Source organism: Pseudomonas sp. UBA6699 (assembly GCF_002454615.1).
Taxonomy (GTDB): Bacteria; Pseudomonadota; Gammaproteobacteria; order Pseudomonadales; family Pseudomonadaceae; genus Aquipseudomonas; species Aquipseudomonas juntendi.
The window spans coordinates 55,420-112,075 of the sequence record NZ_DKJF01000098.1; the positions used below are offsets into that span (position 1 = coordinate 55,420).

Annotated in this window: 53 protein-coding genes and 2 pseudogenes (1 of these 55 cut by a window edge); 25 read left to right on the forward strand and 30 right to left on the reverse strand. The window is 63.4% G+C overall.

Annotated elements, in window-relative coordinates; translation table 11 throughout:
* Positions 1-95: 95 nt before the first annotated feature.
* Positions 96-1,695 (reverse strand): annotated as a pseudogene (locus tag B3361_RS18700) (hybrid sensor histidine kinase/response regulator).
* Between the two features lie 212 nt (positions 1,696-1,907).
* On the opposite strand from B3361_RS18700, the gene B3361_RS18705 reads away from it, so the two are divergent.
* Complete coding sequence (locus tag B3361_RS18705) at positions 1,908-3,131, forward strand: zinc-dependent alcohol dehydrogenase (RefSeq protein WP_054903851.1); 1,224 nt, start codon at positions 1,908-1,910, stop codon at positions 3,129-3,131.
* Between the two features lie 27 nt (positions 3,132-3,158).
* On the opposite strand, the gene B3361_RS18710 is transcribed toward B3361_RS18705, so the two are convergent.
* From B3361_RS18710 to B3361_RS18720, 3 genes are all read right to left on the reverse strand, one after another.
* The gene (locus B3361_RS18710; protein WP_054903850.1) at positions 3,159-3,683 is read right to left on the reverse strand and encodes a hypothetical protein; all 525 of its coding nucleotides are present in this window, start codon (positions 3,681-3,683) and stop codon (positions 3,159-3,161) included.
* Between the two features lie 59 nt (positions 3,684-3,742).
* Positions 3,743-3,901 carry a hypothetical protein gene (locus B3361_RS18715; RefSeq protein ID WP_009685520.1) on the reverse strand — a complete coding sequence of 53 codons (159 nt, stop codon included), beginning with the start codon at positions 3,899-3,901 and terminating at the stop codon, positions 3,743-3,745.
* Between the two features lie 119 nt (positions 3,902-4,020).
* Positions 4,021-4,317, reverse strand: a complete 297-nt coding sequence (locus B3361_RS18720; protein ID WP_009685521.1) for a DUF6555 family protein — start codon at positions 4,315-4,317, stop codon at positions 4,021-4,023.
* 188 nt (positions 4,318-4,505) lie between these two features.
* On the opposite strand from B3361_RS18720, the gene B3361_RS18725 reads away from it, so the two are divergent.
* Positions 4,506-4,970 carry a hemerythrin domain-containing protein gene (locus tag B3361_RS18725; RefSeq protein ID WP_054903849.1) on the forward strand — a complete coding sequence of 155 codons (465 nt, stop codon included), beginning with the start codon at positions 4,506-4,508 and terminating at the stop codon, positions 4,968-4,970.
* 41 nt (positions 4,971-5,011) lie between these two features.
* Here B3361_RS18725 and B3361_RS18730 read toward each other — a convergent pair whose 3' ends face one another.
* Together B3361_RS18730 and B3361_RS18735 are read right to left on the reverse strand one after the other, a co-directional pair.
* Complete coding sequence (locus B3361_RS18730) at positions 5,012-6,121, reverse strand: Gfo/Idh/MocA family protein (RefSeq protein WP_054903848.1); 1,110 nt, start codon at positions 6,119-6,121, stop codon at positions 5,012-5,014.
* 137 nt (positions 6,122-6,258) lie between these two features.
* Positions 6,259-6,483, reverse strand: coding sequence for a hypothetical protein (locus tag B3361_RS18735; RefSeq protein WP_054903847.1), 225 nt, complete (start codon positions 6,481-6,483; stop codon positions 6,259-6,261).
* A gap of 193 nt (positions 6,484-6,676) precedes the next feature.
* On the opposite strand from B3361_RS18735, the gene B3361_RS18740 reads away from it, so the two are divergent.
* The 3 genes from B3361_RS18740 to B3361_RS18750 all read left to right on the forward strand — a co-directional run bounded on the left by B3361_RS18740 (position 6,677) and on the right by B3361_RS18750 (position 9,157).
* Positions 6,677-6,820 (forward strand): hypothetical protein, encoded by a 144-nt coding sequence (locus tag B3361_RS18740; protein WP_154211175.1) that lies wholly within the window; start codon positions 6,677-6,679, stop codon positions 6,818-6,820.
* A 91-nt stretch (positions 6,821-6,911) separates the two neighbouring features.
* Positions 6,912-7,253, forward strand: a complete 342-nt coding sequence (locus tag B3361_RS18745) for a hypothetical protein (RefSeq protein ID WP_054903846.1) — start codon at positions 6,912-6,914, stop codon at positions 7,251-7,253.
* Positions 7,254-7,369: 116 nt separating this feature from the next.
* Positions 7,370-9,157: a thiamine pyrophosphate-requiring protein gene (locus B3361_RS18750; protein ID WP_054903845.1), complete on the forward strand. Its 1,788-nt coding sequence runs from the start codon at positions 7,370-7,372 to the stop codon at positions 9,155-9,157.
* Between the two features lie 78 nt (positions 9,158-9,235).
* Here B3361_RS18750 and xth read toward each other — a convergent pair whose 3' ends face one another.
* The 3 genes from xth to B3361_RS18765 form a co-directional block, all read right to left on the reverse strand.
* A complete protein-coding gene (gene xth, locus B3361_RS18755) occupies positions 9,236-10,030 on the reverse strand; it encodes an exodeoxyribonuclease III (protein WP_054903844.1) in 795 nt (264 codons plus the stop codon).
* Positions 10,027-10,269, reverse strand: coding sequence for a hypothetical protein (locus B3361_RS18760; protein ID WP_054903843.1), 243 nt, complete (start codon positions 10,267-10,269; stop codon positions 10,027-10,029). The genes xth and B3361_RS18760 overlap by 4 nt, the downstream gene beginning before the upstream one ends.
* Before the next feature lie 178 nt (positions 10,270-10,447).
* Entirely contained in the window at positions 10,448-10,720 is a 273-nt protein-coding gene (locus tag B3361_RS18765; RefSeq protein WP_047149911.1) for a PepSY domain-containing protein, read from the reverse strand.
* Between the two features lie 178 nt (positions 10,721-10,898).
* Here B3361_RS18765 and B3361_RS18770 point away from each other — a divergent pair, with 178 nt between their 5' ends.
* The gene (locus B3361_RS18770) at positions 10,899-11,438 is read left to right on the forward strand and encodes a type 1 glutamine amidotransferase domain-containing protein (protein WP_054903842.1); all 540 of its coding nucleotides are present in this window, start codon (positions 10,899-10,901) and stop codon (positions 11,436-11,438) included.
* 73 nt (positions 11,439-11,511) lie between these two features.
* Here B3361_RS18770 and B3361_RS18775 read toward each other — a convergent pair whose 3' ends face one another.
* On the reverse strand, positions 11,512-12,399 hold the full coding sequence (locus B3361_RS18775; RefSeq protein ID WP_054903841.1) for a MerR family transcriptional regulator: 888 nt from the start codon (positions 12,397-12,399) through the stop codon (positions 11,512-11,514).
* A 153-nt stretch (positions 12,400-12,552) separates the two neighbouring features.
* Here B3361_RS18775 and B3361_RS18780 point away from each other — a divergent pair, with 153 nt between their 5' ends.
* From B3361_RS18780 to B3361_RS18810, 7 genes are all read left to right on the forward strand, one after another.
* Complete coding sequence (locus B3361_RS18780) at positions 12,553-12,999, forward strand: PAS sensor domain-containing protein (RefSeq protein ID WP_054903840.1); 447 nt, start codon at positions 12,553-12,555, stop codon at positions 12,997-12,999.
* Positions 13,000-13,099: 100 nt separating this feature from the next.
* A complete protein-coding gene (locus B3361_RS18785; RefSeq protein ID WP_029887149.1) occupies positions 13,100-13,522 on the forward strand; it encodes a nuclear transport factor 2 family protein in 423 nt (140 codons plus the stop codon).
* Entirely contained in the window at positions 13,519-14,271 is a 753-nt protein-coding gene (locus B3361_RS18790) for an SDR family NAD(P)-dependent oxidoreductase (RefSeq protein ID WP_009685534.1), read from the forward strand. The genes B3361_RS18785 and B3361_RS18790 overlap by 4 nt, the downstream gene beginning before the upstream one ends.
* Before the next feature lie 3 nt (positions 14,272-14,274).
* Positions 14,275-15,522, forward strand: a complete 1,248-nt coding sequence (locus B3361_RS18795) for an NAD(P)/FAD-dependent oxidoreductase (protein ID WP_054903838.1) — start codon at positions 14,275-14,277, stop codon at positions 15,520-15,522.
* Positions 15,519-16,328, forward strand: a complete 810-nt coding sequence (locus B3361_RS18800; RefSeq protein WP_054903837.1) for a DUF1365 domain-containing protein — start codon at positions 15,519-15,521, stop codon at positions 16,326-16,328. Before B3361_RS18795 ends, B3361_RS18800 begins: the two co-directional genes overlap by 4 nt.
* Positions 16,303-17,565, forward strand: coding sequence for an SAM-dependent methyltransferase (locus tag B3361_RS18805; protein ID WP_054903836.1), 1,263 nt, complete (start codon positions 16,303-16,305; stop codon positions 17,563-17,565). Before B3361_RS18800 ends, B3361_RS18805 begins: the two co-directional genes overlap by 26 nt.
* Positions 17,565-18,053 carry a DUF2878 domain-containing protein gene (locus B3361_RS18810; protein WP_054903869.1) on the forward strand — a complete coding sequence of 163 codons (489 nt, stop codon included), beginning with the start codon at positions 17,565-17,567 and terminating at the stop codon, positions 18,051-18,053. Before B3361_RS18805 ends, B3361_RS18810 begins: the two co-directional genes overlap by 1 nt.
* Here the strand turns inward: B3361_RS18810 and B3361_RS18815 are convergent.
* The 12 genes from B3361_RS18815 to B3361_RS18870 all read right to left on the reverse strand — a co-directional run bounded on the left by B3361_RS18815 (position 17,994) and on the right by B3361_RS18870 (position 27,441).
* The gene (locus B3361_RS18815; protein WP_082414515.1) at positions 17,994-18,173 is read right to left on the reverse strand and encodes a DUF2256 domain-containing protein; all 180 of its coding nucleotides are present in this window, start codon (positions 18,171-18,173) and stop codon (positions 17,994-17,996) included. The genes B3361_RS18810 and B3361_RS18815 overlap by 60 nt on opposite strands.
* Positions 18,170-19,696 carry a cryptochrome/photolyase family protein gene (locus tag B3361_RS18820; protein ID WP_054903868.1) on the reverse strand — a complete coding sequence of 509 codons (1,527 nt, stop codon included), beginning with the start codon at positions 19,694-19,696 and terminating at the stop codon, positions 18,170-18,172. Before B3361_RS18820 ends, B3361_RS18815 begins: the two co-directional genes overlap by 4 nt.
* A gap of 8 nt (positions 19,697-19,704) precedes the next feature.
* Positions 19,705-20,010, reverse strand: a complete 306-nt coding sequence (locus B3361_RS18825; RefSeq protein WP_054903835.1) for a DUF6482 family protein — start codon at positions 20,008-20,010, stop codon at positions 19,705-19,707.
* Positions 20,007-20,549 (reverse strand): DUF3833 domain-containing protein, encoded by a 543-nt coding sequence (locus B3361_RS18830; RefSeq protein WP_029887143.1) that lies wholly within the window; start codon positions 20,547-20,549, stop codon positions 20,007-20,009. Before B3361_RS18830 ends, B3361_RS18825 begins: the two co-directional genes overlap by 4 nt.
* A gap of 1 nt (position 20,550) precedes the next feature.
* A complete protein-coding gene (locus B3361_RS18835) occupies positions 20,551-21,093 on the reverse strand; it encodes a chalcone isomerase family protein (RefSeq protein ID WP_054903867.1) in 543 nt (180 codons plus the stop codon).
* A gap of 83 nt (positions 21,094-21,176) precedes the next feature.
* Positions 21,177-22,541 (reverse strand): sensor histidine kinase, encoded by a 1,365-nt coding sequence (locus tag B3361_RS18840; protein ID WP_054903834.1) that lies wholly within the window; start codon positions 22,539-22,541, stop codon positions 21,177-21,179.
* On the reverse strand, positions 22,538-23,200 hold the full coding sequence (locus B3361_RS18845) for a response regulator (protein WP_054903833.1): 663 nt from the start codon (positions 23,198-23,200) through the stop codon (positions 22,538-22,540). Before B3361_RS18845 ends, B3361_RS18840 begins: the two co-directional genes overlap by 4 nt.
* 2 nt (positions 23,201-23,202) lie before the next feature.
* Positions 23,203-23,844: a hypothetical protein gene (locus B3361_RS18850; RefSeq protein WP_286920312.1), complete on the reverse strand. Its 642-nt coding sequence runs from the start codon at positions 23,842-23,844 to the stop codon at positions 23,203-23,205.
* Positions 23,841-24,647: an SDR family oxidoreductase gene (locus tag B3361_RS18855; RefSeq protein WP_286920313.1), complete on the reverse strand. Its 807-nt coding sequence runs from the start codon at positions 24,645-24,647 to the stop codon at positions 23,841-23,843. Before B3361_RS18855 ends, B3361_RS18850 begins: the two co-directional genes overlap by 4 nt.
* Positions 24,634-25,314, reverse strand: coding sequence for a TenA family transcriptional regulator (locus B3361_RS18860; RefSeq protein WP_029887138.1), 681 nt, complete (start codon positions 25,312-25,314; stop codon positions 24,634-24,636). The genes B3361_RS18855 and B3361_RS18860 overlap by 14 nt, the downstream gene beginning before the upstream one ends.
* A gap of 8 nt (positions 25,315-25,322) precedes the next feature.
* Positions 25,323-26,774 (reverse strand): AMP-binding protein, encoded by a 1,452-nt coding sequence (locus B3361_RS18865; RefSeq protein ID WP_054903830.1) that lies wholly within the window; start codon positions 26,772-26,774, stop codon positions 25,323-25,325.
* Positions 26,764-27,441: a thermostable hemolysin gene (locus B3361_RS18870; RefSeq protein WP_054903829.1), complete on the reverse strand. Its 678-nt coding sequence runs from the start codon at positions 27,439-27,441 to the stop codon at positions 26,764-26,766. The genes B3361_RS18865 and B3361_RS18870 overlap by 11 nt, the downstream gene beginning before the upstream one ends.
* Positions 27,442-27,609: 168 nt before the next feature.
* Between B3361_RS18870 and B3361_RS18875 the strand changes: the two genes are divergently transcribed.
* The gene (locus B3361_RS18875) at positions 27,610-28,665 is read left to right on the forward strand and encodes a HEAT repeat domain-containing protein (protein WP_054903828.1); all 1,056 of its coding nucleotides are present in this window, start codon (positions 27,610-27,612) and stop codon (positions 28,663-28,665) included.
* Between the two features lie 78 nt (positions 28,666-28,743).
* Positions 28,744-30,360 carry an ATP-binding protein gene (locus B3361_RS18880; protein ID WP_054903827.1) on the forward strand — a complete coding sequence of 539 codons (1,617 nt, stop codon included), beginning with the start codon at positions 28,744-28,746 and terminating at the stop codon, positions 30,358-30,360.
* Between the two features lie 5 nt (positions 30,361-30,365).
* Here the strand turns inward: B3361_RS18880 and B3361_RS18885 are convergent, their stop codons facing one another.
* Complete coding sequence (locus B3361_RS18885) at positions 30,366-32,438, reverse strand: hybrid sensor histidine kinase/response regulator (RefSeq protein ID WP_054903826.1); 2,073 nt, start codon at positions 32,436-32,438, stop codon at positions 30,366-30,368.
* A gap of 240 nt (positions 32,439-32,678) precedes the next feature.
* Between B3361_RS18885 and B3361_RS18890 the strand changes: the two genes are divergently transcribed.
* Positions 32,679-33,485, forward strand: coding sequence for a CSS-motif domain-containing protein (locus B3361_RS18890; protein WP_029887132.1), 807 nt, complete (start codon positions 32,679-32,681; stop codon positions 33,483-33,485).
* 22 nt (positions 33,486-33,507) lie between these two features.
* Here the strand turns inward: B3361_RS18890 and hppD are convergent, their stop codons facing one another.
* Positions 33,508-34,584 (reverse strand): 4-hydroxyphenylpyruvate dioxygenase, encoded by a 1,077-nt coding sequence (gene hppD / locus B3361_RS18895; protein ID WP_054903825.1) that lies wholly within the window; start codon positions 34,582-34,584, stop codon positions 33,508-33,510.
* Positions 34,585-34,895: 311 nt separating this feature from the next.
* On the opposite strand from hppD, the gene B3361_RS18900 reads away from it, so the two are divergent.
* Together B3361_RS18900 and rarD are read left to right on the forward strand one after the other, a co-directional pair.
* Positions 34,896-36,482, forward strand: a complete 1,587-nt coding sequence (locus B3361_RS18900) for an EAL domain-containing protein (protein WP_054903824.1) — start codon at positions 34,896-34,898, stop codon at positions 36,480-36,482.
* 33 nt (positions 36,483-36,515) lie between these two features.
* A complete protein-coding gene (gene rarD, locus B3361_RS18905; RefSeq protein ID WP_054903823.1) occupies positions 36,516-37,403 on the forward strand; it encodes an EamA family transporter RarD in 888 nt (295 codons plus the stop codon).
* Here rarD and B3361_RS18910 read toward each other — a convergent pair.
* On the reverse strand, positions 37,366-38,937 hold the full coding sequence (locus B3361_RS18910; protein ID WP_054903822.1) for a TerC family protein: 1,572 nt from the start codon (positions 38,935-38,937) through the stop codon (positions 37,366-37,368). The genes rarD and B3361_RS18910 overlap by 38 nt on opposite strands.
* A gap of 309 nt (positions 38,938-39,246) precedes the next feature.
* Between B3361_RS18910 and B3361_RS18915 the strand changes: the two genes are divergently transcribed.
* The gene (locus B3361_RS18915; protein ID WP_054903821.1) at positions 39,247-39,828 is read left to right on the forward strand and encodes a LysE family translocator; all 582 of its coding nucleotides are present in this window, start codon (positions 39,247-39,249) and stop codon (positions 39,826-39,828) included.
* A gap of 37 nt (positions 39,829-39,865) precedes the next feature.
* Here B3361_RS18915 and B3361_RS18920 read toward each other — a convergent pair whose 3' ends face one another.
* The 3 genes from B3361_RS18920 to B3361_RS18930 all read right to left on the reverse strand — a co-directional run bounded on the left by B3361_RS18920 (position 39,866) and on the right by B3361_RS18930 (position 43,049).
* Positions 39,866-40,666 (reverse strand): AraC family transcriptional regulator, encoded by an 801-nt coding sequence (locus B3361_RS18920; protein WP_054903866.1) that lies wholly within the window; start codon positions 40,664-40,666, stop codon positions 39,866-39,868.
* Between the two features lie 38 nt (positions 40,667-40,704).
* Positions 40,705-41,823 (reverse strand): glycosyltransferase 61 family protein, encoded by a 1,119-nt coding sequence (locus B3361_RS18925; RefSeq protein WP_054903820.1) that lies wholly within the window; start codon positions 41,821-41,823, stop codon positions 40,705-40,707.
* Between the two features lie 71 nt (positions 41,824-41,894).
* Positions 41,895-43,049: a hypothetical protein gene (locus B3361_RS18930; protein WP_009685564.1), complete on the reverse strand. Its 1,155-nt coding sequence runs from the start codon at positions 43,047-43,049 to the stop codon at positions 41,895-41,897.
* A 323-nt stretch (positions 43,050-43,372) separates the two neighbouring features.
* Between B3361_RS18930 and B3361_RS18935 the strand changes: the two genes are divergently transcribed.
* The 4 genes from B3361_RS18935 (at position 43,373) to B3361_RS18950 (ending at position 53,166) form a co-directional block, all read left to right on the forward strand.
* Positions 43,373-47,197, forward strand: coding sequence for a dermonecrotic toxin domain-containing protein (locus B3361_RS18935; RefSeq protein ID WP_054903819.1), 3,825 nt, complete (start codon positions 43,373-43,375; stop codon positions 47,195-47,197).
* A gap of 144 nt (positions 47,198-47,341) precedes the next feature.
* Entirely contained in the window at positions 47,342-48,961 is a 1,620-nt protein-coding gene (locus tag B3361_RS18940; protein ID WP_054903818.1) for an NADP-dependent glyceraldehyde-3-phosphate dehydrogenase, read from the forward strand.
* A gap of 155 nt (positions 48,962-49,116) precedes the next feature.
* Positions 49,117-50,298 (forward strand): hypothetical protein, encoded by a 1,182-nt coding sequence (locus B3361_RS18945; protein WP_054903817.1) that lies wholly within the window; start codon positions 49,117-49,119, stop codon positions 50,296-50,298.
* 99 nt (positions 50,299-50,397) lie between these two features.
* Complete coding sequence (locus B3361_RS18950; protein ID WP_054903816.1) at positions 50,398-53,166, forward strand: amino acid adenylation domain-containing protein; 2,769 nt, start codon at positions 50,398-50,400, stop codon at positions 53,164-53,166.
* On the opposite strand, the gene B3361_RS18955 is transcribed toward B3361_RS18950, so the two are convergent.
* Positions 53,163-53,642: an isochorismatase family protein gene (locus B3361_RS18955; protein WP_054903815.1), complete on the reverse strand. Its 480-nt coding sequence runs from the start codon at positions 53,640-53,642 to the stop codon at positions 53,163-53,165. The genes B3361_RS18950 and B3361_RS18955 overlap by 4 nt on opposite strands.
* A gap of 178 nt (positions 53,643-53,820) precedes the next feature.
* Between B3361_RS18955 and B3361_RS18960 the strand changes: the two genes are divergently transcribed.
* A complete protein-coding gene (locus B3361_RS18960) occupies positions 53,821-54,684 on the forward strand; it encodes a sensor domain-containing diguanylate cyclase (RefSeq protein WP_054903814.1) in 864 nt (287 codons plus the stop codon).
* Positions 54,685-54,690: 6 nt separating this feature from the next.
* Positions 54,691-54,804 (forward strand): annotated as a pseudogene (locus tag B3361_RS18965) (class I SAM-dependent methyltransferase); the annotation flags it as partial.
* Between the two features lie 25 nt (positions 54,805-54,829).
* Here the strand turns inward: B3361_RS18965 and quiC are convergent.
* Positions 54,830-56,656: the 3' portion of a 3-dehydroshikimate dehydratase QuiC gene (gene quiC / locus B3361_RS18970; protein WP_054903813.1), read on the reverse strand. It continues 81 nt past the right edge of the window; the window shows 1,827 of its 1,908 coding nt (coding positions 82-1,908); its start codon lies beyond the right edge, outside the window; its stop codon occupies positions 54,830-54,832.

Sequence of the window (56,656 nt, forward strand, 5' to 3'; positions counted from 1 at the left end):
AGAGCCTATGACCCTAGCGCAAGTGTTGGACCACAAGCAGGTGCAAACAATTCAATAACTTGGAAGGGCTCAGTCGGGCAGCCGCTGGCCGCGGCTCAGGTAACGCCGGTAGGCCCATCCAGCACCTGCCTGACCCGGCGGGCCAGGTCATGGGGCTGGCAAGGCTTGGATATCACCTCGAACTCCGAGCCGCCGATGTCGGTGCGCTCGATCGAATTTTCAGCATAGCCAGTCGTGAGCAACACCTTGATCTGCGGTTGCAGCCTGCGCACCTCCCGGGCAAGCATGACGCCGTTCATGCCGCCTGGCATGATCAGGTCGGTGAACAACAGGTCGTAGCGCTCGCCAGCCTGGATTAAGCTTCAACGCTTCCCGCGCATTGAGCACCATGTCGGCAGCGTAGCCGTAGTCCTCGAGCACCATTTTTGCCAGCTCTGCCACATCCGGGCGGTCTTCCACGATGAGGATACGCTCTGAGCCCCCACCGCGTTCGGCGGTCTTCACGGCGGGCTGCTGGACGACCTTGGCGTCGTCGACGGGGAAGTACAGGCGCAGGGTCGTGCCTTCCCCCTCTTCGGTGTAGATGCGCGCAGCACCCCCGGATTGCCTGGCGAAGCCGTAGACCATCGACAGGCCCAGCCCCGAGCCCTTGCCCTCTTCCTTGGTGGTGAAAAACGGGTCCATGACGCGGTCACGGATGCTGGCCGGCATGCCTATACCATTGTCGGTCACGGACAGGCTGACATAGTTGCCGGGCAAAAGGCCGTCGAAGGAATGGTTGATGTCGGTGACCAGCACATTGCGGGTTTCAATGAACACGTGCGGGCGCTTGCGCCCTATCAGCGCGTCGCGCGCGTTCATGAAGATATTGAGCAGTGCCACTTCGGCCTGCGTGGGGTCGATGCGGCAATTGCGCAGGTCGGCCTCGAAGTCGAACTCCACCAGAACATCGGCGCCGAAGGTCCGCTCCATCATGGGCCGCAGGTCATCGACCAGGTGGTTGAGGTTGAGCACGCGCCCATGCAGTTTCTGCTTGCGGGCGAAGGCCAGCAACTGCTTGGTCAGGGTGCTGGCGCGCTCCACCGCCGTCTGCGCGTGCCCCACACTGCGGCGGATGCGATTGAGGTCGACCTGAGTCTTGTCAGCCTCATTGGCGATCAGCCCCAGGTACCCACCCATCACCTGCAACAGGTTGTTGAAATCGTGGGCGATACCGCCTGTGAGCTGGCCCAGCGCCTCCATTTTCTGGGCCTGGCGCAAGGCGTCCTCGGCATCGCGACGGCGGCTGACGTCCAGCTGCGAGGCAAAGTGATAGATCAGGTCGCCGCGCTCATTGAAGATCGGCGAGATGAACAGCGCGTTCCAGAAGCTGGAGCCATCCTTGCGGTAATTGAGAATTTCCGTGGCGATATCCACACGCTGTTCGATGCTATCGCGCAAGGTTGCGACCACCTCGGTATCGGTTTCCGGGCCCTGCAGGAACCGGCAATTGCGCCCGAGGATCTCTGCCAGCTCATAGCCGGTCATGTCGAGGAACGCCCGGTTGGCGAAAATGATGGGGTTATCGTCACGGTTGGGATCGGTGACGATCATGGGCATCCGCGTGGTTTCCACGGCCGCGAAGAACATGTCGTGGGGCAGCTCGGAAATATCCCCTGAAGCCTGGTTACTGACGCGGGCCTTTTTACTGCTCACGGAAAACTCCTCGATCATTACCGATGCAGGTCCAATCTGGACAACGACAGCGGGCAGATTGCTCAATGCAGACAGCAGCGCTGCCAGGCCTGCGCTGCCGGCGCATGTGGCCCACCGAATTTGCCAATAAATTGCCGTTTCTGAACGTTGCCGACTTGCCGAGTTCCCCGGCATGGACCATCTTGAAAGCAGCCACCGCAGGAGTCGTATCCATGAGAGCACTGACTTACCACGGGCCACAGGACGTTCGCGTCGACAATGTTCCGGATCCCATCCTCGAGCACGACGACGACGTCATCTTGCGAGTCACCGCCACAGCCATTTGCGGTTCTGACTTGCACCTGTACCACGGCAGGATCCCGGAGACCAAACCTGGCGACATTTTCGGCCACGAATTCATGGGCATCGTCGAAGAAACCGGGCGCGGGGTTACCCACTTGCAGGTCGGTGACCGCGTGGTGATCCCGTTCGTGATCGCCTGTGGTAGCTGCTTCTTCTGCCAGCTCGACCAGTTCGCCGCCTGCGAAACCACCAACCGAGGCCGCGGCGCCATCGTCAACAAGAAAAGCATCCCACCCGGCGCCGCCCTGTTCGGTTACAGCCACCTCTACGGTGGCGTGCCCGGCGGCCAGGCCGAGTATGTGCGCGTGCCGAAGGCCAATGTCGGCCCGTTCAAGGTGCCGACAGCGCTGCCCGACGACAAGGTGTTGTTCCTCTCCGATATCCTGCCCACCGCCTGGCAAGCAGTTACCAACGCCCAGGTGGGCCAGGGTTCGACGCTGGCGATCTACGGTGCCGGCCCGGTCGGGCTGCTGAGTGCCGCCTGTGCGCGGATGCTGGGCGCCCAGACCATCTTCATGGTAGATGCCAACCAGCACCGCCTGGCCTTCGCCCACGACACCTATGGCGTAGTGCCGATCAATATCGAGGACGACGACGACCCGGCCGACAGCATCATCCGCCTCACCCCGGGTATGCGTGGGGTAGATGCCGTGATTGACGCGGTAGGTTTCGAAGCCAAAGGCAGTACCGCCGAAGCGGTGTTGACCGCACTGAAGATCGAGGGCAGTAACGGCAAGGCACTGCGCCAGAGCATTGCCGCCGTACGCCGCGGGGGCATCGTCAGTGTGCCGGGGGTATACGCCGGGTACGTACACGGGTTCATGTTCGGCGATGCCTTCGACAAAGGCCTGACCTTCAAGATGGGCCAGACCCATGTGCAGAAGTTCCTGCCCGAACTGCTCGCCTGTATCGAGAACGGGCGCCTGCAACCCGAACTCATCGTGACCCATCGCATGGCCCTGGAGGAGGCGGCCTTCGCCTACAAGATGTTCGATCAGAAGAGCCACGACTGCCGCAAGGTCATACTGGTTCCAGGTGCTGCGCCAAGTAACCTGGCCGCGAGCGTTGGCACAGGGTTACCACGCCATCGTTGAGGCGAGGTCTGCTACCGGCGGCGTTGCTCAGGCCAGCTGGATGAACACCGCATAGGCACCCAGGATCAGCCAGAACACCAGGAATATCCACGGTGTACGCAGCGAGAACAGCAGCGACTTGCGGTGCCCGGCCTGTGATGTTTCCGCCTCACTGAACAGAGGCGACTCGTCATAGGCCAGGCCCATCAACGGCTCGCTGCGCAGCAAATGGCTCTGTTTGAGTTGCCAGTGCTCGATGATGCGATAGGCCGCGCGGATACCGGGCCAGGCATTGAGCGAGCTGAGTATGCCAAGCAAGGCCAGAAACGGCGGGACCATCAGGGTGAACATTTCGCCCCAGCTCTGGTTGAGGTTACCCATCGATGACACGAACGCGATGACCAGAAATGACTGTGCGGCCAGGTAGGCGTCGGTGCGGTTGGCAAGAATACTGGTCTCATACTGGATTTCACCGCGATAGAAATCCAGCCGCTCCTTGGGTGAGCCGAACATATGGGCGTTGTGTGCGCTGACCTCATGCTCCGGCGTGGTGGGGGTTATGATGCGCGGCACAGGTCGGCTCCTGATGGGTGAGATCTGATGAACCCTGGCGGTTGCAAGCACGCCCAGCCTCAGGCGCCGTGCTCACCCTTCTCGCGCGCTTCCTTCTGGGCGGTGGAGTCATGCGAAGTGCCCCCGGAGCCATCCGGGCGCTGGGCATCGTTGTCGCGCTCCTGTTCGCCGGTGGTTTCGGCCTGCTCGGTGGCTTTGTCCTTCTCTGACGCTGTCATGGTGCTTATCCTCTGCTGTGTGGTGTTAATGAGGGCCGGTAACATGAATCTGTAGCCCCCGACGAAGTTCAGCGGGTCTTGCCAAAGCAGGATCAACGGCAGGCGGCGTGCGGGCGGTCTCAGCTTTTGCCCGGCCCGCCATTCGAGAACTTCTTCACATCAATGGGCTGGGCAACGAACTCCGGGCCATCCCCCGAGGCGCGCCAGCGCACATTCCCGATGCCATAGCGCTCAGCCATGGGGCGGCTGACCTTCTTGATCGTGTGCTGGCCAAAGCGGGGAATAATTCCTACGCCTGCATCACAGCTCGCCCAGTGCCAGGCCTCGGCGTTGTCCATACGCCCCAGGCGGATGATGAAGGTGCGAAATTCACCGTGAAGCTCATACTCGATCACATACAACTGCTGCCCTGCCATTGGACTCTCCTCCATCGATTCAGACTAATGGAGTGAACCGACGCTAGAAAATTCAGAAATTTTTGACCACTTGGTCATTCCCCTGCTCAGTACGCCGGTTCGCTGATCAACCGCATTGAACCTTGCCGCTTGGCGCTGGCTCAACACTTCACGACCGTGACCTTTTTCCCGCCTATGAGGGGTACCACATGAACGCAATCGAACTGTTGATCCAGGACCACCAGTTGGTGAAGAAACTGCTCGAAGAACTGTCCTCGACTACCGAGCGCGCGGTAAAGAAGCGTGCCGAGCTGCTTGCACGGATCAAGCAGGAACTCGACATCCACACGGCCCTGGAAGAAGAGATCCTGTACCCGGCGATCAAGCAGGCCGGCGGCAAGGAAGAGGCCAAGATGTATTACGAGGCCAAAGAGGAACACCGCACTGTCGACTCGCTGGTCATCCCGGACTTGCTGCACACCGAAACCGGCACTGTGGAGTTCGCCGGCAGGGTCAAAGTGATGAAGGAGCTGCTCGAACACCATATTGAGGAGGAAGAAAGCGAGCTGTTCCCCACTGCCCGCAAGCTGTTGGGCAAGCAGGAGCTGGAGGAAATGGGGCGGGCCATGGAGGCGCAGAAGAAATTGCTCAAGGAAGAGCAGCGAGCGGCATGACCTTGGCCTGCGCGCCCTCCCCGGGCGCGCAGCCACCGGCTTTATTCAGTAGGCGATTCAGTGTTGATCATAGGTGCCGCCTCTGCCAGCGCAAAGGCCCGGCGCTGCTCACGCCGACGGGCGAACGCACGCGCAGGCAACGGCTCCAGGCGTTGTGGCTGGCCAGTCAGCAAGGCGCGCTCGATTGCCGCCACTACCCGCACGTCGCGCCAGCCTTCGTCACCGTCAGGTTCCGGCATTTCGTTGCGCAGAATGCAGTCGGAGAAATAAGCGGTCTCCCCGGCAAACTGGTCGACAATCGGGTTGACGTGCACACGCGTTTCGCCACCGATCGTGGCACGGTAACTGATAGCGACCCCTTCCCCGTAGCCGAAGCAAGGCGAAGCTTCGATCTCGCCTTCTGTACCCAACAGCTGGAAGCGTTCGGTGTCTGGCAACGTGTAGCTGACGGTGAACTGCGCCAGCCGCTCTTCGGGAAAGCGCAGGCTCACAGTGACCGTGTCCCAGGTTTGCAGGGTGCTGCCCGGCGAGTGGACCCCCACTGCGCTGACCTCGATCGGTTCGGCATTGAACAACTGGCGGACCATGTTCAGCGGATAAGGGCCCATGTCGGGCACCGGCCCGGCAGCAAAACCGTTCTGTGCCCGGTGGTTGCCAGGTTTGACCCGTTGGGTGAAGGTCGAGGTAAACAACCGCGGGTCGCCGAAATGGCCAGCATGCACACGCTCGATCATGTCCAGCGTGCCAGGCTCGCAGTGCAAGCGGTAGGCAATCATCAGCTTTGCCCCCGAGCGGTTCGCCGCCTCGATCATCGCTTTGCAATCCGCCTCGCTGGTGCCCATCGGCTTTTCCAGCAGCACGTGGATACCGGCCTCCAGTGCGGGGATCACAAACTCGCGATGGCGGAAATTAGGTGTAGCAACATACACCGCGTCCACCTCACCGGCGCTTAACAGCGTCGCATACTCCTCGTAGGCATAGGCTTTGAGCCCATATTGGGCGGCCAGGTGAGATGCCTTCTGCGCATCGCCGGTGACCAGTGCGGTGATTACCGAGTTGTCGGTCTGGCCGATGCCGGGCATGAACGCGCCTTGGGAAATCGAACCACCGGCCACTACGCCATAGCGAATCTTGCCTGCTGCGGTAGGCATTGAGCTGTTCCTTTTCATCGGGATGGTTGAGCGCTGAGCCATCAATTCGGGCGAGCCGATGGGTGGAGAAAATCCAGATATCGGCCTGCCCCAGGGCTGGATACGTGGTCCTGATCAGAACCGTGACGTGCGTTTGATCATTCGCGCAGCTTTCCATCGACCTGCGCCAACTGCCGCTTGATGGCCTCGGTTTCTGCTTCCTGCTCTTTGATGGACGTGGGCGTAATCACCTTGTCTACCGCTTCGGTCTTGGGGTCGGGTTTCTCAAGCACAGGGCCAGGCACCTGCTCGCCACGTTGTGCCTCTTCCGAGGAAACGGCGCGTGGAACCTTGTCGCCGGTCTTGCCATCGGTGTGTTTCATGAGTTTCTCCTCAGCTACGTCAGGTGTATTCAGAAGAGCATGCAGGCTGGCAAAAGTTTGATTTGCCTTCCCTCAAGGCCCAGTGCCGGCGTTGCCGAGTGGTCAGTTCGTGTTCCCATGGGCAGATTGAATGGAACGGTCAACGCGGCCACACCGCCTAACGCCGTACCCACTCACCCTCAGGAGAACCACCATGATCGACCCTTCTCATCCCGACCCCTATGTTGACGAGATACCCCACAACCCCGGCGAGCCGGTACCCGAACCCGAGCCACCGGTGCAAGCGCCCGATTGGCCGGAAGGCCAGGTTCCGCCTGAGGAGCAGTCCGACGGTTGAACCCAGCCATGCACCATCCGTCGCGCGCTACGCACGGAGGGTGCGCCGACCAGGACCAATTAGAGGTGATCAACCTTGCTGGAGACTCACCATGAAGACTTTCAAGCCCCACGCGCTGTTTTTGGCACTATGCCTTGGAGCCAGTGCGCCGCTGGCCCTGGCCGCCACCGACATGAATGACCAGCGTGCCCCTGCTACCCACACGGATGACAGCGGCCACATGAACGGCAACGGCGGCGCTACCGGGTCCGGCACACCAAGCGATGGCATGGGTACCGGCGCCGGCGGTACCGACAGCAATGACACGGATAAAACAGGTGGAGATGGCACCACCCAGGGCTCGGGTAGTGGCGGGACAGGGAACGGCACCGGAACGGGTCAGGGTGGCGGATCTGGAACAGGTGGCAGCGGCGGGAATGGCGCCGGTGGTTGAGCCAGCCAGCCGTAGCGCGGTATGTGCCCACTCGGGTGGCCCGCGCGCACTCACTTGAAACTTTACCGCCCGCTGCCCAGTCCAGACCCCTATCGATCACGCCTAGGGGGAACATGATGAGCAGCACAGTGGGTGACTTTCTGGTGGAGCGTCTGTACCAATGGGGTGTGCGGCGTATTTTTGGCTACCCTGGCGACGGTATCAACGGGGTGTTCGGTGCCTTGCGGCGGGCTGAGGGCAAGATCCAGTTCGTGCAGGCACGCCATGAGGAAATGGCCGCATTCATGGCCAGTGCACACGCCAAGTTCACCGGTGAACTTGGCGTGTGCATCGCAACTTCCGGCCCAGGCGCTTCGCACCTGCTGACGGGCTTGTATGATGCGCGCATGGATCACCAGCCGGTTCTGGCGATTGTAGGCCAGCAGGCGCGCGCCGCGCTCGGCGGGCACTATCAGCAGGAGCTGGACCTGGTGTCGATGTTCAAGGACGTTGCCGGGGCCTTCGTGCAGCAGGCGTCAACCCCAGCGCAAGTGCGGCACCTGCTTGACCGCGCGGTACGCACTGCCGTCGGCGAGCGCCGGGTTACCGCTGTCATTCTCCCCAACGACTTGCAGGACCTGCCTTATGAGGACCCACCGCGGGCCCACGGCACCGTGCACTCCGGCGTTGGCTACAGCAAGCCCAAGGTGGTCCCGTTCGCAGCCGACCTGCAGCGCGCCGCCGAGGTGCTGAACGCGGGGCGCAAGGTGGCGATACTGGTGGGTGCAGGCGCGCTGCAGGCCAGCGAACAGGTGGTGGCGGTGGCTGAAGCACTGGGTGCTGGCGTGGCCAAGGCGCTGTTGGGCAAGGCGGTATTGCCCGACGATCTGCCGTGGGTGACCGGGGCGATAGGCCTGCTAGGCACCGAGCCCAGTGCGCACCTGATGAACGAATGCGACACTTTGCTGATGATCGGTTCCGGCTTCCCCTACGCCGAATTCATGCCCAAGGAAGGCCAGGCCCGTGGCGTGCAGATCGACCTGCAGCCAGACATGCTCAGCTTGCGCTACCCGATGGAAGTCAACTTGGTGGGGGATGCCAGCGAAACACTGCAGGCCCTGCTGCCGCTACTGGAGCACAAGACCGATCGGCGCTGGCGGGCCAAGGTCGAAGGCTGGCGCGGCAAGTGGGACAAGACCTTGGCCAAGCGGGCCATGGCCAAGGCAGACCCCATCAACCCGCAGCGGGTCGTGCACGAACTCTCCCCGCGCCTGCCCGACCATGCCATTGTCACCAGCGACTCGGGTTCCTGCGCCAACTGGTATGCCCGCGACCTCATGGTGCGCCAAGGCATGCAGTGTTCGTTGTCAGGGGGCCTGGCGAGCATGGGCGCGGCGGTACCTTATGCCATCGCCGCCAAGTTCGCCCACCCGCAGCGTGGCGTGATCGCGCTGGTAGGTGACGGCGCGATGCAGATGAGCAACCTGGCCGAGCTGATTACCGTTGCCAAGTACTGGCAGCAATGGGACAACCCCCAGTGGATCTGCGCGGTGTTCAACAACGAAGACCTCAACCAGGTCACCTGGGAACAACGGGTCATGGAAGGCGACCCGAAGTTCGAGGCTTCACAGTCAATTCCTGATGTGCCTTATCACCTGTTCGCCATCTCCATCGGCCTGCAGGGTATCTACGTGGAGCGAGAGGAGGATATCGCCGACGCGTGGGAGCGGGCGCTGGCGGCTGACCGGCCTGTGCTGATCGAGTTCAAGACCGACCCGAATGTGCCTCCCCTGCCCCCACACATCAAGTTGGAGCAGGCCAAGAACTTCGCCAGCAGCCTGCTCAAGGGTGACCCTGACCAGGCCGGGGTCATCGTGCAGGCGGCCAAACAGGTGCTCAGCTCGGTGCTGCCGGGCAAGAAATAACGCACCACGTGACTGCGCTACCGGAATGGGCCTCGGCTGTTCCGGTAGCCACCGAGGCAGAGCGCTTTGCCCGTTGCCTCAGTTACGGCGGCGGCCGCCCAATTCGACCCACACAGGGGCGTGATCGCTGGCCTTGGCCTCATTGCGCACCCAGGCATCTACCCCCGCCCCTTTCAGGTAAGGGGCGAGCTCGCGGTTGAGCAGCAGGTGGTCGATGCGCAGCCCGGCGTTACGTGCCCAGTGGTTGCGGAAGTAATCCCAGAAGGTGTACACGCGCTCGTCCGGGTACAGGTGGCGAACGGCATCCGTCCAACCTTGCGTCAGCAGACGCTCGAAACAGGCACGAGACTCTGGCTGCAACAAGGCATCCTTGAGCCAGGAACGTGTGTCGTAAATGTCCAGGTCCGTGGGCACCACGTTGAAATCACCCGCCAGGAGCGCTGGGTGCCCATTGGCATACAGCGTTTGCGCATGCTGGATCAGGCATTCGAACCAGCGCAACTTGTAATCGAATTTCGGCCCAGGCTGCGGATTACCGTTGGGCAGATACAAGCACCCGACCAGCAGCCCATGCGCCGCTGCTTCCAGGTAACGGCTCTGGGTGTCGTCCTCCATGCCTGGCAGGCCACGTCGCACCTCCAGCGGCTCGCTGTCACGCGCCAGAATGGCCACGCCGTTCCAGGCGGGCTGGCCCTGATAAACACAGCCGTAACCTGCCGCTTCAATTTCCTGGCGCGGAAACTTGTGATCGGCGGCCTTCAACTCCTGCAGGCAGGCGATGTCGGGCCGTTCGCGCTTCAACCACTCCAGCAACGCAGGCAAGCGACTGCTGATGCCATTGATGTTGAACGTGGCGATGCGGAGGCTTTTCATGCGTCAGGGTCATTCACATGGGCCTGAACTGCGTCTTCCACCGCTCGCACATGGGCTTCGTCAGCCAGTGCCTTGAGCGCCAGCCAGTCGTCCCAGTCGAGTGTGCCATCGTCGCGCAGTGCCTCGGCGGTGCGCAGCAGTTCATGGTGGTAGGCGTCTGGCGATTCGCTGCGGTAACTGACGTCGTCGTACTGCGCGTACCACGCTGCCAGCTCGGGAATGCTGCGTTCGATACTCATGGCGCTGCCCTCGCTCAATCATTAAGGGTGAGAGCACCTCGAGCGCGCGATGTTCAGTCCGGGTGCATCGGCGGTAGAGAGCGGCCGGCCACTGCGCAACAGAACGACGCAGGAACCGGCCCCAAAAAAAACCCGTGCGCCAGGCACGGGCCGCTCAGTGAGCAACACCCGCTCTGGATCAGTTATCCAGTTCGTCCTTGACGACCTTGCCGTCGCGCGGATCGACCTTGAACTCGTACTGCTTGCCATCGGCTTTGATGCCCTCACCTTCCCAATGGCCGTCATCGGCCTCGATCTTGGTGATTTGCGTGTAGCCAGCGCCCTTCAGCGTCGCTTCCGCCTGGTCTTTGCTCACCTTCCAGTCAGCACCAGGCTGGTCCGCCCACGCCGCCGTACTGCCCAGCGCGGTCGCCAGCGCCAGGCCAGTGAACAGTCGAGTCATCGTCTTCATCGCCAACATCCTTTTTCATGAAAGTTAGCGGTACGACTGGCGGCCGCACCTCAGCGTTCAGTTTTGTTTCGGGGGCATGGATGCGATGTCATCAGCCAGCACCGCCGGTGAATTGCGTTGGAACTTCACGGCGTGACGATGGCCTCCTTCTCAGGCCTATCGAAAACGGAGAATCACGATGTACGACAAACTGAATGGCAAACGCGTGGCATTCCTGGTAACTGACGGTTTTGAACAGGTCGAGTTGACCGGCCCACGTGAAGCCCTGGAACAAACAGGCGCGGTGGTCGATATCCTGAGCGAAAAGGACGGCACGGTACGCGGGTGGAACCATGACAAACCGGCTGACGAGTTTACCGTGGATGCCACCTTCGACAGCGCGCAGGTGGACCTGTACGACGCCATTGTGTTGCCGGGCGGGGTGCAGAACTCCGATACCATCCGCCTGATCGAGGGCGCGCAAGCGCTGGTAAAAAGCCACGCTGCGGCAAACAAGCCACTGGCAGTAATCTGCCACGGGGCCTGGCTGCTGATATCGGCGGGCCTGGTAAAGGGCAAGCGGATGACCAGCTACCAGACCTTGCAGGACGATATTCGCAACGCCGGGGGCGAGTGGGTGGATGAGAAGGTGGTGGTAGACGGCCACCTGATCAGCAGCCGCAAGCCGGACGATATCCCAGCCTTCAACGATCAGTTGATCAAAGCACTGAGCGAATGAACCGCGTCAGCCAAGGCAGGCTGAGGTCGCGTTGATGCTGTGAGTTTTGCGCACCCGGTCATGCAGCGGGTGCTCAAAGCTCCAACCGGCCTGCCAGCAAGGCACTCAGCACCCCGGCAAGGTCATCGCCCTGTTCATCCAGCAGCCGCAGGGGTATGCCTTGCAAGACCGATTGTGACCCGGCTAGGTCCGCACCGACCAACGCCAGCGGGCACGCGACATCCATCTGCAAGGCGCGCAGCTGGCGGGCCATTGTTGCGCTCACCGAGCCCTGTGCGGCAATCACCAACGCTGCAGGCTGCACGGCGGCGCAGACCAGCGCCAGCTCTTCCAGTGGCTGATCACAGCCAAGCACGTCAATGCGCTGTTGCTCGCTGCTCAGCAACAGACCGGTGCACAGCAACTGCGCTTCAGCATGCCCTTCAGTGCCCGCCATTATCACGCGCGGCGCATTGGCCTGGTTCATCTGCAGGCGCATCAGTAGGCGCGCACGCAAGAAATTATCGAAGAACACCCATTGGCTGCGTTGGCCGAAGGCTCGCCCGGCAGCCAGTTGCTGCCAGACCGGCATCAGCACTTCGCGCAGCACCGTCGCCTTGGGCAACAACGTGAACAACTGGCCATGCAGCGCATCCAGCGCTTGGGCATCGAACGCCTGGGTAGCACGCAGCAGCGCTGCGCGCCATTCGGCAAAGGCCGAATCCGACTGCATGGCGGCTTTCGGCTGGGCGGCGAGGCGCTCACCGACCTTGCTGATCGGCATCCCATGGTTGGTCCAGTGCAGAATGTCGCGGATACGCTGCACATCCTCGGCCGTGTACAGCCGGTGACCACCGTCGGTGCGCTGCGGGCGGAGCAAGCCGTGGCGCCGCTCCCAGGCGCGCAGGGTCACCGGGTTGATGCCCGTCAGGGTAACCACATCGCGCATGGGCAGCAGGTCGGCTTGAGTAGTATCAGTCATTGCACGGGTCGTCCGGGAAGTGCCCCATTCTAAACCGATACACACCTTCTGCGCAGTGCCGAACTGGGTCATCATGCAGCAAACTGCGCGCGAAGCCCTGCACAGAGGCTACGCTGCGCTTACTGAACATGACATTTGCGTAGGTAGCGCTACATGATCACTGCAAAACTCCTGCAACTGATGGTCGAGCAATCCAACGACGGCATCGTCGTAGCCGAGCAGGAAGGCGAAGACAGCATCCTCATCTATGCCAACACAGCTTTCGAGCGGCTGACGGGCTACCAGGCCAGGGACATCCTGTACCAGGACTGCCGCTTCTTGCAGGGCGCCGACCATGACCAGGAAGCCGTACAGCGCATCCGCGAGGCGATTCGTGACGGCAAGCCGTGCCGGGAAGTCCTGCGCAACTACCGCAAGGACGGCAGCCCGTTCTGGAACGAATTGTCCATCAGCCCAGTATTCAACCAGGCGGATCAACTGACCTACTACATCGGCATTCAGCACGATGTTTCCCGGCAGGTAGAGGCCGAGGCGCGGATCAAGGCGCTGGAAGCCGAGGTCGCTGAACTGCGGCAACAGCTGGCGCAACGCGAAAGCTGAAATAGCTATACAAAAACTTTGACTTGTACAATTTTTGTCGTAGGCTTCGAGTATACCTGTACAACAATCGGGTGTTGTACAGGATTGTCCGGAGCCGAGCATGTCCGCTTACCTGCAGCAGTTCGCCGAACGCTTTGCCCACCTTGACGTGGACAGCCTCGATTCACTGAACACCCTGTACAGCGAAGACGTTGTCTTCCGCGACCCCCTGCATCAAATTCACGGGCTCGACGCCCTGCAGGCCTATTTCGCCCAGTTGTACGCCAATGCCCGCGATATCCGCTATGCCTTCGCCGCGGCGGACGAGGTGCTACCTGGCCAGGGTTACCTGCGCTGGACCCTCGAGTTTCGTCACCCACGGCTGGCACGGGGGGCACCGATAACGGTGCAAGGCTGCAGTTTTCTGCAGTGGCGTGACCGCGTCCATTTTCACCAGGATTTCTTCGACGCCGGCGCCCTGTTGTATGAGCACGTTCCACTGATGGGCGGGGCCATTCGCTGGCTCAAAGGCAGGCTGGCATGAGCCGCTGCTGGCTGACAGGCGCTAGCAGTGGCCTTGGCGCAGCCCTTGCGCAAGCGCTGCTGGAACAAGGGCACCAGGTCGCGTTGGGTGGCCGTCGCAGCCAGGCACTGCTGCCGTTGGCCGAGCGGTATCCGGGGCAGGTGCTGTTGGCCGAGGGCGACATTGCCGACGCTGCACAAGTGGCACAGATGGCCGCCCGCATCGAGCAAGCCTGGGGTGGGCTGGACATGGCGGTCTTCAATGCAGGCACTTGTGAATACCTGGAGCCCGGCCACTTCGACCCGGCGCTTGTCGAACGCGTGGTACGCACCAACCTGCTGGGCGTGAGCAACTGCCTGGCCGCCGCCCTGCCCTTGCTGCGGGCAGGCGTGCGCCCGCACCTGGTGGTGGTCGGCAGTTCGGTAACCTGGCTGGCCTTGCCCCGTGCCGGAGCCTACGGGGCGTCCAAGGCAGCCGTGCGTTACCTGGTGGAGTCGCAGCGGATCGACTTGGCACGCGAGGGTATCGACGTGACGTTGGTCAGCCCGGGCTTTGTCGATACGCCGTTGACCCGCCGCAACGACTTCCCCATGCCGCAACTGTGGTCTGCCGAGCGCGCGGCACAACATATTGCCAAGCGCTTGCCCCGGCGCCCGCTTGAAATCAACTTCCCGAGCCTTTTCACCTGGGGCCTGCGTGTGCTCGGGGCCCTGCCCCCGCGTCTGCGCCTGGCCCTGGGCCTGCGCTTGGCCCGCCACGAACAGGACTGACCCATGCGCATCGCCATTATTGGAAGCGGCATTGCCGGCCTCACCTGTGCCTACCTGCTCTCCCGTCGCCACGCGGTCACGGTGTTCGAAGCCGCGAGCTGGGTCGGCGGCCACACCCACACCGTGGACGTGGACTGGGCAGGCGAGCGCTATGCCATCGATACTGGCTTCATCGTGTTCAACGACTGGACCTACCCGAACTTCATTCGTTTGCTCGAGCAACTGGATGTGGGCTCACAACCCACGCAGATGAGCTTCTCCGTAAACGACCCGCTCAGCGGCCTGGAATACAACGGTCATAGCCTCGACACCCTGTTCGCACAACGCAGCAACCTGCTGTCACCGGGTTTCTGGGGGATGCTGCGCGAAATCCTGCGCTTCAACCGGCAGGCTATCGCCGACCTGGATGCAGGGCGAATAGACGATCACACCACGCTGGGCAGCTATCTTCAGGCGCAAGGCTACGGGCAACGTTTTGTCGATCACTACGTGGTGCCCATGGGCTCGGCGATCTGGTCGATGTCCCGGGCCGACATGCTGGCTTTTCCGTTGCAGTTCTTCGTGCGCTTTTGCCGCAACCACGGCCTGCTGTCGGTCAATAAGCGGCCGCAATGGCGGGTGATAGAAGGTGGTTCACGCAGCTATATCGGCCCGCTGAGCCGGCGGTTTGCCGAACAAGTACGGCTTGACTGCAAGGTTCACCGGGTCGACCGAGACCAGGATGGGGTGACCCTGCACAGCGCTGCCGGCACCGAGCGCTTCGACAAAGTGGTATTCGCCTGTCACAGCGACCAGGCCCTTGCCCTGCTGCAGGCACCGAGTACACAGGAGCAGGCAGTACTGGGCGCCATCGGCTACGCCGACAATGATGTGGTGCTGCACACCGACACCCGCCTGCTGCCCCGCCGGCGCAAAGCCTGGGCCAGTTGGAACTACCGCCTGGCCGGCGACGGTCAGGCACCGGCCGCGCTGACCTACAACATGAATATCCTGCAAGGCCTGCAGGCGCCGGTGACGTTCTGCGTGAGCCTGAACCAGACCGCCCTGATCGACCCCGCCCAGATCATCGCCCGCTTCAGTTACGCCCACCCGCAATACGGCCTGGCGGCGCTGGCCGCACAGGCCCGGCATGCGCAGCTGCAAGGCGGTCAGCACAGCTATTTCTGCGGGGCCTACTGGGGCAACGGCTTTCACGAGGACGGCGTCACCAGCGCGCTGCAGGTGGCCAGCCATTTCGGGGAACAGCTATGAACAGCGGTCTGTGCCTGGGCTGGCTCAGCCACCGGCGCCTGAGCCCGCGGCCGCACGCCTTCCGCTACCAAGTCGGCATGTTCTACCTGGACCTGGACGAGCAAGCCTGGCTGATGACCCTGTCGCGCTGGTTACGGCGCTCGCGCCTGGCGCCGCTGAGCTTCCGTGAAACCGATTACCTGCCGGCCTTTACCGGCCAAGGGCAATCGCTGGCCGGCGCCGCGCGGCGGTTGGTGGGCCGAGCCACGGGCCAGGTGCCGGAAGGGCCGGTACGCCTGCTGACCCAGCTGCGTTGCTGGGGACTGGCGTTCAACCCGGTGAGTTTCTACTTCTGCCACGACCGCGATGGGCACCTGGCGGCAATCCTGCTGGAAGTACGCAACACCCCTTGGCGAGAGCGCTTCCACTATGTGCTGCCCGTACAGGGCGGGCTGGCGCAGCCGTTCGCGGTGAACAAGGCCTTTCACGTGTCGCCGTTCATGCCGCTGGACATGGACTACCGCTTGCGCTTCCACCTCGACGAGAGCCGGGTGCGCATCCACATGGAAAACTGGCAAAGCGGCCACAAGGTCTTCGAAGCCGACCTGGCACTACGGCGCCAACCCTTGGACCGTCCCGCCTTGCACCGCTACATCCTGGCCTTCCCCTGGATGAGCCTGCGCACCCTGACGGGCATCTACTGGCAAGCCCTGCGCCTGTTCTGCAAGCGCACGCCTATTCACGACCACACCGCCAGCCAGGGCGACCTGGCACTTGGCCAACCTTGCGAGGACTCCGATCATGTCCAATCCCACCCTGAGCGTTAGCAAGTCAGCAGGCATCGCCCCTTGGTTGGGCGCGCTGGCGCGCAACGCTGTGCTGGCACAACTGGGCAAGTTGCGCCATGGCCACCTGCGTGTGCTCTGCCATGGTCAACAATGGGCCTTCGGTGATGCCGCCAGTGCCCTGCAGGCGGAGGTGGAAATTCTCGATGATGCTGCCTGGAACCTGCTGGCGAGCAATGGTTCGATCGGTGCCGGTGAGGGCTATATCCATGGTTACTGGCGCAGCCCGGACCTGGCCCTGGTCACGCGGTTGTTCGTCGCCAACCTCGAGGTGCTCGACGCCCTCGAAGGGGGCCTGGCGCGGTTGGGCCGGCCTGCCCTGCGCCTGCTGCACCGGCTCAACCGCAACAGCAGGCGCGGTGCGCGACGCAACATACTGGCCCATTATGACTTGGGCAACGCATTGTTCGAACAGCTGCTGGACCCGACCATGATGTACTCGGCTGCCCAGTTCGAGCACCCCGACCAACCCCTTGAACAGGCCCAGCTTCGCAAGCTGCAACGCATCTGCGAAAAGCTTGAACTGGGCCCGGAAGACCACCTGCTGGAGATCGGCACTGGCTGGGGCAGCCTTGCCATCCATGCGGCCAGCCATCATGGTTGCCGGGTCACCACCACCACCCTGTCCCAGGCGCAATACAGCCATACCCTGCAACGGGTCAAAGACCTGGGGCTGGAGCGGCAGATCACGGTGCTGCAGGAGGACTACCGCGACCTGCGCGGCACATTCGACAAGCTGGTGTCGATCGAGATGATCGAGGCTGTAGGCCACCGCTACCTGCCCACGTACTTCCGCCAATGTGGAGCGTTGCTCAAGCCCGATGGCCTGATGCTGATCCAGGCGATCACCATTCGCGACCAGCGCTATGCTCAGGCACGGCGCTCGGTGGACTTCATCCAGCGCTATATTTTCCCCGGCGGCGCCCTGCCCTCGCTCAGCGTGCTGGTCGATACGGCCAGCCGCCAGACAGCGCTGAACCTGGTTCACATGGAGGATTTCGGTGTCGACTATGCCCTGACGCTGCGGCACTGGCACGACAACCTGAAGCAGTCGCGCGCCGCGCTCGCGGCGTTGGGTTATGACGAGACGTTCCAGCGCCTGTGGGAGTTTTATCTGTGCTACTGCCAGGGCGGTTTCGAGGAGCGTGCCATTGGCGTGGCGCAGCTGTTGTGGGCGGCGCCGAACGCGCGTCGCGCGCCGCTGCCTGTACCAGCGTGATGGTTACCCGCGGCCAGGTTGCCAATGCGCTGTGGCTGCAATTGGGCTGGTGGTTGTGCATATGGGGTGCCAGCACACCTTGGGTGCTGGTGCTGATACCTGTGGGCCTGGCGCTACACCTGTGGACATGCACACAGCCGCGGGCAGAAGCTTGGGCGCTGTTACGCGTAACCCTGGTTGGCTGCCTGCTGGACAGCCTGCTAGGCAGTTTTGGCGTATTTGATTTTCATGCCTGGCCGTTACCCTTGTGGCTGGCATCGATGTGGTTGGTGCTGGCCAGCGGTTTGCGCCATAGCCTGGCCTGGGCAGGCCGGCCGTTTTTGCGCGGTGCCGTGGTCGGCGCGGTTGCCGGCCCCCTGGCGTATCTGGGCGGCGCGAGGCTGGCCGATGTCACGCTGCCCCTGGGGCCTTTGGCAACCACCCTGATTCTAGTGCCGATCTGGGCCTTGGCCCTGTCCTTGCTGGTGCGCCTGGCCGCGTGGCGCTGATCGGCGACAGCGCTCGGAACAATAACGCACCTCGTCCCAGCAACGCGCCCAGCGCTTGCGCCAGGCGAATGGCCGGCCACACACCACGCACAGCTTGCTTGGCAGGTTTTGCTTCTTCACAGCGGCCTGCCTGCATCCAGGTCGGCGAGCAACTGCTCTCCACGTTGCCACACACCATCACGGCGCGCGGCAGCCATGCGGTCGAGGTTGCGGTAGACCATTGCCAGGCGCGGGTTGGCCGACAGGCGTTGACGGTGGCGCATAAGAAAATGCCAGTACAGCGCATTGAACGGGCAGGCATCGGCTTCCACCACCTTGTCTACCCGATAGCTGCAGGCCTTGCAGTGGTCGGACATCCGCTGGATGTAGCGCCCGCTGGCGCAATACGGTTTGGAGCCCAGGTAGCCACCGTCGGCATGCATCACCATGCCAAGCGTGTTGGGCAGTTCGACCCAGTCGAACGCATCGATGTAAACCGCCAGGTACCATTCACAGATGGCGGCAGGCGCGATGCCTGCCAACAGCGCAAAGTTGCCGGTCACCATCAGCCGCTGCACGTGGTGCGCGTACCCAAGCCGCAGCGTTTGCCCTATCGCTTGCGCCATGCAGCGCATGCGGGTGTTGCCGGTCCAGTAGAACTCGGGCAAGCCGCGGGCGTTGCTGAAGTGGTTCAATGTGGCGTAGTCGGGCATGCGCAGCCAATACACACCGCGGACATATTCACGCCAACCGATCAGTTGGCGGATGAAGCCTTCGGCGGCGTTCAGCGGCACCCTGCCTTCGCGCCAGGCCTGTTGCACGTCTTCGCACAACTGCCGCACATCGAGCAAGCCGATGTTCAGGGCCGCGCTGATGCGTGAATGGAAAAGATACGGCTCACCTTCGGCCATGGCGTCCTGGTAGTCACCGAATGCCGCCAGACCGAAGTCGAGAAAGTGCTGCCACAGTTCAAGCGCCTGCTGATGGGTGACGGGGTACTCGAACCCGTCTATCTCGCCGTAGTGGTCGCCGAAGCGCTGGCGTACCAGCGCCATCACCGCCAGGGTAATGGCATCGGGCGTAAAGCGCGCCGCGAACGGAGCGCCCAGGTGGCGAGGCAGTGGTTTACGGTTTTCACTGTCGAAGTTCCAAGTGCCCCCGGCAGGGCTGCCATCGGGCTCCAGCAGCAGGCTGCACCGCTTGCGCATACCGCGATAGAAATGCTCCATGCGCAGTTGCCGGCGACCCTCGGCCCAGCGCGCGAAGGCCTCACGCGAGCACAGAAAGCGGGTGTCGCGGTGCCACGTCAAGGGCAGCCCGGACTCGCGCAACGCGTGCTCGAGCCGCCACTCGCCACATTCGGTGAGGTCGATCTGCGCCGCGCCAAGCCGTTCTCGCCAGCGGCGCAGCTCACCGACGATGGTGCCGCTGTTGTCGCTGTCATCGATCGGTACGTAGTGCACTTGCCAGCCGCGCTCGCGCAGCACCTGGGCAAAGTGGCGCATGGCGCTGAAAACGAGCACGATCTTTTGCGGGTGATGGGGCACATAGCGCGCTTCGCCCTCCACCTCTGCCATCAGGATGGCGTCCTGGGCAGGGTTCAGTGCCTTCAGGCTTGGCAGCTCCAGCGACAACTGGTCACCCAGCACCAGGCCCAGGCGCACGGGGCGGCCTACCACTGGCTGGCCAGGGTAATCGGCACCCGCAACGGTACAATGGGGCCGTCACGTTGCCCGCACATCTCATCATGCACCGACTGCTGCACCAGCACGCATGGCACCTCGGCCATGTCGGCCAGCAAATCGCGCAGTTCGGTTGTGGAGCGCAGCCGCACAGGCTGCCCTTGTGCATCGCTCAGGGTAACCGGGCCGGTTGCGGTAATGGCACGCAAAACGTAGAAGCCGCCTTCCAGCGACAGCACTTCAAGCTCTTCGATTTCGCCAGCATCCACGTGCTGGGCCAATGCATTCAGGTTCATGGCGTAGCCTCCGGCAGGCGGCGGAAGAACAGCGTGATCTGGCCGATCTCCACACCTAGTTTGCTCATACTCGAGCGGTTGATCAGCGTGTCGTCATCCATCAGGTACATCCAGTCGTCCAGGTCCACCTCCCAGTGCTTGCCGTCCACCGGCAAGTCCAGCCGGTAACGCCAGCGCAGCGCATTGCCCGCCACTTCGCCGCGGGCCTCGCCGATCACGTCGCCGGCCGTGCCCCGCCAGCGCCCAGGCCCGTCCGGCACCAAGGTCCAAGTGCGCTGCTGGCGCGTGCCGTCGCTGTACACGAAGTGCTCGTCGAGAATCAGCCGCTCACCTTCCCGGCGGCTGTCAATGCGCACATGAAACCGCTTGACCACCTCGCCGGAACGCTTCTGGAACATGCCCCAGGCCTGAACCGGCCGGGAGAAGAACGCCGCCAGGTCAAGCTTGGGTTGCTCACCGGCATAATGCTCGACCCCCACGTTGCCGCAACTGCCCAACAGCAGGCAGCCAACCAGTAACAGCGCTTTGCCAACGTTCATGTCACGGCTCTCCATCGGTGCCGGCCAGCCCAAGCAAGCGCTGCCGTAATTGTGGGTCCCTGGCATTCGGGCCGAGCCAGATGGCGAAGAATGCCCGGGCAAAGACAGGGTCGGTGATTTCGCGGCTGAGTTTGCCGGCAACGTAAAAACGGCAGCCTTGGCCCGGCAGGTAAACACCCGTGATGCGCATGCCAGGGTGCACGTCAACGAATGCCTGTTGCAGCAGCGCGGTCAGTTGCGCGCTGCGTTGCGCCGTCATGCTGCCCCCGTCGAGCCTGCGCATTTCTGCAAGGCTGGCTTCGACCAAAGTGTCTCTGGACAGCCAGCGGTGGTAACGCAGCTCCAGCGCGAACGGCTCATCCCAGCGCTGCACGGGGCCGGCAGCCCACAGCCGCGCACTGTACAAACGCAGGCCCCACCAGCTGAAATCGCCTTCTCCCAGCCGTTGTGCGGCCGGCACATCCGAGCGCCAGTCCGCCACAGCCGCCGTGGCCAGAGCGGTCAGCAACAGACACAGGGATGTGAATCGGGCTGAGACTGCCATGCTGGCCTCGGCTGCCATGACTAATATTGTACAAACATAGCATCTTGTACAGGTTTGTCACCCTCAATGTACAGCTTTTTGTATCAGTTAAAAGGCAGCCGCAGGGTTGCTGCCAAGCCCCCGCTCGGTCGGTTCTCAAGGTGAACATGCCCGCCCAGGCGGTCAATGATGGTGGCGACAATGGACAGCCCCAGCCCGGCACCGTTGGGGCTGTTACGGCTGTAGAAGCGCTCGAACACGCGCGCTATGTCAGCCGGCTCGATACCTGGGCCTTCATCCTCCACGATCAGCTCGAAACGGTTTTCCCGGCGCCTGAGCAGTACGCTGATGCGCCCTCCCGGGGGCGAGTGCTCGACGGCGTTGGAAACCAGGTTCTGGAACGCGATGGTCAACGCACCGGCGTCGATGCCCAGGTGGTGATCACCCTCACCGATATCCAGCGATGGCTCCAGGCCGCGGTCGAGTATCCAGGGAGTCAGCTCGGCCATGGTGTCGGTGACCACCTCACCCAGGTCGACCTTGACCGCGGCGTGCTGGCCCAGGCGCGGCTCGACACGGGCCAGGGTCAGCAACTGGTTGACCACCCGGGTCAGCCGGTCCACACCGCCAATCAGAAAGCCCAGCGCCTTGCGCCGTTCGGCCTCGCTCGCGGCCTCGAGTGCGTTCTGGGCATGCAGGCGCAACACCGCCAGCGGCGTGCGCATTTCATGGGCGGCGTCGGCAATGAAGCGGTGCTCGCGCCGCAGCATGTCTTCGATCTGCGCCAGCAGGCGGTTGATGGCCGCTTGCATGGGTTCCAGCTCCGAGGGCAATGGCGCCAGGCGCAAGGGTTCGAGTGAATCGGCGTGGCGCGCGCGAATGACCGTGGCCATGTTCTGCAAGGGGCGCAGCCCCCAGCCGATCGCGACCCATACCAGCAACACCAGGGCCAGGCTGCCGAGCAGGAAGGGGAACAAGGTATGGCGCACGATCCGGTCGATCAGGTCGTAGCGCACATCATCGCGTTCACCCACCCAGATGACCCAGTGCTTTTCCGGCACCGGTAACACGAAGCCGCGCCATTGCCGGTCACCACTGGAAAAGTCGTAGAACCCGGGTTCGGACGGCGGCAGCGACAGCTGCGGGGCACTGGGTGTATGCACCAGCAAGACGCCCCCCTCACCCCATACCTGGAATGCCAGCTTGCTCTCGTAGGGGTGGCCAACCCGGTGGTGGCCGGCCTGGGCCAAGGCGTCGTTGAACGCCTGGTACATGGCCTCGCGCGAGCCGCCCTGGACCGGCAGGCTCATGACCCCCTGCAGCAGGCGGGCATTCTGCGCCAGGTGGGCGTCGTACACTTCGTTGATCTCATGGCGACTGTCATGATAGTTGTACAGCGTCAGCAGGCCTGTCCCCAGCAGCAACAGCAGCATGACCCGCCACAACGTCCTTCGCCGCAACGAGGTCATGCCTTGCCCTCGACCAGGTAGCCAATGCCCCGCACCGTGCGGATCAGGCCGTTGTTGAGCTTTTTGCGCAGGTGGTAGATGTGCACTTCCAGGGTATTGCTCTCGGGCTCTTCATCCCAGCCATACAGCAGCTGGGTCAGGCGTTCACGGGTGAACACCTTGCCCGGCTGGGCCAGCAATTCATGCAGCAAGCGGTACTCCTTGGGGGTCAATATCACTTCCAGCCCTTGGTAATGCACCTGCTGGGTAGCGGGGTCGAGCATGACCCCCGCATGCTCGATCAATACTTTGGCACGCCCGGCGCTGCGCCTGAGCAAAGCCCGCAAGCGGGCCTTCAGCTCGTTGAGGTCGAACGGCTTGATCAGGTAGTCGTCAGCGCCAGCATCCAGCCCGGCGATGCGATCATCCAGGGCGTCCCGCGCGGTGAGGATCAGTACCGGCAAGCTATTGCCAGCGCCTCTCACGCGCCGCAGTACCTCGATGCCATCCAGGCGCGGCAAGCCCAGGTCCAGGATGGCCAGGTCGAATGTTTCATGCAGCAGCGCGTGCACCCCATTCTGGCCGTCGCGCAACCAGTCGAGTGTATAACCCTCCTGGCGCAAGCCATCGCAGATCCCCTCCCCCAGTGCGGTATCGTCCTCAACCAGCAGTAGCCGCATGTTCAGTCCTGTTTGTCCTTGATTGCCTTGAGTAAAGCCGCGATATCCGCCCGCCGGCCTTGGTCCGCCAGCTCACGCCCCGGCCGCGGCGGCGCCTGCATGGCCTTGTGCAAGGCAGCAGTGGCTTCAGCGTAGCGCTTTTGCCGGTACAAGTGGTCGGCCCAGAAATAGTTGCTGTCGATGCCGTTGGGGTTGATCTTCAGGGCTTCGCGCAACAGCTTGTCCGCCTTGTCGCCGTCACCGAACCCTATCGGCCAGCCCGGCACCTGGTCGTAAAGCGTGCCAAGGCTGGTATAGGTCGAGCCCTGCAGGGCATCAGGGTCCAGCTTGATGGCCTGCTCCAGGCTGGCCTTGGCTGACTTGACCTTGCCCAGCGCACCGAGCCCACCCACGGCGCCAGCCCAGCTGCTGTTGATGATGCCTTCCCAGATCAGCGGCTCGGGGGTGCCGGGGTGCTGCCTGACGAATGCCGCCGCCTCACCGGACAACTTCTCGAAAGCATCGGCACGCTGGGCCTTGGGCGTCTGATACTGGATTTGTGCCCAACGCTGTTGCAGCGCGCTGAGCTGCTGGTTTCCGGCTGGATCCAGTGCCCAGGTGAACGGGGTGAACGCCAGCAGGCTGACGAAGGCCAGTCGCTTCATTTGCTCGACTCCTTGATATGGCCGCCAATGTAGCGGCGAATGACAGGCAATTGCTTGCGCAGGGCACGGTCGACCACCCCTGGCAACATGCCGTTGATGCGTACGAAGAGCTTTTCCGGCCACCCCAGGTACAGCTCGCTGCGCTCCGACTGGACGGCTACGAGCACGGCGCGGGCGACATCGGCCGGGTCGTCCATGCCGACCTTCAGCGCCTGGTTGAGCGCGGTGGCGGCGCTGCTGTTCATGGTGGTGCGGGTGGCCCGCGGGGCGGCATACAGCACATTCACCGTGGTATCGGCCAACTCACGGCGCAACGCCTCGGAAAAACCGCGCAGGGCGAACTTGCTGGCACAGTAGGTGGCGTAGCCGGGGTAGCCGATCGAGCCGTAAGTGGAACCGACATTCACCACCAGCGCCTTGGGTTGCTCGCGCAGCAGGGGCAGGCAGGCACGGGTCAGATGCAGGGGCGCCTTGATGTTGATGTCGAACAATTCATCCAGCGCGTACTCGTCCAGCTGGTCCAGCAAGGCAAAACGGTTCACACCGGCGGCATTGATCAGCACATTGACCCCGCCCATTTCACGGGCGCGGCTGACCACCTGTTCACGCCCGGTCGGCGTACGCAGGTCGGCCGTTTGCCAACGCAGGCGCTCAGGGTAGCGGTTCATCAGCCCCGCCAGCTTGCCCATGTGCCGGCTTACCGCCAGGACCCGGGCACCGGCTGCACACAATTGCTCGGCCAGTTCCAGGCCGATGCCGCCACTGGCCCCGGTCAGCACCACCACCGACTCATGCAAGCGCATGCTGCACCTCGGCATGCTCAGTGCGTGGCAAACCTTCGAACATGGCGGTATACAGCTGGTACACCACCTTGGCGGCGTGCAGCACCGCCTGCTGGTCGGCCACGTCGTCCAGCCGATCCATCAGGCTTTTGTAGGTGACCATGTGGTCCTGGTCCAGCGCGCCGTGGGAACTGAGGTAGCTGAAGGCCTGGTTGGGCAACCCGAGGGTGCTCTGGATCGCCCCGGCAGCATGGGTGGCCAGGGCGATGCTGGTGCCCTCCAGCACGTTGACCATGCCGAACAACCCCACCGGGTTGCCCCGTGCGATAAGGTCGTACAGATAGGCAACCATCAACTCGATGGGCAAGGCAGGCCGGCCGTCGCGTACCGCCTCCCAGTCACCGCCACAGGCCTTGATATCGTTGAGGATCCACTGCTCGTGGCCGTACTCCTCCTGGATGTACTCGCACACCGCGCCGCGCAACCACTCCAGCCGCGCCGGCAGCCGAGCGCCGCACGCCATCATCAGCGGCACGGTATGGCGCACGTGGTAATAGGCCTGGGTGAGGAAGGCGATGTAACTGGCCCGGCTTACCTGGCCGGCCAGCGCCTCGCGAATGACCGGCACCGCGAACAAAGCCTGACGTTCGTGGCTGGTTTGCAGCTGCAGGGTGTCGAAAAATGACATGGTAGACCTCATGACGGAATGTCGGACAACAAGGATTGATAACGCTGCAGGATCGCCTCACGGCGTGGGCGGCCATTGGCGGTCAGGGTGTGCTCGGCGACCGAGAATGGCGCTGGCAAACGCCGCCAGGCATGCACCCTGGCGTAGTCGGGCAAACTGGCATTACTGTGCTGCACGGCCTGCTCGATAGCCGCGTCCGTGGTGCCCGGGGCGAGCGGCCAGAGCAACGCCACGTTGCGCGGCATGCCCTCGCCATGAACGAACGCCTGGGCGATCACCCCGCTCTGGGTCAGCTCGGCTTCTACCCATTCAGGGTTGACGTTGCGCCCGAAGCTGGTGATGAACTGGTGTTTCTTGCGCCCGTTCAGGTGCAGGTAGCCTTCATCATCGAAAAAGCCCAGGTCGCCGGTGGCCCACCACGCGGTTTGGCTGGGCGTGTCGCCCAGATAGCCAAGCAGCAGGGTCCCGGCAACCAGCACTTCACCGTCTTCGGCAATACGCACCTGCACATGCGGCAATGGCCGGCCGACACTGCCCGGGCGCACCGCACCGGGGCGGTTCAGCGCCACCACAGAGGCACATTCCGACAGCCCGTAGCCCTCGAATACCGGCAAGCCTACGGCCTCGGCCCGCGCCAGCAGGCTGGGCGCCACACGGGCGCCACCCACCGCAACGAAACGCAGCATGCCAACCCCCATCAGCCCGCGCTCGATTGCCGTGACCAGCCCCAGCAGCAGTTGCGGAACCAGAATCAGGCTTTGTGCGCCGCTCAAGGCGATGGCCCCGAGCAGCCGCTTGAAATCGACCTGGCTGGCCCCCCCCATGCCCAGCTGGGCCTGTGGGTACAGCATGACACTGGCCCCTGCCAGCAAGGCGGCGTAAACGCCCAGGTTCTCCAGCAACACGCCCAGCGGAAGCACAGCGAGGTAGCGCCGAGGCTGCGTAGGCCGGCTGGCCTGTTCCAGTTCGTGTGCGACCCGCAACATGGCCTGCGCGCTCAGGCACACGCCTTTGGGGTTGCCGGTACTGCCAGAGGTGTAGGTGACCTTGGCGGTACCTTCAGGCAGGGCCACCGCAGGCAGCGCTGGCCGCGACCAGAAGCCTTGCTGGTCGACGAAACCCAACCGCCCGAGCAAGCTCTCCCAGGCGGGCGGGCCGAGCACCAGGCTGGCGCCGCTCTGTTGCAGGCAATGCTCCAACTGGGTTGGGCTGAAGAAGGTGGGCACCGTCACGCAGGCGCGCCCCGAGACCAGCGCGGCCAGGTCCCACAACAGCAGTTCGGGACCGTTATCCAGCCCCAGCACCAGCACACCGGCCTGACGCTGGCGCAGGGCCTCGGCACGCTGTAGCACCTCGGCAAGCAGCTGCTTGTAGGTGTAGCGTGCACTGGCCCCTTCCAGCGCGGGCGCGTCACCATGGGCCAGCAATGCCTGCCAGAAACGTTCAAGTTCAAGCGGCATGGCCGGTCTCCTCGTCCAGCACCGGAAAGCCCAGGCGGCGAAACACACCAGCGCTACGCAGCAAGTCGAAGCCTTGGCCGATTTCACCCGCGTACACCTGCGGATGCTGGGCGTAATAGCTGCCCCATTGCGCAACGGGCTCGTCCAGGCGTGCCGGGTCGGCCTGCGCCAGCACGGTAGGTGCCAGGCCCAGGCGCTGGAAACTGTTGATCAAGGTGGAGGCACCGGTGAACGCCACCCACTTCAGCCCACGGGTGGCAAGCAGCCAGGTCACGGCGGTGATCATGATGCGTGCGCTGCCAGCGCTCAGCGACGCCAGGTTGCCGACCTCGACCATGCACTCGCGGGCAACGGGCAGGCTGGTCAGGCGGGCAACCGCGGTTTCCAGGGGCACGTCCAGGTAACGCTCGAGAAACAGCGGCCCACTGCTGGCCGGTCGCAGACCCGCCGCCGCGATCAAGTGCCCGTGGCTATCACGCAAGGCCAGCAACTCGGGCAGGTAATGGTGTACATCGGCGTGGTGAACTTCAGCGAAACAGCGATGAATGAACTGCTCGAGCGCCTCCCGGTCAGGGTCGTCCGGCAGATGCAGGGACAAACAGCCGTGATGCGCTGCATGGGTGCCTATCGGCAATGGGAGCAGGTGGCTCCAAAGGGTATGGGTCATGGGACTCCCCCCTGATTAATGGGTTGGGCGAAGTATCAGTGACGAATCTGAAGGGAATCTGAAGCCGGCAGAACAAACGCCCGGAAACCGAACGGTCGATAGCCAAGCCGTTGCTTTTATCTACCGCCTGGCCCAAGCTCAGCCCTTCTTGCCGCCATGGACCCCCCGATGCCCAGACGCAACCGCTACCTGATCGCCGTGCTGCTGTTGATCCTGGTATCGGCCCTGTTCGGGTACCTGTGGCGCGATACTCCGTCAGCCCAGCCGACCTTGCCGGCGCATAGCTATGCCAAGGCCCTGCGCCAGGCCCACGACGGTCGGCCTGGCGCTGCCAGGGTGCTTTACCAGCAGTTGCAACGCACCGACTTGCCCGCGATCCGGCGCGCAGCCCTGTACGCCGAGCTGCCCAACTACCCTTCGCCACTGGCCTTGAAAATCGCCCGGCAAGACCTGGAACACGCCGAGCCACTGGTGCGCCGTGCCGCCATCGCAGGTATCCGCCGGCTGCTGCCTGCGGCGCAGCGCAGCCTGGTGCTTGGCCCGCTGCTGGACGATGACGACCAAAGCGTGCGCTTCGCTGCCGTGGACGCCTTGCTTGGCCTTTCCCCGGATGACATAGGCCTGTATTTCGGCCCGCTGCAGGCGGCCCTGGAGCAATACCAGCAAGCGCTGGCGCAACAACCCGAGGAAGCAGACGCGCAAGTGCACCTGGCGCGCTTGTACATGCACGAAAATGACTACACCCAAGCTGCGGTAGCCCTGCAACGTGCACTGACCGTCGCCCCAGGCAACCTCGATGCGCTAGCCACCCAGGTGCGCCTGCTGGAACGTCAAGGCCAACACGATGCCTCACGCCAGGTGCTCGGCAAGGCATTGGCCCTGAGCCCGGACTCGGCCTTCCTGCAATACCAGCTGGGGCGCTGGCTGATCCGCCACCAGCAACGTGAGTACGCCTTGCTGGCACTGTCCCGCGCGGTTGAACTGGACCCGGACAACGTCGATTACCGCTATACCCTGGCGGTGACCCTGCATGCGCTTGAGCAACTTGATGCGGCGCAGAAGCAGCTGGAAACCGTGCTCAGCCAGCAACCGGCCAACCGTCGCGCGCGGGTGTTGCTGATCCAGTACTGGAAAGAATCCGGCCAACTTCAGAACGTGCAGGTGCTGCTGGCCGAGCTGGAGCAGCAAAACCCGGATGACCCCGCCCTGCAGCAAGGCCTCTAGGTCTGCCTGAAACCTGTTGAACCCTGATCCCGTGCCCAGGGTCCAGTGGTTATCAGGCCACTCTGCAGGAGAATTGCCTTGGCCAGTTCGTTGGCGCTGGATGAACGTGCGTTGATCCTCGCCCCACCGCCGTTGGCGGCACAAACCTCGCACCTGCTTTCAGCGGCCGGCATCAATTGCCTGTGTGCCACCGACCTGGCGCACCTGCATGCGCGCCTGGCAGAAGGCGCCGGCCTGGCGATCATCGCCGAGCAGGTGTTCAACGCTGGCCCTAGCGCCCTGCTGCAGGCCTTTATCGACCAGCAACCGCACTGGTCGGATCTGCCCATCGTGCTGGTGACCCAGGGTGCATGGTCGGCCAGCCGCGTGCACAATCACCCGGTCGGCAACCTTATCCTGCTGGTGCCCCCTTTCTGCGACGACCAACTGCTGCACATGACCCAGTCCGCGCTGCGCCACAGGCGTCGGCAATACCTGACCCGCGACCAGCTTAAAAACCTGCAGCAGCGGCTGGATAACGGGCTCGCCCAGCCTGATGAGCCGGCGGAGCGCTACGCCCAGGCCCGCTTCCAGGCGCGCAAGATGGAAGCTATCGGCCAACTCGCTGGCGGCGTGGCCCACGATTTCAACAACCTGCTCACCAGTATTGGCGGCAGTTTCGAGCTGATAGACCGGCGCCTCAAGCAAGGCCGCGCCGACGGCCTGGACGGCGTGTTGCGCCTGGGCCGCGAAGCGGTGTCACGCGCCGCCCGCCTGACCCATCGTCTGCTGGCCTTCTCATGCAGGCAGTCGTTGCACAGCCGATGCGTCAACCTGCACACCCTGTTGCAGACCAAGCAGCTGAAGGCTCAACTCAAGCCTGCGATAAAGTTGCAGGTGAGCATCGCCAAAGGCCTGTGGAACGCGGAAGCTGACGACCAGCAATTGCGCGAGGCCCTCGACAATCTGATCCTCAATGCCTGTGAAGCCATGCCCAGCGGTGGCCTGCTGCGGATCGAGGCAACCAATCAGCCTATCTACAGCAGCCCCATGGCCGACGGCCCCCTGACCGCCGGCGATTACCTGCGCCTGAGCGTGATCGATAACGGCCAGGGCATGGCGCCAAGTACACTGGAGCACGCATTCGAACCCTTCTTCAGCACCAAAGCGACCAGCCAAGGCATCGGCCTGGGCTTGTCGATGGTGTACGGGTTCAGCAAGCAATCCCATGGCCATGTCACCCTGCACAGCCAAATTGGCAAGGGCACGCGGGTAGACCTGTACCTGCCGCGTCACATCGACCAGGCACCCTCGCCCGCCCAACCGTTGGTAACTGCGCAAGCCACACACGGCCACCGGGTGCTGTTGGTCGAGGACGACCTGCATGTTCGCGAACTGCTGTGCCAGGCCCTGCGTGACAATGGCTTCACGTGCCTGAGTGCGGCCAACGCCGAGGAGGGGCTTGAGATGCTACGCGCCTCGCAACCCATCGACCTGCTGATCAGCGACGTAGGTTTACCCGGCATGAACGGTCGGCAACTGGCGGAGATTGCACGTAGCTTGCGCCCCCGGTTACCGGTGCTGTTCATTACCGGCTACGCGGAAACCGCGATGGCGCGCGAGGGCTTTCTGGGGTGCGATATGCACCTGATCTGCAAGCCATTCGAACTGCGACAGCTGCAGGAACAGGTGGCCATGATCCTTGGCCAACCCTGAGGGGCTCACTGTTCAAGCATGCGCAACGCCTGGTCTGCCAGGTCTGCCAGCGAAAACGGCTTGTTCATCAACGCTGTGCCAGGCTGTTCGAGCAACTGGGGCTCCACCGGTTGCCCCGCATAGCCCGTGATGAACAGGATGTTCTGCTGCGGCAGTTGCATGCGCATGGCCTTGGCCACCTGGCGCCCGCTGAAGCCTCCCGGCAAACCGATATCGGTGATCACCAGGTCGAACGGACCGTCATGGCGAAACCGCTCCAATGCGGTATTGGCGTCGCTTGCGTCAACCACCTGGAAACCGCGCTCAACCAGGTATTCACGCATCACCGCGCGCAGATTGAGTTCGTCATCCACCAGCAGCAGCCGCTCACCCTGGGCCATGCGTTGCGTACTTTGCACCGGTTTGCACTCATCAGGAAGCGGCTCGAACGTTCTGGGGAACAACATCGACACCTTGGTCCCCTGGTTCGGCGCAGACTCGATCCACGCATAGCCCCCCGACTGGCCGACAAAACCGTAGACCATCGACAGCCCCAGGCCGGAGCCACGGCCGATGGGCTTGGTGGTGAAAAAAGGCTCGAACGCCTTGGCGATTTCCGCAGCCGACATGCCGTGGCCATCGTCCTCGACATGCAAGGCCACATAGTCACCCGGCGGCAGCCCGTTCTCGTCCGGGAACGCCGCGATCAAGCGTTCGTTGACGCTGCGGATCGTGACATTGCCCCGCTCCAGGCACGCCTCGCGGGCGTTGGTACACAGGTTGATCAATGCATTTTCGAGCTGGGTGACATCCAGGTTGACCACCCACGGGGCGACGTCCAGTTGCCAGTGCAAGCACAACTCCGGACCCAAGGTCCTGCGCAACAACGGCTCGCACAGGCGCAACTGCCGGTTGAAATCCAGCGGCTTCGGCGCCAAGGGTTGGTGGCGGGAAAAGGCCAGCAAACGGTGGGTCAGCTCCATGGCCCGCATCACCGAATCGCGGGCAACATCCACATAAGCACCGATCCGCTCCGGGCGCCCCTCCTGGAGGCGGCGCTGGAGCAGCTCAAGGCTACCGCCGATGCCAGAAAGCAGGTTATTCAACTCATGGCCCATGCCCCCGGCCAGTTGCCCCACGACTTCCATCCGTTCAGTGTTGCGCATCAGCGCTTCGGACTGGCGCGCCGCCTCCTCGCGGTCCTCACTGATATCCTGGCCGACTACGGTGAGCAAGCGCCCATCGAAGCGCGCGCTCCAGCGGAAGGTATGGTAATGCCCATCGCGGTGCCGCAAGCGGGTCTCGATCGGGTCTGCGCTGCTGGCTTGCAGTAACGCCGACACCACCACCTGCACCTCGGTCCGATCTGCCGGGTGGACCAGTTCCAGTACCGACACCCCCTGGATCTGCTGTTCGTCCCAACCCAGCACCCGGTGCCAGGCGGGGTTGGCGGCATGCACCTTCAGCTCCGGGGTAACCCTCATCATCGCATCGCGTGACATCTGCCAGATCTGCTCGTGCTCCAGCACATGCCGCTCGATCTGCTGCTCGAAGCCTTGCGCCTGCTCGCGCCAATGCCGGTGTGCCTCGACGCTGGCAGTGGTCTCGATCACCGTGTGCAGAAAGCCCGCGACATTGCCTTGCTCATCGTGCAGGGGCGCGTAACCGAATGCGCACCACAGTGGCTCGCCGCACGGGTCACTGCCGATGCGCAAGGGAGGGTCCTCGACAAAGTTCGACTGCCCTTCCAGGGCCTTGAAAACCCACGGCCCCACTGTCGGCCAGATTTCGCGCCACAGCGTGTCGAACGCCTGGCCGAGCCCATCCGCAGCGCCGCCGCGCAATGCACGGTAGGCATCATTGTGCACCACCGTCAGGTCTGGCCCCCAAACCACGGCACAGGGGAACGGCGACAGGTGCATCATATCCACCGCGATGCGCAACGAAGCCGGCCAGCGCGGCAGCGGCCCTAGCGAGGTGCGGCTCCAGTCCAGCTGCACGATCCGGTCGTCAACCGGCCTGCGGGCTGCGGCAGCAGGCGGTTGAAGGCGGATCTGTGGCTCAAGGCCAAGTGATGATTTTTTGGTGACCAATGTCATGGCTCCAGCATGGCCAAGTGGGCTGGGGGTAATGCTATTGAAGGTAGCACAGCACGTTCGGCCCACCATGGCGGAGTTCAAGGTGCTGGCCCGGCTGGCAGGCCGATAGGGCTTACGCAGGTTTGCGCAATTACTGTCACGCGCGCTTTCTTCGGCCTACAGCCGAACGACCATCGAAGACCTAGGCTTTGGGCTCGGCTGTTCAACTGGAACAGCGTTGCAGCGGAGCGCAATAGGTCTATGTCGTACATCGTCAACGCCGGGCGTAGCATGCTGGAGTTGCTGTTGCTGATCGTGGTGGGGCTGGTACCCGTGGTATCCGGGTTGCTGGTGATGATCCTGCAACTGCAAACGAAACTTGCGGAGAATGCGGCTGTTTCCGTGAAGGAAGCGGTTTACAGTGTCGATCAGGCATTCAACCGCATGCAGGAAACCGCGTTGCGTTCACTACCGCTGGCCGGGCAGCCTTGTGCCAGCGCCCTAAACACCTTGCAGGATCATGTCACCAGCCTGTCCATGCTCAGGTCCCTCACGCTGGTAGAGGACGAGCAGGCCTATTGCAGTACCACGCCGGACCCGCTGGAGGATTTGACCGCATTTGCCACGTCTGGCCGCCAGGTCGAGATTTCCTATGGGCTCGCAGACACCCGCCGCAAACTGCTGGTGAACCTGTATACGGCCGACAATAACCAGGGTGTCATTGTCACGGCGTATGCCTCCCAGCTTCGCAGCGAGCTGGACGCTTTCCAGGACGGGTTGACGCTGCTGCTGGAATTCGACGACCGCTACCTGTGGAGTGGCGGCGACAGCCGCGCCGGCGCACGCCCCTCGCAGGACGAGTTTTCGACCAGCATGCTTTCGCAGAAATACGGCTATCGGGTCGTAGGCGGCTATGCCGAAGGTTTCACCGCGCGGGAGATTCGCCAGTCGATGCGCCAGACCCTGCCCTCCTTGCTACTGGTGGGGGTTCTGACCGCCTCGGTGGTTTTCCTGGCGCTGATGAAAGGGCGCGCGAACAGGCGTAGCCGCGCCGCCGAAGGGACATGACGGCGGCGCCACTACCAGCGTGTCAGTCGGTGCTCAGCACGCCGCGACGCACCTGGTCACGCTCGATGGATTCGAACAGGGCCTTGAAGTTGCCTTCACCAAACCCGTCGTCGCCTTTACGCTGGATGAACTCGAAGAACACCGGCCCGAGCAGGGTTTCCGAGAAAATCTGCAGCAGCAGGCGCTTGTCTTCCGGCTGCGAGGCACCATCGAGCAGGATACCCCGCGCCTGCAACTGATCGACCGGCTCGCCATGGCCGGGCAGGCGCTCTTCGAGCATTTCGTAATAGGTTTGTGGCGGCGCCGTCATGAAGCGCATGCCGAACCCCTTCAGCGCGTCCCAGGTCTTGAGCAGGTCATCGGTCAGGAAGGCAACGTGCTGGATGCCCTCACCGTTGAACTGCATCAGGAACTCCTCGATCTGCCCGGCGCCCTTGGACGACTCTTCGTTGAGCGGAATGCGGATCATGCCATCCGGGGCGGTCATCGCCTTGGAGGTCAGGCCGGTGTACTCACCCTTGATGTCGAAGTAGCGGATTTCACGGAAGTTGAACAGCTTCTCGTAGAAGCCCGCCCAGTAGGCCATGCGCCCACGGTAAACGTTGTGGGTGAGGTGGTCGATGACCTTGAGGCCGGCACCGACCGGGTGGCGGTCGACACCCTCGATGAATTTGAAGTCGATGTCGTAGATCGAGCTACCTTCCTCGAAACGGTCAATCAGGTACAGTGGCGCACCGCCAATGCCCTTGATCGCCGGCAGGCGCAGTTCCATCGGGCCGGTTTCGATTTCTACCGGCTGCGCGCCCAGTTCCAGCGCACGGGCATAGGCCTCATGGGCATTGCGCACACGGAAGGCCATGCCACATACCGATGGGCCATGTTCCGCGGCAAAATACGACGCGATGCTTCTGGGTTCGTTGTTCAGAATCAGGTTGATGCCACCCTGCCGATACAGGTGCACATTCTTGGAGCGGTGGGTCGCGACCTTGGTGAAGCCCAGCATCTGGAATACCGGCTCCAGCACGCCAGGGGCCGGGGCCGCCAGTTCGATGAATTCAAAGCCCATCAGGCCCATTGGATTTTCAAAGATATCTGCCATGTTCGTGTCCTCATCTGCAGCTAAAAATTAATGATTGCTTGGGATGCGGAACAGAAATGGCGGGGAGCACGGGATCCCTCGCACGCTGCGGGCGAGGAAGTCACCTATGATCAGCTTGAACCCATGGTATGTCATATGGACCCATTCTCGGCGGGCTTGATCCTTCGGAACTGAAGGACCTTATTGTTTTATTCGTAAACCGATTCTACATTGCGTAAATCCCTTTGTCGCGTTTTTGTTAAGGCCTCTGCCCGACTAACGGCTATGCTCTGTTGACCCTTCAGCGTAGCCCTTCAACGTAGCCACCCAGCATGCCCCTTACAGCCAAACACCGCAGCGTCTTCAGTCGGCGCACCCTGCTACCGCTGGTGGTCGGCATGGTGCCGGTAGTGAGCGGCCTGGCGATCATGAGCTGGCAGATCGAACGGGAAATGCAGGCCAGCAGCCACGCCACCACGCAGCACGTGCTCGGCCATATCGAACACATCCTCGACAACCTGTCGAGCGCCGCCGACAGCTTGCTGGCGCACACCGATGTCCCCTGCGAGCAAGCCCAGTTGCTGCTGCGCACCCAGGTCACGCGCAATGCCTTCGTGCGCTCCACCAACCTGTTCAGGCACAACAGCATTTTTTGCACGTCGCTGTTCGGCGCATTCGATGAGCCAGTCAACCCCGCCGACTATGTCGATGGCAAACTGTGGCTGATGGATGGCAACTCGGTCACCCCAGGCCACCCACTGTTGGTGTACAGGGCCAGCCAAGGGGACCACGGTGCGATCAGCACGGTCGACGGCGATCACCTGCTGACGGCGCTGCGCCTGATAGGCGCCGACGAAGCGCTGTACATCCGCGTCGGCGACGCCTGGATGGGCAAGGACGGCATCGTGCACCATGGCCAACCGCCGGTCGCTGATCACGCCAATGTGCTGCTGGCCTCCACGCGTTATCCGCTGAGCGTACAGGGCGGGTACAGCGCCGCCGAGCAAAGCCGCCTGTGGCGCAGCCATTACCCTGCCCTGCTCGGCATGCTGCTGGTGCTGGGCGTGATCGCCGGCCTGGTATGCCACTGGCAGGTGCGCCGCGCCAACTCACCCCGCGCCGAGCTGAGGCGGGCGCTGGAGGCCGACGAATTCCTGCCGTACTTCCAGCCGGTGGTACGCAAGGGTGATTACCGCTGGGCCGGCGTCGAAGTGTTGATGCGCTGGAACCACCCTCAAGAGGGGCTGGTACGCCCAGACCTGTTCATCCCCTACGCAGAGCACAGCGGGCAGATCGTGGCCATGACCCGGGCACTGATGATGCACACTGCGCAAGCCTTGGCGCCCTATGCAACGCTGCTGGAGGACGGCTTCCACGTCGGCATCAACATCACGGCCGATCACTGCCGCGACCTGACTTTGCTGGAGGAATGCCGCACGTTCCTGCAGCACTTTCCCCCAGGCCGGGTGGTGCTGACCCTGGAGCTGACCGAGCGCAAGCTCATCGAACCCACGCCCGTGGCGCTCGAGCTGTTCGAAAAGCTCGATGCCATGGGGGTGAAGATCGCACTGGACGACTTTGGTACCGGCCAGTCCAGCCTCAACTACCTGCTTCAGTTCAAGGTCGATTACCTGAAGATCGACCAGCGCTTCGTGGCCATGATCGGTGCCGATGCGCTGTCGGTGCATATCCTGGAAACCATCATCGAATTGTCAGCCAAACTGGGCCTGGGCATTGTCGCCGAAGGCGTGGAAACCGAAACGCAGCGCGATTACCTGGCTAGCCATGGCGTGGACTATCAGCAAGGCTACCTGTTCGCCAGGCCCATGCCTGCACAGCAGTTTCTCGAAGCGCTGGCCACCCGCCCCGGCGCCTCGCGGTTGCCGCAAGCCGCGCCCCCTGAGATCATTGGCGGCTGACCTAACCGCTCCACTCCTGTATTCGAGGCATTCGTGTCAAAAGGCATTGTTTCATCCGTCGTGGCGTCCTGCATGTTCGCCGTGATGTACTTCTATACCTCGTTGCTCAGGCCACTCGATGGCGAAGAGATATTCGGCTGGCGCACGCTGCTGACCCTGCCCTGCCTGACCTTGTTCATGCTGGTTTCGAAAGACTGGAAACGCGTCGGCCAGTTGCTGGGGCGCGTGCGCCGCACGCCGGTGCTACTGCTCGGCATGCTCGGCACTTCGTGGCTGATGGGGGTGCAATTGTGGCTGTTCCTGTGGGCGCCCCTGCACGGGCGCAGCCTGGAAGTGTCGATGGGCTACTTCCTGCTGCCACTGGCCATGGTCCTGACCGGGCGGCTGGTGTACGGCGAGCGCCTGTCACGCCTGCAGGCAGTGGCCGTGGCCTGCGCCGCACTGGGTGTGGGCCACGAACTCTACCAGCATGGCAGTTTCGCCTGGGAAACCCTAGTGGTGGTGATCGGCTACCCCGTCTACTTCGTACTGCGCCGGCGCTGCGGCACCGACCACCTCGGTGGCCTGTGGTGCGACATGTGCCTGCTGCTGCCCTGGGCGCTGTATTTCGTGATGCAGGGACCGCTTTCCAGCGCTGACCTGCAGGCGCACCCAGGGCTGTATGCGCTGATTCCGCTGCTGGGGGCGATCAGCGCCTGCGCCCTGATCGCCTACGTGCTGGCCAGCCGCTTGTTGCCGTTCAGCCTGTTCGGCCTGCTCAGCTACGTCGAGCCCGTGCTGCTGGTGGGCGTGGCGTTGCTGCTGGGCGAAACCATCGGCCCAGACCAATGGTTGACATACCTGCCGATCTGGGCCGCCGTGCTGGTGCTGGTGCTCGAAGGCGTCAAGCACCTGCTGCGTCAGCGTCGCCGTTCGGTGTAAGGCGCACCTGCCTTACCCGCCGTTCTTCGATCGCCTCCACGGTCAGCGTCCAGCCATTCCAGCGCAACTGATCACCCACCATTGGCAGGCGGTCGAGCAGGCTCATCACCAGCCCGGCGAGGGTCTGATAGTCCTCGGTGGCCCGGGCGCTGAAGCCGGTACGCGCCTGCACCTGGCTGAGGTTCAAGGCACCACTGACTACGAAACCCTCACCTTCCTGCACGATGCCAGGGCCGTCAACCTCGCTGGCATCCGGCAATTCGCCAGCGATCGACTCCAGGATGTCGGTCATGGTCAGCAGGCCGGTGAAGTCACCGAACTCGTTGACCACGAAGGCAATGTGCGTGGACTGGCCGCGCATCTGCTCCAGGGCGTTGAGGATACTGAAGCTTTCCAGCAGGTTCAGCGGCACCCGGGCCATGCCTTCCAGGTCGGGCTGGTTACCCGACAGCACCTCCTTGAGCAGCTCTTTTTTGTGCACGAAGCCCAACGGCTCGTCGATTCGGCCGCCGCGTATCAGCGGCAGGCGCGAATACGGCGAGTTGGCCAAGGCCTGGGCAATGGCCTCGGGCGGCTGCGCCAGGTCAATCACATCGACCTCGGTACGTGCGGTCATCACCGTGCGAATCGGCCGCTCGGCCAGGTTCAGCACGCCGCTGATCATCACCCGCTCGCGGCGGTCGAACAGCACCTGTTCTTCGCCACCCTCGACCAGGTCGGCGATTTCCTCGCCCACCTCGTCAGCTTCGACGCGGCGGCCGCCCAGCAGGCGCAGCACGGCATGCGCAGTGCGCTCACGCAGCGGCTTGTGCTGCTGCAGGCTGCGCTTGCGCCGGGCGCGCGCCAGCTGGTTGAACAGCTCGATCAGGATCGAGAAGCCAATGGCCGCGTACAGATAGCCTTTGGGTATGTGGAAGCCCAGGCCTTCGGCGGTCAGGCTGAAACCGATCATCATCAGGAAGCCCAGGCACAGCATGATTACCGTGGGGTGGGCGTTGACGAAGCGGGTCAGCGGCTTGCTGGCAACGATCATGATGCCGATCGAGAAAATCACCGCGATCATCATCACCGACAGGTGCTCGACCATACCCACCGCAGTGATCACGGCGTCCAGCGAGAACACCGCATCCAGCACCACGATTTGCGCGACGATTGGCCAGAACGCAGCATGACGCAAGGTGCCGCTGGCTTGGGTCACATGCCCTTCCAGGCGTTCATGCAACTCCATGGTGGCCTTGAACAACAGGAACACACCACCGAACAGCATGATCAGGTCACGGCCAGAGAAGCTCTTGCCGAACACCTCGAACAGCGGTGCCGTGAGGGTGACCATCCAGGAAATGCTGGCCAGCAGGCCCAGACGCATGATCAGCGCCAGGCTCAGACCAATGACCCGGGCACGGTCGCGTTGATGCGGGGGCAGCTTGTCCGCCAGGATGGCGATGAACACCAGGTTGTCGATACCCAGCACCAGCTCGAGGACGATAAGCGTCAACAGGCCTAGCCAGGCCGTAGGATCGGCTAGCCATTCCATTAGCGGGTACTCACGAGGGCAGCGTCACGAGGACGGGGAAGGTTTGGCCAGGACGGCCACGAACTGGGGGGCTCCGCGAAGGTGCTCATATAGACCTTGATAACAATTAGGGAGAATGATGCTACAAGGACATCAGGATTGTCCGACAGCGTAAAACTATTACAAAACCTGTAACAGACCGGCGGGCGGAATGAGGCCGGCCGCTGGGCGCGCATTTCGACGGGTCGCCTGGTGCGGGTACTTTTGTTCAATACACCCCACCCCGCGACCGGCCAGCATAGCCGCCTCACAACAAAATGGATCTCCTTCATGAGCTTGTCCCTCTCCATGGCCGCCTTCGCACTGGCGGCCTCCATCTCCCCCGGCCCGGTCAACATCGTCGCGCTCGGCAGCGGTGCCCGCCATGGCCTGCGGGCCAGCCTGGGCCATGTGACCGGCGCCACGCTGGGCTTCTGTGTGTTGCTGGTGCTGGTCGGCCTGGGCCTGCACCAACTGCTGGTGCGCTGGCCGGTGCTGGGGCTGCTGTTGCACTGGGGCGGTGTGGCGTTTCTGCTGTACATGGCATGGAAACTGGCCAGTGACAGCGGCGAGCTGAGCAGCACGCACCCCGAGCAGGCACCGTCGGCCTGGCACGGCGCCGCCATGCAGTGGCTCAACCCCAAGGCCTGGTTGGCAGCGGTGGCCGGGGTTGGCGCCTACACGGGCGGCGAGCAGCAGCTGCTGTGGCTGTTCACCTGGATCTACGGGCCTATCTGTTTCGTTTCGGTAGCGTGCTGGGCCTGGGCCGGCAGCGTTATCCGCCAGTACCTGGGCAACCCGCGGCATATGCGCCTGCTCAACCGAGGGTTGTCCGTGCTGCTGGTCGGCAGTGCGCTTTACCTGGCGATCTGAAGCCGGCCCAGCCGCCGCCTTTGGCGGCAGGCGCTGCCTAGGCAGGCGTGCACGCTTTGGCGCCAGCATTGCGGTAATGCCCCGGTGTTGCCGCCAGGTGCTGCTTGAAGGCGCGCTGCAAGTGCGCCTGGTCGGCGAAACCGGCTGCTTGTGCCACCTCGGCGATAGCCCGCCCTTGGCGCAGCTGCGCCCGCGCCAGTTGCACGCGCTGGTCGAGCAGATAGCCGTGGGGGGTCAGCCCGAAATGCTGGCCAAACGCGCGGATCAGGTAGGAACGCGAAAGGCCACAGGCAGCACAGATATCCTCAAGCCGCAGTGCATCGCAGCGATGGGCACGGATGAACGCGGCTGCGGCCTCCAGCCGTGGGTTACGCACTTCGGCGGCCTGCGCACTGCCCTGCAGCAGGGCGGGCAATTCGCGGAACAGCGTGGCCAGGCGCGCCTCGCGGTCCGGCACACTGGCATCGAACAGCTCGGCAAAAGCCTGCAACAGCCGCTGGTACAGCACGGCAGAGGTGCTGAGTGTCTGCACCGGCAAGGTGAACCCCAGCGCCTGCAGCCACGGCCAGTCGACGAACAGCATCAGATAGGACCACGGCTCCCCTGCAATCGGGTTGCAGGTATGCACGACCCCAGGGTTCATCAGGACGGTAGTGCCCGCCGCAACCTCATGGCGCTGATCGCCATTGAGGTAGGTGCTGCGCCCACCGGTGATCACCCCAATGGAAAAGCTTTCGTGGGAATGCGCGGCATAGCACACCTGGCGCCCGTCGCCTACCTTGCGGGCCTCGACAAAGGGTAGCGCAGGGTCGCGCCAGAACCGTGATACCTCGATCATTGCCATCCCCAGTTGCCGTGTGCCTGGATACTACACAGTTATTGCGGGAACAGGTCCAGAGTGCGTTCCACTTCACCGATATCGACCCTGAACCCGTCGCCCTCCGGCAGACCGACCACGAAGCCGAAGTGCTGCTGATCACGGTCGGTCAGGTACTTGTAGTAGCTGACGAAGCGGTTCGGCGGCTGCAGCGTCAGCAGGCAGCCGCCGGGCTGCAGCACATTCACGCCATGCACCAGTTGGCTGCCCTCCACGCCAATCACCACCTTGGCCCCGGCGCAGGCGGCGATGATGCTCGGCACATCCGACTTGAGCGGGTTGACGATGCGAAAACCCCGAGTAACTCGCAGGTGCTCGGCAAGCGCCAGCTCGTTGCGCAGCAGGCGCAGGTCACCATCACCGCCGCGCAGCAGGAACACACCCGGGTGCGGCGCATGGGCGACATGCGCCAACAGCTTGTCACCCATGGCACGGTAGCGGGCATGCCGGCTGCGGTTGTTGCTCTGATCGTCGAACAGCACCAGCTCCCGGAAAAACGCACTGCGCAGGCGCAGCGGCTGCATGTCCAACCAGTCTTCGTAGGCCGGCGCCTGGGTGAACAAGGGGTACCTGGCCGACGGTGCCGTAGTCACCGGCACGCCCTCGTTGCAGGCCAGCGCATACGTGGGGCAATCCTCCATCAGCCAGGTGCCGAACCACGAGTTGCCATTCTGCGTGCAGTAGATGGCAGCGCGGTCGATTTCATGGTCCACCACAATGCGCGGGAAAGTGTTCGGCTTCTGCGACAACCAGTGGCTGGCCTTCCCCTTGTACAACGCCCCGTCGACCAGCCAGACATCCTTGATCAGGTAGCCACGGGTGGGCCCTTGCGACGCACTGATGCCACCCTCCATGGTGCGCGCCGGGTGCACGTAGGGGTAGAACCGCTTGCCTTCCCATCCGGTGACCCGCTCCAACTGCCCCGGCAGGTAAATGGCCGGTGGCGACACCGTGGTCTCGCCCGGGGCGATGTCCCAACTTTTGCTGGCAAGGCTCTTGACGTCGATTGGCGGGGTTCTACCCAGCCGTTTGCGGGCGATGTAACGGTAGGCAGCCAGGGTCCAGCTGCGTGGCGCAGCGGCCGACGAAGCATTGAACTGCGAGATGTCGCTTGTCATGAAGCGTCCCCCTTGATGGCGAGGTTCAGCGCATGGCGCAATAGGATGACTCAACGCATCCGTGCGCCCCTTCAACTGCACATGACGCGCTGCATGATGGGGGGTGACTGCTGGTTGGCGTAGCGGTTGCGCAGGGCTTGCACGAAGGTTTCGCCAGTGGCGTTGTCGCCGTAGAGGTAGATCTTGTGCAGGCCGCCGAACACCATCTCATGGTAGCGGCTGGCAACTTCGTCATCACTGGGGCCTGCTGGCAGGCCCAGGTGCAGGGTCAGTTTGTCGCCTTCCATTGCAAACATGGGCGTGTCCCACAGAAACTTCGCCGTACCGGTCTTTGGCAGCCGCACGAACAGGTAAGCATGGTTGCCCAACGAATCGATGTCGCCCCCACGCCGCCGCTTCCACTTCAGCAAGCCGTCGTCCGGGCGCGCCAGGCACAGGCCGATGTCGTAATAATCGAAGCCGTGTTCCAGCGCCCATTCCAGGGCCATGAAGGTGGTGATCGAGTTCACTTCGCGCAACTTCCTGGCGTCTGAAAACACCGCTTCGCAATAGCCGAAGCGCAAGGTGCTCCAGTAACGCTTGCCATCACGCACCACCTCGCAGCCGAGGTGGCAGCCGATAACCTCATCGCCGCAGGTAATCAGGTCGAGCCGCCCGACACTCTGGGCAATGCGGAACACTTCGTCGGTGGGAAACTGCGCCGCATGAATGCCCTGCCTGGCAGTCGCGTACGGCCGCAACAGCTCACGGTCGGCCATGGCAATTTCGTCATCGGCAAGTGCCTGACGCATCTGGTAAAGCGGGCGGTTCTTGCGAATGCTGCGCCGCAGTTCACTGTCGTAGCGCGCGGTGATGTCTTCCAGGGGGCGCCCCAGTGGCACCACGGCGCTCAGATAGTGCGGCACCGACAGCGCGCCAGTGGTGGGCATTTCGCTGATCAGCACCACATGGTCGGCAGGTGCGCTAGCACTGGCGCTTTCCACGATCGCCGCACTGCCCTGGCCCTTGCCGCCAATCAGCAGCTTGGCCATTTCCCGTTGGTGCTTGCGGCCGATGTAAAGGATCTCGTAAGGGCTTTCCTGTTGCAGCCGAAACCTGGCAACTTCCCAGCGCCACAAACAGGCGCGCGCCATTACCTCACGCACTTGGCTGCCCAACTGTCTGATTTCGTAACGGGTGGAGGGCGATATGAATTTTCGCGCCGCTGCGGTCAAGGTCGCTTTCATTTCTTCTTCCACGTCCTTTGAAGTGCCAGGGTGTATCGGAACAAGACAGATAAACAGCGGAAAAACAGCTAACGCATTGATATTCAAAGGTTAGGCCGCACATTAACTTCACATTCAGTAACAATTTAAGGTGGGCGAAATCACTTTGGCAAGTGGCACTTGGCTGGTATTTGTCTGAATTATTCTGGCGTCAAATTTCCTGCCGCCACTGCGTTTAGTTGCAACAGATTGCTATAAGCGTGCCGACATCACGATAACCGGTTACCACTTCGCTATCGATAACTGGCGTTTGATGCCTTCTTTGCATAAAGAGGTGCATCATCATGATAGGCAACAATCCACACCACGCCCTGCTCGCGGCACAACTGCCGCATTGGGCACGCCGTGCCAACCCCGGGCAATGGGGCGCTTTACAGGCCAGTCAACATGCCCCGTGGCAGTTGCAGGACTGGTTCGACAATGCCGCACCCGACCTGCGCGAGGCGGTTATCGCCAGCCACAACCAGTTGCTGCATGCGCAAGCGGCGTTGGCGAAGGCGCTTAAAGGGCTCAAGCAGATCAGTGAGTTTGCCGAGCCACTGCTAAAAGGCCGCCTGGCAGAACATGGGCTGGACACGCCCTTGCTCCACACCCAACTACTGCGGGTCGAGCATGATTGGCATTGGCTGGGGCTGCGTCATCTTTACAGCCATCGTCGCGATAGCCTGCTGCAGGCTGCCCTGCAGAACTTCGCCGATGATGAAACCTTCACACCCGAAAGTGCCATTGCCCTGGGTAGTGATATACAGGTGGTTGCAGTTGAAGTACCCGGCACGGTACCGATTGGCATGCAAGCGCCCCCAGCACACTTCACCCTGCGGTCCGAGCGCTACCTGGTGAAGCGCCTGCCGCTGGCACCCCAGGCATTCGCGGCGCTGTGCCGGGAGCTGGACCTGGGCGGCACCTACCAGACCCAGCTGGAGCAGCAGCTGGCCCGGCCCGAAACCCGGGCACTGGCTGTGCGCGCGCAGCAAGCACGCTTGCGCCTGGCCGCCGACCTGGCCTACCTGCGGCACCTGCTGGACGGGGCCTCACGGGACGAAATCCAGCGGCTGCTGCAAGGGCACCCCGTGCAATGTTGGCAGCTGGCGCTGTTCGGCATCACCCTGCACGAGGTCATGCTGATCGATGCCGGCGCGCACGGGCTGGTGTTGCATATGCCGGGCCACGAACCGGCCCTGCACCCGTGCAGTGACCTGGCGGCGGTGCACGCCACACTGGCAACCCTGCTGGTGGAACCCGCTGAACGCCAGGCATTCGCCGCCTACATCCGGCAGGATGAACAGTCGCACTTCTTCGACATGCTGCAGCAGAACCTGGATGCGGCCGGCAACACCACCTTCGACCGCCCATGGCCACGCGCAGCGCAGGCTGACCTGCGCCTGACCCGCCAGGCGATCACGAGCGAACCGTTCGGCTACTGCCATGACCAGTATCTGCTGCGCCTCAAGCATGAGGCCAGCCTGCTGGCCGTGCCCACCGCAGCAGCGGACGCCAGCGCCAGGGCCAGGCGGCTCGAAGTGTGGGAAAACCTGGGCTGGGACGCGCTCAATGCCGCCGCATTCTTCGTGCCCGGTGTCGGCACCTTGATGCTGGCGGTGACCGCCTGCCAGCTGCTGGGTGAAGCGGTGGAAGGCTATGAGGACTGGCAAGCAGGCGACCGCCAGCTGGCCCTGCGACACCTCGAAGCGATTGGCCTGAACCTGGCCCTGCTCGGTGGCTTCGTGGCGGCGGGCCAGGCGCTGCCCAAACTGTTCGACAGCCCCTTGATGGACAGCTTGCAGGAGGTGCGCAGCAATGATGGGCGCTACCGGCTGTGGAACCAGGACCTGGCACCTTACCGCAGTGACGTGCAACTGCCGGCCGACGTGCATGCCAATGCCCAGGGCCAGTACCTGCATGAGGGGCGCCTGTTCATCCGGATGGACCGCCACCTCTACGAACAACGCTTCGATGACGCCCGGCAACAATGGCGCATCGTTCATCCGCAAGCAGCCGAAGCCTGGCAGCCGCCACTGGAGCACAACACCCAAGGCGCCTGGCGCGGCGAACACGAGCAACCCGGTGATTGGGCGCTGGAGACAAGCGTACGCCGCCTGGGCGAGGCCTACGCCGCCTTTACCCCAGAGCAGGTCGAACACGCCGGCCGCATCTGCGGCATCGACAGCGAGCAGCTGCGCCAGGTGCATGTCGAAGGGCTGCCACCGCCCCCGCTGCTGCTCGACACCCTGCAACGCCTGAATGCGCAAGCCGCGGTGCAGGCCCTTGGCGACAGCGCACCGCCTGGGCTTTTCCAGCATCTTTACGAGGGTAATGGCGCGGTAGCGCCGGCGGTGCAGCAGTTGCTCGACACCTACCCACGGCTAACGTCCACCCTGGCCCGGCGCATGCTGATGCGCTTGAACGCCGCCGACACCGCTGCCTGGCAAGCGCATGGCAAGCTCCCTGCGTGGTTTGGCATGCAGCTGCAACAGCTGGACAGTGAATTGCCACTGGTGCGTGCCCTCGAGGGTGTGGTGCAACCGGCGTTTGCCAACGACGACAGCGAACGGTTGTTGTTCAGTGCACTCGACGCTCTGCCAGGCTGGCCCCGCGACCTGAGCCTGCAACTGCGCGCAGCCAGCCCTCAAGGGCCGCTGCTGGCGCGGGTTGGCAGTGAACACGCCGGCAGGCAAAGCCGGGTCATCAAGTCGGCCGAAGGCTACGAAGCTGACCTGGGTCAGCGGCCTGCCCCGGCAAAACGGGATCGGGACCTTTGCCGTGCGGTGGCGCAGGCGCTGCCAGCGCATGCCCGGCAATCTCTGGGTACGGCTGCCGACGGCAATGCCTTACGCGAGCACCTGCTAGGCTGGGTTGCCGAACACCGACAGACCCTGCCACAGCGCCTGTGGGGGCCGCGGGCCGTGCAGCCCAGGCCAACGGGTGGCTTGCGCGGCGGTCGCCCGCTGGCGCCGCTTGCGCCTGAGCCCCGGCAAACCGGTTCCGTAGAAGGCGCTTATCGGCGGATCTACCCCAATGCCAGCGATGCCGAAATCCAGGCCTGGCTGGGCCATGACGAGGACGAGCCATTGGCCGACGACCTGAGCTCGACCACCCAACGCCTGCGCGATCTGCACCAGCGTCTGCAAGACCTGCGCGGCGACCTGCAACGCTGGGTGCAGGCAGACCCTGCGCGCGCAGCGCAGCGCCAGCCCGCGGTACGCCCATTGGTCAACGCCTGGCGGCGCCTTTCAACCCTGCCTTTTGCCGCCACGGGGCGCATGTACAGCCTTGAGCTTTCCGGCCTGGGGCTGAACGACGAGGACCTGGCAAGCCTGGCGCTGCCGGATGATTTCGCTCATATCGAGCATCTTTCGCTCAGCCAGAACAGTGAGTTGAGCCACCTGCCGGCATCGCTTGCGCAGCGCTTCCCCAACCTCAGGCGCCTGATGCTGTCGGACTGCCGCTTCGACCGTGTACCGCGCCTGCCCCAGCCGTGGCAATTGCACTGGCTGGACCTGGACAGCAACCGCATTACCTGGGATGCCAGCGCCCAGCGAACACTGGACCGCTACACGCGGCTGGTGCAACTGGACCTGTCGGACAACCCGCTGATCAGCGCACCGGACCTGCGCAATCTTGCGCAACTGAAAACCTTGTTCCTGTCCGGTTGCAGCCTCGTCGAGCTGCCGCAAGGCCTGGACCAGATCAGCGAACCGTTCGTGCTGGACCTGGCTTCCAACCAGTTCCAGCACCTGCCTGCAAACTTCGCGGTCACCCGGCCTGTCGCCGATGCCTTGCGCCTTGAAAGCGAGTGGCTGGGCGCGCCCGTGCGGGCTCAGATCGATGCCTACAACGCCGCGCACCAGGTCGACCTGCTGGTCAGCGAAAGCGACTACCTGGATTTCTTCGACGAAACAGGCCCCGACGAAGCGGCGCTGTGGCAGCGCCTTCCGCTGCCGTACCGCCGTGACCTCAGGGCATTGCTGGACATGGAGCCATTCCAGTCTCAACCGCAGCATGCACGCGTGGAGTTCTGGCGACGGCTGGCCGTGCTCGACGCCGATCCGGCGCTGCGCCAGCAAGGCCTGATGCGCCCGGCCCAGGCACTGTTCACCCTGGCGCTCTGAGCAATCCGCAGCGCCTGGTCGAAACACCAGGCGCTGCGCTCACGGGTGTACCACACTGGTGTTTTTCCCGGCGCCGGTGCATGCTCAGTGCTGAAGCGATTCACCTGGCTTGAAATCCGCCCTGTAACGTGAGGTGCAGTAACCATGGACCGTCTGCTCGATTCACTCTTCCCCACCGCTGATAGCATCCCGGAAACCTGGCGCCTGGGGGGCCCACTGGAACAACGCGAATACCTGGTCAACGGGCAACTGCGACGCTGGGAAGGCCCGCTGGCCACGGTGCGCAGCCCCGTGTGGCTCAAGCAGGGTGACGAGGAACAGCAGGTCATACTGGGCAGCGCACCCTTGCTCGATGCCGATACCGCCCTCACCGCCCTCGATGCCGCCGTGCAGGCCTACGACAAGGGCCGTGGCGCCTGGCCGAACATGCGGGTGGCCGAGCGTATCCAGCACGTGGAGACCTTCCTCGCCCGTATGCGCGAACAGCGCCAGGCGGTGGTCAAGTTGCTGATGTGGGAGATCGGCAAGAACCTCAAGGACTCGGAAAAGGAATTCGACCGTACCTGCGACTACATCGTCGATACCATCAACGCCCTCAAAGACCTCGACCGCCGCTCCAGCCGCTTCGAACTGGAACAAGGCACGCTGGGCCAGATCCGCCGGGCCCCGCTTGGCGTGGCGCTGTGCATGGGCCCCTACAACTACCCGCTGAACGAAACCTTCACCACGCTGATCCCGGCGCTGATCATGGGTAACACCGTGGTGTTCAAACCGGCCAAGTTCGGCGTGCTGCTGATCCGCCCGCTGCTCGAGGCGTTCCGCGACAGCTTCCCGCCTGGGGTGATCAACGTCATCTACGGGCGCGGCCGCGAAACGGTCAGCGCACTGATGGCCAGTGGCAAGGTCGACGTGTTCGCCTTCATCGGCACGCACAAGGCTGCCAGCGACCTGAAAAAACTGCACCCACGCCCGCACCGCCTGCGCGCGGCCCTGGGCCTGGATGCCAAGAACCCGGGCATCGTGCTGCCGCAGGTCGACCTCGACAACGCGGTCGAAGAAGCGGTGACCGGTGCGCTGTCCTTCAACGGCCAGCGCTGCACGGCCCTGAAGATCCTGTTTGTGCACGAGGACGTGGTCGAGGCCTTCCTCGACAAGTTCCAGCGCAAGCTGGCCGCGCTCAAGCCCGGCATGCCGTGGGAACCTGGGGTGGCCCTGACACCCCTGCCCGAACCCGGCAAGGTCGACTACCTCGATGGCCTGGTCGCCGATGCCAGGGCCAAGGGCGCCCAGGTACTCAACGAAGGCGGCGGCCACAGCCGCGGCTCGTTCTTCTTCCCGGCGCTGTTGTACCCGGTCAACCCCAGCATGCGGGTGTACCACGAAGAACAGTTCGGCCCGCTGGTACCGGTGGTGCCCTACCGCGACCTGCAAACGGTGATCGACTATGTGCTGGACTCTGACTACGGCCAGCAACTGAGCCTGTTCGGCAACGACCCGCAGACCATCGGCAGCCTGGTCGATATATTCGCCAACCAGGTCGGGCGCATCAACATCAACGCGCAATGCCAGCGTGGCCCTGACACCTACCCGTTCAACGGCCGCAAGAACAGCGCCGAAGGCACGTTGTCGGTGGATGATGCCTTGCGGGTATTCTCGATCCGTACCTTGGTCGCCACACGCTTCCAGGACGCCAACAAGGAACTGATCAGCGACATCATTCGCAATCGCCAGTCCAGTTTCCTGACCACGGACTACATCTTCTGACCGCTCGCTTTTGCGCCTGCATGACCGATTCCCGGCAACAGGGCACCGCACCGGTGCCCATTGCCCAGGAGCATCGACTCGGCGGTAACCGAGCGGCCAGTTGAAAGCGGCAGCGCTTTGCTTGAAGCTTGAGGCTCGTAGCTTGGAGCTGCTTCATGCGAATCATCGACAAAACCGCCACCCAGGTGCGCAGCCTGACCCCCGCCGAAGAAGAGCTGCTGGTCGGCTTTGCCACCGGCACCCTGGGCGGCCCGCGCCTGCTGCAGGCCAACCAGCTGCTGATGAAGGTGCGCAATGCCAACCAGTGGCTGGCCTGCGATTGCCGTAACGACGCCTTGCCGGTGCTCAATGTCACGCTCAATGGCAACACCGGCACGTTGTTCCTGAAGAACAACCCGGGGACCGCCGAGCATACGGCCGGTTGCCCCTTCAGCAAAGACGAGCGCGAAGCCGCCGAGCGCGAAAACGACCCCGCGCCACCCGCCGCCTGGCTGCCACCCGACACGCCCCTGCGGCTGATTGGTGATTTCCGTGCCGGCGGCGCTGGCGACGGTGGCGAAGGCAGCGAGCGACGCGCACAGCAGCGCCTGCTGGCGCTGTTGCTGACCTGGATTGAGACCAGTGGCCTGAACCTGTATGCCACGCACCTGAAGAAGGACCTGACCGGGCAGTTTGCCGAACTGCGCAGCGTGGCAAGCCGCTACCCGCTGCTGGAGCGGGTGCCGGCCAGCAACTACCTGGAAACCCGCCTGGACATGAAGCACATGATGATGCTCAAGGCGCGGTTGCGCGAAGCCAAGGTGTTCGGCAACCACCGCCGGCACGGCCTGTTGCTTGACTGCGTCGATCAGATCAAGGGGCGCAAGCTGTTCAACAACCGCAACGAAGACGGGTTCGATTTCCAGGGGCATCACTTGTACTGGGGCGGCAGCCGCACCAGCGGACCGCTGCTGGCACTGATGCTTTACTCGCCGACCAGTGCCGGCAGCCATTACTACGAGCTGATCCATGTGGCCAGCGTACCCGTGCTGTCCCGCGCCCACCTGTTCCCCGTGTACCGCGACGAGGAGCGCGAGCCGCTCAAGGCGTTGGTGTCGCTGGTCGACTGGATGGCCAGCAAGGGTGTGAAAGTGCAGATGCGTCGGCCGGTGATCGGCGGCGCGCTGGCAGACGAGTTGGTGATGACCTCGGATCAGGACCGGGTTTTGTCGATATCGCTCCTGGAGCAACCGCTGGGCCCCGAGCCGGACGCGGAGAACTTCAAGCGCTACGCCGATTTCAAGAGCCCGGAAACCTTCCGCAAGTTCGTTGCCGGGTTCTTCATGCGCGAACGCTGAACATCGCCTGTTGTTCGCACCCATTGGCGCCATGGGCCAGCCTGCACTAGCGTTGTGCTACCAGCCAGGCAAAACGTTCATGCGGAGCCCCAACCCATCATGCCGGACCTGCGCCCGAACCCGACGCTGTGCCTGCAGTACCGCGCCGAGCAGCCTATTCACCAAGCCTTCCTGCAACAGGCTGAGCGTTGCCCCGAAGCCCCTGCAATCATCACCGCGCACAGGCTTTGCACGTACGCCCAGCTGGCGCAGATCAGCCAAGGTATCGCTGCGTATTTGCTGGAAATAACCGTCAATAGTGACGATCGTGTGCTGATTGTTGCCGAGCGGGGCGCGGCGCTGGTCTACGCCATGCTTGGCTGCCTGCGCGCCGGGCGGGCGTTCAGCGTGGCCGATGCGGCCTACCCTCCCGCCCGCCTGCAGCAGCTCGCCAGCAGCTTGGCACCTCGGGTAGTCCTGCGCTGTGGCCAGGCACACGTCGAAGCCGCAGACGCCTGTGTGGTAACTGTGCCTCAGGACCCGGTCGAGGCACTGCATGCGTTTGACCGGCCAACGGCGCAACTGCCCGCGGTCAGCGCAGGGCAACCGGCCTACATCACCTTCACCTCGGGCAGCACCGGCGAGCCCAAGGCGATCGTTACCCATCACGCGCCGCTGGTGCACTTCATCGACTGGCATGTGCACCAGCACGGGCTGACCCAGGCCGACACGTTCTCGTTACTGTCCGGCCTCGGCCACGACCCGGTTTACCGCGATGTGTTCACGCCACTGTCGCTGGGCGCCAGCATTGCCTGCCCGGCCCAGGCCAGCCTTACCGACCCTGCACAGCTGGCCAGCTGGATTGGGTTGCATCGTGTCAGCGTCATTCACCTCACCCCACCGCTGGGCAAGCTTATCGAGACCGGCGCGCAGCTGCAGGGCCATCTGTTCAGGCAACTGCGCTACCTGTTCTGGGGCGGCGATGCACTCAGCCCGGCGCTGTACCAGCAGATGCGTGCCGTGGCGCCGAATGCCGTCAACGTGAATTTCTATGGCACCACCGAAACCCCGCAAGCCATGGCGTACCACACGCTCGACCCGACCGCGGAACAGGCCCGGGTGCCCTTGGGCAAAGGCATCGCCGATGCGCAACTGCTGGTCGTGAACGCGGCCGGGCAACTGGTGGGCGAAGGTGAAACCGGCGAAATCCTGATCCGCAGTCCCTACCTGTCCCTTGGTTATTGGGGCGACCCGGCGCTGACCGAAGCCAGGTTCATCACCAACCCGTTCACCGGGCTGGCCAGCGACCGCTGCTACCGCACTGGCGACCTGGGCACTTACCTGGCCGATGGCAGTGCCTGTTTCCTCGGCCGGGCTGACGGCCAGGTGAAAGTGCGGGGGCACCGCGTGGAACTGGCGGAGATAGAAAACACCATCAGCCGCCTGCCTGCCGTCCGGCAGTGCGTAGTACTGGCCAACCATGACCACCCACTGCCCCGCCTGATTGCCTACTGCGTGTTGAATCAGCCAGCCAGCGCCGACGACCTGCGCCTGGCTGTCGCCCGCCAGTTGCCGGACTACATGGTGCCGGCACTGTTCATCTTCGTGCAGGCCATACCGCTCACCCCGAACGGCAAGGTCGACAAACGCGCCCTGCCCGCCCCGGTTCAAGCGCCGACCAGCCAACCCTCGTCAGCGCTGGCCGAGAAGCTGTGCAGCGAGTGGGCACGAATACTGCGGGTGCCGCGCCTGGACCCACGCTTGAGCTTTGTCGAGCTGGGCGGTGACTCGCTTTCATTCGTACAGGCCTCGAGGGTGCTCGAGCGGTTGATCGGCCACCTGCCAGATCGTTGGGAAAGCCTGTCGGTCAACCGCCTGGCTGAGCTCAGCGCACCGCATGAAGGCGGGTGGCGGGTCATGGAGATGCCTGTGTTCGTGCGTATGCTCGCCATCATCCTGATCGTGGTCGGCCACCTCAGCGGCATGACCCCTTGGCCGATCGTGGGCGAAACGTCGGTACTGTTCCTGGTCTCTGGCATCAGCCTGGCGCGTTTCCAGCTCAAGGCCATTGAAACCCGGGGGGATGCACGCACACTGCTGCCGTCCCTGGCCGCCATCGTGGTGCCGACCGTGCTGTATACCGCGCTACTGCAACTGGTGTTCGACCGGGTGCACTGGCAATCGCTGCTGTTGGTGTCCAACTGGTTTGCGACCGGCGAGGTTGGCCTGTTCAACTACTGGTATATCGAAGTGCTGGTGCAGATGATCGTGATCATTGGCCTGGTGCTGTCGAGCAAGCGGGTACGCCAGGCCGTTAACGCCGCCCCGTTCCGCTGGCTGATCCTGGCTGCCTGTACGCTGGTAGCGGTGGATGTGTTGCTCAACCGCTGGGTGTTCGACGCCAGTGGCCTGCTGCACCGGGTGCCGCAACACTTCCTGGCGGTGATGGTGCTGGGCATGGCCGTGCACCATGCCGATACCCCCGCCCGCAAAGCGGTGGCCAGCGCGGTAGCGGTGCTGGTGGTCGCAGAACTGGACCTGATGGCGGTGGCCGGTATTGGCTGGCAGGCCGTCACCCACTATGTCGATATTGCCTTGCCGGCGATGCTGGCGCTGATCTGGCTGCGCGCAGTCCCCGTACCGGCCTGGCTGGCACGTGCGGGTGCAGTGATTGCTTCGGCCACCCTGTTCATCTACCTGACGCACTTCCAGTTCCAGTCGGTGGCGGACCGTATCGCCCCGAACCTGCTGTTCGAGGTTGCCTTGGCCATCGCCGGGGGCGTGGCGGTGAGTGTGGCCTGGAATACCGCCACGCGCTGGCTGCTCAGCCGCTGGCGCGCTGGCCGAAAAACGCGCGGGGATGATGACGGGGTGCAACGCGTGACCTAGCCCGCCAGTTCAGCCAGAACTTCAGCCGACGTGGTGACCTGGCGGAAGTGGTGCTGCCATAGCTCGATGCCAAGCTTGCCGGAACGGTCCAGCGAGGAGCCGACCGTCATGTCGGTGACCAGGGTAGGCATCAGCCCGGCATCGAACAGGGCAAAGCCGGCGGCCAGCACACAGGTTTCGGTCTGCAGGCCACACACCAGCACGCGCTCCACGCCCATTTGCCGGATGTGGGCGATCGCTTCGGCACTTTGCCCGTAGCCATGCTTGACGAACACCTGGTCAGCCTCCACCAGGCTTTCGTCCTCTGCCGCCGGGTGCCAGCCGAGCTGGCGTGCAAACGGCGTGACCCGCTCGTCGTGCAGTTCGACCGAGGCTACGGTAGGAATATTGGCTGACAACCGACGCAGCCCATCGACCAGCCACTCGGGCGGGCTGAAGGTGGACTGGACATCGACGATTAACAACACCTGGCGCATGGGCGAATTCCGGCACGGGCAAAAGCGCGGAGTATAACGCGCCTGCACGGCTGCTGTGGCTGCCCACGCCTGGCTGGCGCTCAGGCACGGCCAAACTGCCCTGTAAAGGCTTGCCCCCCGGTCACATCCGGCGCTGTTTCAGCTATGATCGGGCATCCCGCGGAGGACGCCGTGAACCATGCCCGTAGACCTGCACGCGTTGTACCCCAGGCTGATCCACCTGATGCTCGACACGGTCTTCGTGGTCGACCGGGACAACCAGATCATCTTTGTCAGCGATGCCTGCGAAGCGCTGTTGGGCTACCGGGCATGCGAGCTGGTCGGTACCGCGATTACCGACCACATGCACCCCGAAGACTTGGCAACCACCCGCGCTTCGATCCTGCGGGTCATGAATGGCCAACCGCATTACGACTTCCACAACCGCTACATCCGCAAGGACGGTGGCGTGGTGCATATACTCTGGGCGGCCTGCTGGTCAGAGGAGGCCCAGGCCCGCATCGGCGTGGCGCGGGACATTACCGCCCAGCACCAGGCCGAAGCCGAACTGCGCTTTCTGGCGCATCACGACCCGCTGACCCGGCTGGCCAACCGGGCCATGTTCAACCAACGGCTGGACGCCGCCCTGGCCAGCGCTCGGCGCCATGACCGCTCATTGGCATTGCTGTTTATCGATATCAACGATTTCAAGCAGATCAACGATAACCACGGCCACAGCGTGGGCGACCGGGTACTGTGCACACTGGCCCGGCGCCTGGAAAGCTGCGTAGCGGGCAGCGCGACGGTGGCGCGGATGGGCGGTGACGAGTTCACCGTACTGTTGCCCGATTGCCCGTCAGCCGAGGTCGTGGCCGCGCAGGTGCAGCATATCCTGGCCGTCATGGCCGAACCGCTGGATGCCGAGTTGGCCGGGCTCCAGGCACCTTCCTGCAGCATTGGCATCGCGCGCTTCCCCGAAGACGGCACCGATGCCGACATGCTGCTGCGCCATGCTGACGGCCACATGTACCGGGTCAAACGGCAACGCACCGCGGCAGGCTGAACACAGATGAACCGGCGCGCCCCTGAAGACGCTTTGCTCGACAGCTGGCAGCACAATGCCCAGGCCTGGATTGACGCAGTACGCAGCGGCGCCATCGAGCGCCGCCGCGAGATGACTGACGCCCAGGCTCCAGGGCACCGCGTAGTCAGAGCACCGGCTTGCGCACCGCGCCGCTCCGGGCTTTGGCCATGGCCGCCAGGCGCACCGCGACGTTAGCCGCACCGTAGCCGCTATAACCCCCCTTGCGCTGGATGATCTCGAAGAAAAAGCGCTCTTCGAAGGGCTCGGTGTACACATGGAACAGCTCGCCACCCTGGGCGTCGCGGTCATAGAGCACGTTGTAGTAAGCCAACTCGCTGAGGAACTCGTCGTCGAAATCGAAGCGCGCCGCCAGGTCGTCATAGTAGTTCAGCGGAATTTCCAGCAACGGCACACCGGCCAGCTTGGCGCGCGCCACTTCGCCGAAGATGTCGTCGCAATCGAAGGCAATATGGTGCACCCCGGAACCGCGGTAGCTGGAGAGCGCATGGGCAATGGCGGTGTTGCGGTTTTCCGAAATGTTCAACGGCAGGCGCAAGGTGCCGCACTGGCTGCGCAGGGCGCGGCTCTTGACCAGGCCGTACGGGTCGGGCAGCACCACCTCGTCGTCGGCGGCGAAATCGAACAGGCTCTTGTAGAACAACACCCAGCTGTCCAGCGACTCGGCTGGCAGCGCCAGGGCCATGTGGTCGATGCGGCGCAGGCCACCGGTGGCGGTCACGCTCGGGTCCAAGCTGAAGTCGGTGTCATACAGGGTATGCCCGGCGGTGCCCTGCTCTACCAGGTACAACAGACTGCCATCGGGTGCGCGTACCGCTGGCACCTCGCACTCGTTGGGACCGACCAGGCCGCGGAACGGCTGGCCACGGTAGGCAGTGGCACGCTTGAGCGCAGCCTGCTGGTCCTTGACCCGCAGCGCGGTGGCGCACAATGACGGGCCATGGGCTTCGAAGAAGTTGTGGCCAAAGGAGTAAGGCTCTGCGTTCAGCACGATGTTGATATCGCCTTGGCGCAGCAGCTGCACTTCCTTGCTGCGGTGCTTGCCCGCTTCGGCAAAGCCCAGCCGCTTCAGCCAGCTGCCCAGGCGCGCGCCAACGGCCTCATCGACCGCAAATTCCAGGAACTCGACGCCGTCATAACGACTGGCCGCGGGCGGGGTGAACAGTACGCCAGGCTCGATCGGGGTATTTTGCTGTTCCAGGCGCAGCCGGGTTTGCTCTTCCAGGTACAACAACGAGCGCAGGCCGTCGGCGGCGTTCTGCCGGGTGGGCGCTGCACGGAAGCCGTCATTGAAGATTTCCAGCGACAGCGGGCCACGGTAGCCGGTGGCCAGGATCGGCGCGAGGAAGCCGGCCATGTCCATTTCGCCTTGCCCCGGGAAGCAGCGGAAGTGGCGGCTCCACTCCAGCACGTCCATCGCCAGGATCGGTGCGTCAGCCATCTGCACGAAGAAAATCTTGTCGCCAGGGATGTCGCGGATCGCGCGCGGGTCGCCCTTCAGCGACAAGGTATGGAAACTGTCGAGGATCACCCCGAGGGCCGGGTGGTCAGCCTGGCGCACCAGGTTCCAGACCTGCTGGTAGGTGTTGACGTGGCGGCCCCAGGCCAGCGCTTCGTAGCCGATACGCAGGCCACGCTTGCCAGCATGTTCGGCAAGCAGCCGCAGGTCGTCGACCAGCACCTGTTCATCGCCCAGGGCATCGGCCTGGACGTTGCTGCACACCAGCACCAGGTCAGTACCCAGCTCCTGCATCAGGTCGAACTTGCGCTCGGCGCGGTCCAGGTTTTTCTGCAGGCGGTCGCGGCGGCAGCCTTCGAAATCACGAAACGGCTGGAACAAGGTAATGGCAATACCCAGGTCGGCGCACATCTGCCGCACCTGGCGGGGGCTGCCGGCATAGTAGAGCAAGTCATTTTCGAAGATCTCGACGCC

Coding starts and splice junctions, on each gene's coding strand:
- B3361_RS18705 (WP_054903851.1), top strand. CDS start 1,908: ATGAGAGCACTGACTTACCACGGGCCACAGGACGTTCGCGTCGACAAT.
- B3361_RS18715 (WP_009685520.1), bottom strand. CDS start 3,901: ATGACAGCGTCAGAGAAGGACAAAGCCACCGAGCAGGCCGAAACCACC.
- B3361_RS18720 (WP_009685521.1), bottom strand. CDS start 4,317: ATGGCAGGGCAGCAGTTGTATGTGATCGAGTATGAGCTTCACGGTGAA.
- B3361_RS18725 (WP_054903849.1), top strand. CDS start 4,506: ATGAACGCAATCGAACTGTTGATCCAGGACCACCAGTTGGTGAAGAAA.
- B3361_RS18730 (WP_054903848.1), bottom strand. CDS start 6,121: ATGCCTACCGCAGCAGGCAAGATTCGCTATGGCGTAGTGGCCGGTGGT.
- B3361_RS18735 (WP_054903847.1), bottom strand. CDS start 6,483: ATGAAACACACCGATGGCAAGACCGGCGACAAGGTTCCACGCGCCGTT.
- B3361_RS18740 (WP_154211175.1), top strand. CDS start 6,677: ATGATCGACCCTTCTCATCCCGACCCCTATGTTGACGAGATACCCCAC.
- B3361_RS18745 (WP_054903846.1), top strand. CDS start 6,912: ATGAAGACTTTCAAGCCCCACGCGCTGTTTTTGGCACTATGCCTTGGA.
- B3361_RS18750 (WP_054903845.1), top strand. CDS start 7,370: ATGAGCAGCACAGTGGGTGACTTTCTGGTGGAGCGTCTGTACCAATGG.
- xth (WP_054903844.1), bottom strand. CDS start 10,030: ATGAAAAGCCTCCGCATCGCCACGTTCAACATCAATGGCATCAGCAGT.
- B3361_RS18760 (WP_054903843.1), bottom strand. CDS start 10,269: ATGAGTATCGAACGCAGCATTCCCGAGCTGGCAGCGTGGTACGCGCAG.
- B3361_RS18765 (WP_047149911.1), bottom strand. CDS start 10,720: ATGAAGACGATGACTCGACTGTTCACTGGCCTGGCGCTGGCGACCGCG.
- B3361_RS18770 (WP_054903842.1), top strand. CDS start 10,899: ATGTACGACAAACTGAATGGCAAACGCGTGGCATTCCTGGTAACTGAC.
- B3361_RS18775 (WP_054903841.1), bottom strand. CDS start 12,399: ATGACTGATACTACTCAAGCCGACCTGCTGCCCATGCGCGATGTGGTT.
- B3361_RS18780 (WP_054903840.1), top strand. CDS start 12,553: ATGATCACTGCAAAACTCCTGCAACTGATGGTCGAGCAATCCAACGAC.
- B3361_RS18785 (WP_029887149.1), top strand. CDS start 13,100: ATGTCCGCTTACCTGCAGCAGTTCGCCGAACGCTTTGCCCACCTTGAC.
- B3361_RS18790 (WP_009685534.1), top strand. CDS start 13,519: ATGAGCCGCTGCTGGCTGACAGGCGCTAGCAGTGGCCTTGGCGCAGCC.
- B3361_RS18795 (WP_054903838.1), top strand. CDS start 14,275: ATGCGCATCGCCATTATTGGAAGCGGCATTGCCGGCCTCACCTGTGCC.
- B3361_RS18800 (WP_054903837.1), top strand. CDS start 15,519: ATGAACAGCGGTCTGTGCCTGGGCTGGCTCAGCCACCGGCGCCTGAGC.
- B3361_RS18805 (WP_054903836.1), top strand. CDS start 16,303: ATGTCCAATCCCACCCTGAGCGTTAGCAAGTCAGCAGGCATCGCCCCT.
- B3361_RS18810 (WP_054903869.1), top strand. CDS start 17,565: ATGGTTACCCGCGGCCAGGTTGCCAATGCGCTGTGGCTGCAATTGGGC.
- B3361_RS18825 (WP_054903835.1), bottom strand. CDS start 20,010: ATGAACCTGAATGCATTGGCCCAGCACGTGGATGCTGGCGAAATCGAA.
- B3361_RS18830 (WP_029887143.1), bottom strand. CDS start 20,549: ATGAACGTTGGCAAAGCGCTGTTACTGGTTGGCTGCCTGCTGTTGGGC.
- B3361_RS18835 (WP_054903867.1), bottom strand. CDS start 21,093: ATGGCAGTCTCAGCCCGATTCACATCCCTGTGTCTGTTGCTGACCGCT.
- B3361_RS18840 (WP_054903834.1), bottom strand. CDS start 22,541: ATGACCTCGTTGCGGCGAAGGACGTTGTGGCGGGTCATGCTGCTGTTG.
- B3361_RS18845 (WP_054903833.1), bottom strand. CDS start 23,200: ATGCGGCTACTGCTGGTTGAGGACGATACCGCACTGGGGGAGGGGATC.
- B3361_RS18850 (WP_286920312.1), bottom strand. CDS start 23,844: ATGAAGCGACTGGCCTTCGTCAGCCTGCTGGCGTTCACCCCGTTCACC.
- B3361_RS18855 (WP_286920313.1), bottom strand. CDS start 24,647: ATGCGCTTGCATGAGTCGGTGGTGGTGCTGACCGGGGCCAGTGGCGGC.
- B3361_RS18860 (WP_029887138.1), bottom strand. CDS start 25,314: ATGTCATTTTTCGACACCCTGCAGCTGCAAACCAGCCACGAACGTCAG.
- B3361_RS18865 (WP_054903830.1), bottom strand. CDS start 26,774: ATGCCGCTTGAACTTGAACGTTTCTGGCAGGCATTGCTGGCCCATGGT.
- B3361_RS18870 (WP_054903829.1), bottom strand. CDS start 27,441: ATGACCCATACCCTTTGGAGCCACCTGCTCCCATTGCCGATAGGCACC.
- B3361_RS18875 (WP_054903828.1), top strand. CDS start 27,610: ATGCCCAGACGCAACCGCTACCTGATCGCCGTGCTGCTGTTGATCCTG.
- B3361_RS18885 (WP_054903826.1), bottom strand. CDS start 32,438: ATGACATTGGTCACCAAAAAATCATCACTTGGCCTTGAGCCACAGATC.
- B3361_RS18890 (WP_029887132.1), top strand. CDS start 32,679: ATGTCGTACATCGTCAACGCCGGGCGTAGCATGCTGGAGTTGCTGTTG.
- hppD (WP_054903825.1), bottom strand. CDS start 34,584: ATGGCAGATATCTTTGAAAATCCAATGGGCCTGATGGGCTTTGAATTC.
- B3361_RS18900 (WP_054903824.1), top strand. CDS start 34,896: ATGCCCCTTACAGCCAAACACCGCAGCGTCTTCAGTCGGCGCACCCTG.
- B3361_RS18910 (WP_054903822.1), bottom strand. CDS start 38,937: ATGGAATGGCTAGCCGATCCTACGGCCTGGCTAGGCCTGTTGACGCTT.
- B3361_RS18915 (WP_054903821.1), top strand. CDS start 39,247: ATGAGCTTGTCCCTCTCCATGGCCGCCTTCGCACTGGCGGCCTCCATC.
- B3361_RS18920 (WP_054903866.1), bottom strand. CDS start 40,666: ATGATCGAGGTATCACGGTTCTGGCGCGACCCTGCGCTACCCTTTGTC.
- B3361_RS18925 (WP_054903820.1), bottom strand. CDS start 41,823: ATGACAAGCGACATCTCGCAGTTCAATGCTTCGTCGGCCGCTGCGCCA.
- B3361_RS18930 (WP_009685564.1), bottom strand. CDS start 43,049: ATGAAAGCGACCTTGACCGCAGCGGCGCGAAAATTCATATCGCCCTCC.
- B3361_RS18935 (WP_054903819.1), top strand. CDS start 43,373: ATGATAGGCAACAATCCACACCACGCCCTGCTCGCGGCACAACTGCCG.
- B3361_RS18940 (WP_054903818.1), top strand. CDS start 47,342: ATGGACCGTCTGCTCGATTCACTCTTCCCCACCGCTGATAGCATCCCG.
- B3361_RS18945 (WP_054903817.1), top strand. CDS start 49,117: ATGCGAATCATCGACAAAACCGCCACCCAGGTGCGCAGCCTGACCCCC.
- B3361_RS18950 (WP_054903816.1), top strand. CDS start 50,398: ATGCCGGACCTGCGCCCGAACCCGACGCTGTGCCTGCAGTACCGCGCC.
- B3361_RS18955 (WP_054903815.1), bottom strand. CDS start 53,642: ATGCGCCAGGTGTTGTTAATCGTCGATGTCCAGTCCACCTTCAGCCCG.
- B3361_RS18960 (WP_054903814.1), top strand. CDS start 53,821: ATGCCCGTAGACCTGCACGCGTTGTACCCCAGGCTGATCCACCTGATG.